This window comes from Shewanella hafniensis (genome assembly GCF_019655335.1).
Lineage (GTDB): Bacteria > Pseudomonadota > Gammaproteobacteria > Enterobacterales > Shewanellaceae > Shewanella > Shewanella hafniensis.
This window is the reverse complement of sequence record NZ_BPFD01000039.1, coordinates 1-44,565: the sequence shown is the minus strand read 5'-3', so window position 1 is coordinate 44,565 and position 44,565 is coordinate 1. Positions and strand designations below refer to the sequence as shown.

Sequence of the window (44,565 nt, the reverse complement as noted above, 5' to 3'; positions counted from 1 at the left end):
TTACTCACTCGAAAGTAAAGTAATTTCGATTAACTCAACACCTGTGAGTGTCCACACAGATTTCTTGTTTTATCTTGTTAAAGAGCAACTCAATATTCGTAAGAGAACTTGAGTACCACACTGAGCGCCGAACGCTTCCAGTTGGCTAGGGCTGCGTATTCTACGCATTTCCCGTTTCGCGTCAAGGAGTTTTTGCAAACTTTCTCAACACTCATCAATCAGTAAACTCATCGATGAACTGTCACATCAGGCTACTTAACGCTGTCTGCCGTGTCAGTGGATGCGCATTATAGGGAGATTAAGAAAGTCCGCAACCCCTATTTTAAGGAAATTTGCAGTTAATTCTAATTATCTAATCTAGCCACACCATACCCACCACTTACCCCCAAAGTTATCCACAAAATAGCGCTTTATCTGTAATTTGGCCCAATTGATTGCCAGCGTACAGTATCAAGACAAAGGGATCATGAGCATGAATGCTATCAGATTTAAATGAGAATAACGGCTGCTCGAACTGGAATATCTCACCTCCACTTTTATATAGAGTCGTTAATGGGAGAATTACGGGGAACAACAGAAGAAGATGACACTCTGAGTGTATTTGGCGATGAAGATACTTTACTTATATATAGTAATTGCCTCCCATCAACCCACCATAGAAAGTCGAAACGATGTACTCAGCAATAGAAAGAGGGTCTCCTTGATACTTATTCGTTAGCAACTGGCTACATTAGATATCAGCATATAATAGTAGTAGCAGTAATAAGTAGTGCAGAGATCATTCGACTCTATTCACCTTCATCTATTTCCGAGTGAGCGGATTAGCTCGCACTCCAAAGTAATTGTCCGCAGTCGGTAAGATCATAGCCACCCAGTAGCGCCGCCATTTGCCTCGAGTGGCCGCTCGCCAACATAGTAAAGAGTTGTTGAAGCTGACGACGGAAGTAAATGCTTTGCGGCATAACGAAATCGAAGGACTCTTTAATCAGTGGCACGAAACTCAAACCACTCTCCAATGCCACCGATTGACAACCAAACCCGATATCGGCATCACCACGGGCGATATAACCTGCCAGCTCGCGTTCACTATAGGCCGTCAGCACGACATTAAGCTGATCTAAGCGAGCGCCTTGCTTTAACAACCAATGTTCTAAATGTTGCTGGCTACCCGCGCCGCCCTGACGACTCACCCAACGCCAAGGTAAGTTCACGACTTTATCTTCCTCTTGGCATCTGTGGTGCATATCGGCACGCATGATCAATCCTTGCTGGCGGGAGTAACCGTGCACCATGATCCATTGTTGGTGATTGTTATACCCTTTAAGTAAGGCGGGATGGCGGATATTGCGATCCTCCATACTGCCCCAGTGCAAGGTACACACATCGGCATAACCTTTAGCGAGTAACTCTAATCCTAAGCGCGAACCTGTCGCGCTGTAGCTTATCAACTCACGACTACCGACTTGTGCCATCAAGCGCGCCACCAGCATAGATAAGAGTGGATCGTCACTGCCGGTGATCAATAAACGGTCGGTGAGCATGCCGCTGTGGCACGAATCCATCACCCAACGGTCGATTAGCACTTTCGGGAATAGCCATTTACCGGTGATTTTAGTAGCGGGGAGAATTCTATCATTGGCCATGGCGTAGACTTTTTTCTCGTTCAGATCTAGATACTCGGCCACTTGCTTCGCACTCATGTAAACCAATTCACTGGCAGACGTCATCTTGTTTCCTTGTCTTATTCTTTATTACTGCATGTAAGTCTTAGCATTACTGTCTTAGCTAATTAGGGACTAAGGAGTGGTATTGGCATCAAATTGCAGATTTTCACTGCCGTGATACACCAAAAAGTGACGACCTTTAGCGCGGGCGATAATAGTAATGCCTAACCGCTGCGCCAGTGCTAAGCCCATCTGAGTGACGCCGCTACGTGATAGCAAAATGGGGATCCCCATTTTGGCGACTTTAATCACCATTTCAGAGGTTAAGCGGCCTGTGGTATAAAAAATCTTGTTATCACCACGATCCTGCGTCAGCCACATATCCCCTGCCAAGGTATCAACGGCGTTGTGACGGCCGACATCTTCAACGAAGGCCATAATCCTATCGTCTTCGCACAAACCACAGCCATGCACAGCGCCAGCATTCTTATAGGTTTCGTTATAGTCGTTGATATTTTTCAATAAGCTATACAGCGTGCTTTGCTTCAAACTCGGTGTAGGTAAATTGATGTTATCGAGATCCTGCATAAAGCTGCCATAAACCGTGCCTTGACCACAGCCTGACGTCACGGTTTTTTCGGAGAGTTTCTCGTCGAGATCGGCGATTTGTTCGCGGGTAATCACAGCCGCAGAACTCACATCCCAATCGACGATAACAGAGTCCAGCAGGCTCACATCCGAAATAAAACCTTGGTTCTTCAGATAACCTAACGCCAGAGACTCAGGTTTTGCCCCTAGGGTCATTAGCGTCACTATGGGACGCCAGTTTAAATAAACGGTAAGTGGCCGTTCACAGGCAACAAATTTATCCAGCACTTCCCCCGCCTCATTCACTGCTTTTACGGCAATGGTTAAGGGCACTTCTGCTTGGGTTCTCACAAAAGAACACTGATGAGACTTTCGAGTGGAGTTCACTGCAACTTCTTTATCTGTGCCCATGCTGTTTTCCGAAATCATAATACTACCGCTTAACGAGTCATGGCCTGAGCATAGCAATATTTGTACCTAGGCATAAAACTCGGGGTTAAATGCGTGATCTGCCGCAATACTGATTTTTCATTAGCCCTTTTATGTCCCAAACAAAAACCAGCATTGGACAAAATGTCCAATTTTTAGAGGTTTTTTGATGATCTACTTCAAACTAATACCCCATGTTTACTGGCACCAATATTGCAGTGACCTTTTATTGCAATTTGTTGGTAAAACCGATCCGTTCAATCGACGGTTCGTCCATCAACACGGCTGAGACGGAGAGACAATGCAACATACAACGAATGTTTGGCCCATGTACGTTTCACTCAAAAAAGTAGAGAAACAAGTTGGCCGCTGGACCTCAGTACAATGGGAAATTGAACATCTACTTCCCGCCACCCATCAAGCCCCAGACAACGCCACATTAGTTCTACTCGAACTGCACAAAGACGAACGAGCCAGCTATCGCCTCAATCTCGATGTCGATAACGCTATGCTGTATTTAGTGTGCGATGAAACGGCCGATGGCACTTGGATACCCGCAGCGCTGTCGGCGGATCAAAACGTCGCCGCAGGTTGTCTTGAGGGTAATACCCCTGTTATCAACCTACTGATGCCAGAAGCAATAGCTTGCTGGATTGAAGCCTTTATTACCCAGCATGGCGAAGTCGAAATCGCCGCCCATCGCCGTAAGCATGTCGATGGCCGTAAGAATCAAGGCCCGAGTCACGATCCACTTCGGAGGGACTAATGGCTGAATCCACGCAAAAAACGCCTGGGCTACTGAGTCGCTGGAACCAAAGGCGCGAACAAGTTGCCGCTGAGCAAGCACGAGAAACTCAAGCGCCGATCGCGACCGAAGCCACTGTGGCAGTTGAGCCGCTTCAATCGACAGAGCCCGCAGTAGAGTCCAATACTGCCGAGCATGACGATCCGAATCGCATGCTCACTGCGGCGGATTTACCTAATCCTGACGAAATTGAAATTGGCGGTAGCTTTGCGAGTTTTATGGGCGCGAATGTTGATCCGGCGGCGAAATCTGCGGCACTGAGAGCGCTGTGGAAACAACCGCATTTCAACGAGATAGATGGACTTTTGGAATATGCGCTCGATTACAGTAATCAGCCCAAACTCAGCGCCGAAGTTTCAGCAGAATTAGCGCAAAAAGTCTTCCGCTACATCACCAAAGACAGCGAAACGCCGGATGAAGAATTAACCTTAGCTAAACAAGCTGCAGAAACTAATCCATCCGCTAGTCTTGATGTAAGCGAAACTACGACTCAAGCAGTCGACACCGAAATGGCAGCAGAGCCGATAGCGGACAATTTGGATGGGGAGATTGATGACCTACCCCAAAATGCACCAGAGCCCTCGGCTCAGGTCCAAACCCGAGTTGTTTAACGTCAGTTTAGCTAATTTTAATGTCCGTAACTTTGGTATGTGAATTGCTGTACTAAGGCATAAAAAAGCTTAGATAAAAGCAGAAAAGGCAATGACTTACTTATTACCAGCCGCCTAAATCTGCCCAGATACAGTAAAACAAGAAACAGCCAAAGTACTGTTCAGGAACGCAATGTGAGCACTCATTTGATGACCAATCAAACCCAAGAAGCGTTAAAACAAGCGCGGCAACAGGTGTTAGCGCAAACTCAGATGTTGCAGAATCTGATCCCGCCAACCGTCAGCTACACTACTGAAGGCAATGTCCTTATTATCGGCCCAGAAGATCTGGCTCGCCTCGCCGCGGACAAATTGTCCACTATGGCTCATCGCGTGATTTTGGCCAACGAAGCCATTACCAGCCAAGATGAAGCGCATCTTGAGCGCGTGATGGCGGCGGCAACCGATGTCGAAAGTTACTACAACAAACTCATTGGCGTAAAAGGCTTTTTAGGCCAATTCCAAGTCAGTGTTGAACATCAAGATGGCGCGGCCGAACTCAGTTTAGTGGCGATTCGTAAACCCCATTTCGATATCGTGCTCGATTTAAGCAATACAGCTTGTTTGAACTTAGAAATGCTACCTCCCGGTTATTTCTATGTCGGCCAAGACGCCGAGAAACTCGAAGATGCCCTCGCGCAAATTCCCGATCTTGTCGGCCAATTCGACAAGCCTCGCTACGTCAAAATCAACCCAGATATTTGTGCCCACGACCGCAATGGCATCAATGGTTGCAATCGTTGCCTTAACTTTTGCCCAGCCGATGCAATTAGCAGCGTGGCGAAGAAAATTGAAATCGACCCATACCTTTGCCACGGCGCAGGCAGTTGTACCAGCGCTTGCCCAACGGGTGCTATCAGTTACGATCTACCGACGCCGCAGGCCTTACATTCATATCTAAACAAAGTCGTTAGCCGTTTCCGCGAGCACGCCCAAACCGCACCGGTGATTTTGTTTCACGATAATGCCGTCGGCGCTGACTTTATTAGCGACGATCTAGCGGGTGATGTTATCCCCGTCGCCCTAGAAGAAATTACCGTTGCCAGTTTAGATCATTGGCTGTCGGTACTCGCTTGGGGCGCACGCCAAGTACTGATCCTCAACACAGACGCCACGGCGCCAACTCTCACGCAAATGCTTAAAGGCGAGCTTTCGTTAGCCAACAGCATTTTAGATGAAATGGGTCAGCCACAACGTATCAGCCTCATCGACCCAAGCAAGCTTGCCGATTTAGATTCGATGCTCGATATCAGCTTAGATTGGCCCGTGATCGTGCCCGCTGCATTTGTCTCGACTACCAAACGCAACACGCTATTTGAAGCGATAGATCACCTCAATAGCCAAGCGGGTGAAATCGATACTTGCCTTAGCCTCAGCAACATTCCCTTTGGCAAAGTCAGCGTGAATGTCGAAAAGTGCACTATGTGTATGTCCTGCGTGGCAATTTGCCCAACTGTGGCATTGCAAGATGGCGGCGACAAACCTGCACTACACTTTATTGAGCAAAACTGCGTGCAATGCGGCTTATGTGATGCAGCCTGTCCTGAGAAGGTTATCAGCCTAACGCCACAAATTAATTTTGATAAAGCTGCTCGTCAGCAACAACACACCCTGAAAGAGGAAGCCCCCTTCGAATGTATTCGCTGCGGCTCTCCTTTTGCGACCCAATCTATGGTGCATCGGATGCTGGATATGGTCGGCGCGCACAGCGCATTTTCTGCCAATATTGAGCGCTTGAAAATGTGTGGCGACTGCCGGGTAAAAGACATGTTTGAAGACATTCTTCAAGATCCTGAAAAGCAACTGCGATAAGAGATCCGCTATGACCGAATCAGTAAGACAAGTTTCAGAAAACGATCAGTTGAGAGCCGATATCTATCAACTGTTAGCCGCCCTATTGCGCCGTCAGCCGAGCCCTGAACTGCTGCAATTTTTGGCCAATCTTGAAATCGATGCCAATGAAGACAACGAGATGACCAAGGCTTGGTTATCCGTGCAGCTCGCCGCCCAGCAGTTCAACAATGAACAGCTCGAAGACGAGTATTTTGCGCTATTCCTCGGTGTAGGTTCTGGCGAGATCTTGCCCTACGGCAGCTGGTTTATGACCGGCTCTTTAATGGATAAACCGCTGGCATTACTGCGCCAAGACCTAATGCAACTCGGATTTGAGCGCGAAGACAACGTTAAAGAACCCGAAGATCACGTAGCCGCCCTGTGTGAAGTGATGGGAACCCTGATTTTAGAAGCGCCGAGCTATCGCCAACTGGCTTTTTACCAACGCCATATCGGCAGCTGGATTGGCCGCTTCTGTGACAGCTTAGCCAAGGCACCCAGCGCTGCGTTTTACGCAACCGTCGCCCAGCTGGCAAAAGCCTTCTTTGAAATGGAAGCCAGTGCCTTTGAACAACTGAGCTTAGATATTCCCGTCAATTGCCCAGGCAGCGCTGACCTACAACCGGCCACCAGCGATTTAGCAAAACCAGTAGAGTTAATGAACTGAGACTAAACTGAATGAAAGCGCGACATGTGCGTGCTAGATGTCAATGCTAGATGTCAATGCTAGATGAGTTCAAACCGCGAAGGTGAAGTCACACGCACCTTCGCAACAATAACGAAAGCTTAGGCTTTCACAATAACCGAGGTGGTCGCCGTTTGTGCCACCTTAATCCCGCAACACAAGGAGACACTATGAAGAAGCCAGCTTCCGACATGGGCCGTCGTCAATTGCTCAAAGCATTGGCACTCGGCAGTGCGGCAGGCGCAGTGGTAACCGTGAGCAGTCAGGCGTTAGCTTCGACAAAAACGGCAGCAACCACAGAGCCTAAGAGTGAGAACTACCGCGAAACCGACCATATCCGTAACTATTATGCGTCGTTGAACAACTAACCAGAGGAGAGTGTGTGATGCGATTAACCCGCAAAACAGACCAGGTTGTCGAATCTAAAGCGCCAGCACTGGGTCTCAATCGTCGTCAGTTCTTGAAATCGGCAGGTCTTGCCACAGGTGGCATAGCTGCGGCGTCCATGCTAGGTACAGGCATGATGCGTAAAGCTCAAGCCCAAGAAGACATAGGCCACAATGTTCCCACCGAAGTTAAACGTACCATCTGTTCTCACTGCGCCGTCGGTTGTGGTGTATATGCAGAAGTACAAAATGGCGTGTGGACAGGCCAAGAACCGGCATTTGACCATCCCTTTAACCAAGGCGGACACTGCGCGAAAGGTGCGGCACTGCGTGAGCACGGCCACGGTGAAAAACGCCTGAAATACCCAATGAAGTTAGAAGGCGGCAAGTGGAAAAAGATCTCTTGGGATCAAGCGATTAATGAAGTCGGCGACAAGATGGCAGCGATTCGTCAAGAGTCGGGTCCAGATTCCGTTTACTTTATGGGTAGCGCCAAGTTTTCTAACGAACAAGCTTATTTATATCGCAAATTAGCGGCACTGTGGGGCACGAACAACGTCGACCACTCAGCCCGTATTTGTCACTCTACCACAGTAGCCGGTGTTGCTAACACTTGGGGCTACGGTGCGCAAACCAACTCGTTAAACGATATCCGCAACTCTAAGTGCGTCATGTTTGTGGGTTCAAACCCAAGTGAAGCCCACCCAGTCGCAATGCAACACATTTTGGTGGCTAAAGAACGCGGCGCCAAAATTATCGTCGTAGATCCTCGTTTCACCCGTACTGCAGCGAAATCTGACGAGTACGTGCATATCCGCCCAGGTACAGATATCCCCTTCATTTATGGCCTGTTATGGCACATTTTTGAAAACGGCTGGGAAGATAAAGACTTTTTAAAACAACGTGTATACGGTATGGAACGTATCCGCGAAGAAGCCAAAAAATACACTCCAGAAGAAGTTGAGTTGGTTGCAGGCGTGCCTAAGGCGCAAATGTACCGCGTTGCCAAGATGATGGCCGAAACCAAACCCGGCACTATCGTTTGGTGTATGGGCGGTACTCAGCATCACGTTGGTAATGCCAATACCCGTTCATACTGTATTTTACAGTTAGCCCTTGGCAACATGGGTGTTTCTGGTGGTGGGACTAACATCTTCCGTGGTCACGATAACGTACAAGGTGCAACGGACTTCGGTCTGTTATTCGACAACTTACCCGGTTACTACGGTTTAACCTCTGGCGCTTGGGCTCACTGGTCGAATGTATGGGACTTAGATCCAAAATGGGTAGCCAGTCGTTTCGACCAAGGTGAATACTTAGGTCAAACACCACAAACCTCAACCGGTATTCCTTGCTCTCGCTGGCACGATGGGGTGTTAGAAGATAAAACCAAAATTGCGCAGAAAGACAATATCCGTCTGGCGTTCTTCTGGGGACAATCGGTGAACACTGAAACCCGTGGTCGCGAAGTGCGTGAAGCATTGAACAAGATGGATACTGTGGTGGTGGTCGATCCGTTCCCAACCATGGCAGGGGTGATGCACCAACGTAAAGACGGTGTATATCTGTTGCCTGCGGCGACCCAGTTCGAAACCTATGGTTCAGTTTCAGCGACCAACCGCTCAATCCAATGGCGCACTAAGGTCATCGAGCCGCTGTTCGAATCTCTGCCAGATCATGTGATCATGTATAAGTTCGCCAAAAAATGGGGCGTTGAAAAAGAATTCTGTAAGCACATTCAAGTGAATGGCGACGAGCCTTTAATTGAAGATGTGACCCGCGAATTCAATACCGGTATGTGGACTGTTGGTTACACGGGGCAAAGTCCTGAGCGTTTAAAGATGCACCAAGAAAACTGGGGTACTTTCGACGTCAACAGTTTACAAGCTCCCGGCGGCCCAGCTAAGGGTGAAACCTATGGCTTACCTTGGCCATGTTGGGGCACTCCAGAGATGAAACATCCTGGTACCCAGATCCTGTATGACCAATCAAAACACGTAAAAGACGGTGGCGGTAACTTCCGTGCCCGTTACGGTGTAGAGCACGATGGCGTCAACATTCTCGCCGAAGGTTCATTCTCTAAAGGCAGTGAGATTCAAGATGGTTATCCTGAATTTACCGCCGACATGCTCAAGCAATTGGGTTGGTGGGATGAACTTACTGATGCGGAGAAAAAACGCGCCGAAGGCAAAAACTGGAAGACAGATATCTCTGGTGGCATCCAACGTGTTGCGATCAAGCATGGTTGTATTCCATTTGGTAATGCGAAAGCCCGTTGTATCGTTTGGACTTTCCCAGATGATATCCCGAAACATCGTGAACCACTTTACACTCCTCGTCGTGACTTAGTCGCTAAGTACCCAACCTACGAAGACCGTATGGTTGCGCGTCTGCCGACCTTGTATAAGTCAATTCAAGATAAGGACTTTACCCAAGGCTTCCCACTGACACTGACCTCTGGTCGTCTAGTGGAATACGAAGGCGGTGGTGAAGAATCCCGTTCTAACCCTTGGCTTGCTGAGCTGCAACAAGAAATGTTCATCGAGATGAACCCTGCGGATGCTGCGGATCGCGGCGTGCGTGACGGTGACAATGTCTTTGTACATGGGCCAGAAGGCGCCAAGATCACGGTTAAGGCTATGGTGACACCACGGGTTATTGCCGGTGAATGTTTTATGCCATACCACTTTGCAGGTGTGTTTGAGGGCGAAAGCCTAGCGAAAAACTATCCTGAAGGCACAGTGCCTTACGTGATAGGCGAATCGGCAAACACCATTTTAACTTATGGCTACGACGTTGTGACTCAGATGCAAGAAACTAAGTCCAGCCTATGCCAAATCAGCAAAGCCTAACCTACTTGATGAGGAGATAAGCCATTATGGCAGTCATGAAATTTCTGTGTGACACCAAGCGCTGCATCGAGTGTAACGGTTGTGTCACTGCATGTAAGAACGAAAACGACTCCGCTCTCGAGTGGGGAATCCAACGTCGCCGCGTGGTGACAATTAACGATGGTCAACCGGGTGAAGCATCGATTTCAGTGGCATGTATGCACTGTACTGACGCTCCCTGCATGGCCGTATGTCCGGCAGATTGTTTCTACCGTACCGACGATGGCATAGTGCTGCACAACAAAGATACCTGTATCGGTTGTGGTTATTGCTTCTATGCTTGTCCATTTGGTGCACCGCAATTCCCGAAAAAGACTGCGTTTGGTAGTCGTGGCAAGATGGACAAGTGTACTTTCTGCGCCGGTGGCCCAGAAGAAACCTTCTCCGAAGCCGAGCGTAAAAAATACGGCGCCAACCGTATTGCTGAGGGCAAGTTGCCTATGTGTGCTGAGCTTTGTTCGACAAAAGCCCTGCTCGCGGGTGATGCGGAAGTGGTATCCAATATCTACCGTCAACGTATGGCCTCTCGTGGCAATCCTAACGTGATTTGGGGTTACAACCCCAAGACAGGTGAGATTAACTAAGCAGAGCGAGGGTTAGGGAGTCATCCCTAACCTCTGGCAAGGAGTGAAAATGTTAAACAAACAGTTAAACAAATCACTGCGCAGTCTGTTTGCTCTGTTGGTGCTCGTCATGGGATTGGGATTAGGTTCAGTAATGAGCGCAAGCCCAGTACACGCAAGTGATCAGCAATCGAGTCAACAACAGGCGAAAGCGCAAACCAGCGAGGCCGATCTTTGGCGCGCGGTAAAAGCAGGCGATGCCGGCTATACCACGGCTAAAGGGGTCGAAACTGGGGTGTTGATTAACGTTGCCGGTAACCAAGGTAAAGAACTGAGAAACCAATATCTAACCCCGATTATGGCTTTAGCCGTTGTTGGTGTGTTTGGGGCTTTCTTATTGTTCTATCTGGTGAATGGTCCATCAAAACTCAGCAAGGGCTTTTCAGGCAAGTTAGTGGCGCGTTGGTCAAAGGCGGATCTGTGGATCCACTGGATCATGGCGAGTAGCTGCCTGACACTGATGTTTACCGGTTTAACCATAATGTTAGGTAAGCATGTTGTTCAGCCAATGTTAGGGCCTGATCTGTGGGCACCATTGATCTACGGCAGCAAAACCATCCACGATTGGGCAGGTCCCATCTTTATCGCGGCTTGGGCAGTCTGTGTGGTGAAATGGATGCCACTACAAACCTTCAAGATGTATGATTTGAAATGGTTTTTAGTGGTCGGTGGTTATATCAACTTTGGTCCATTCAAAGGTAAACACCCTGACAGTGGTTTTGCTAACGCTGGTGAAAAAATGTGGTTCTGGACCCTGATGTTATTTGGTTTATTCATCAGTGTTTCAGGCATCATGTTGGTATTACCTGGCTTAGACTTGCCGCGCGAAGCCTCCATGGGTGCGCTACTGATCCACTCTATCAGCGCCATTATCCTGATTGCCTTTACCATAGTGCATATTTGGATGGCGACCGTATTGAGCGAAGGCGGTATGGAGTGTATGAAGTCAGGCTATTGTGATGAAAACTGGGCAATCCAGCACCATAATCTCTGGTATGACGAAATCAAAGCCAACGGCAACTTAAAGTATAAAGACTAAGTTAAACCGCAGCTTTTAGGTCCTTAGAACACCCCGCCATGCGGGGTGTTCTTTTATCAGCACTTCATTAGATAATACAAAAACTTAACACCTGAAACTCCGTGATACAAAAAGCCACCAGCGCCCTGCTCCCAAGGGAGTTTCGAAACTATGAGCGAGTTAACGCTTTAAGAGAACGGCTGCCGATTTCAACACTGCAAACTGTCCTAGATCAATTCCTACTCAACCCTTTCCTACTATATTGCCGTCACGCGCGATGATTGATGGCAAACAAGATGATTTCATTATCTTTCCCACCGCTAATCTTCACTTTTTGATAACAAGATAAACCCCACAAAAAGCCGTGCGATCTCAAAACTAAACCCTAATTTCAGGAGTCAGCATGAAGCAGCAACCCAGCGATTTATCTCGCCGATCTTTGCTCAAAGCGCTCACCGTCGGCAGCGTAGCGGGTGCCACGATTGCCGCAACCGGCATGAGCGTGGCACAAGCCAGCGAGAGCAGCAAGGTAACCACCAAAGCGTCAAAGGGTTACCACGAAACTGCGCACATCAGCAGCTATTACAATAGCTTGCGCAGCTAATCTAGGAGAAGTCAGCGATGAAGTTAACTCGCAAGTCTAGTGTCGCCCCAGTGGCAGACAAACCGGCGTTAGGCATTAGCCGTCGTCAATTTATGAAGCACGCAGGTATTGCCACAGGTGGTATTGCCGCAGCATCTCTGATGGGCACAGGCATGATGCGTCGCGTCGAAGCCAAAGAAGTGCCGCATGATGCCCCTATCGAAGTCAAACGTACTATTTGTAGTGCCTGCGCCGTCGGTTGTGGTCTGTATGCTGAAGTACAAAATGGCGTGTGGACGGGTCAAGAACCCGCATTCGATCACCCCTTCAACGCTGGCGGTCACTGTGCTAAAGGTGCGGCACTGCGTGAACATGGTCACGGTGAAAAACGCCTGAAATACCCAATGAAATTGGTTGATGGCAAGTGGAAAAAAATCTCTTGGGAAGATGCGATTAACGAAGTGGGCGACCAAATGCTCAACATTCGGAAAGAATCCGGCCCAGACTCAGTGTACTTCATGGGTAGCGCTAAATTCTCAAACGAAGGTTGTTACATGTACCGCAAACTAGCGGCCATGTGGGGCACAAACAACGTCGACCATTCAGCTCGTATTTGTCACTCTACCACGGTAGCCGGTGTTGCTAACACTTGGGGCTACGGTGCGCAAACTAACTCCTTTAACGATATCCAAAACGCGAATGCGATTTTCTTTATCGGTGCCAACCCTGCAGAAGCCCACCCAGTGGCGATGCAACATATTCTGATCGCGAAAGAAAGAAACAACGCAAAAATCATCGTCGTTGATCCACGTTTCTCTCGTACTGCGGCGCATTCAGATCTGCACTGCGCATTGCGTCCAGGTACAGATATTCCTTTTATTTACGGTATGTTATGGCACATTTTTGAAAACGGTTGGGAAGATAAAACTTTTATCCAACAACGTGTTTTCGAGATGGACACCATTCGCGCCGAGGCGAAAAAATTTCCACCTAAAGAAGTAGAAAACATCACAGGCGTGAGCGAAGCCGAGGTTTATCAAGCCGCGAAACTCATGGCTGATAACCGCCCTGGTACTGTGATCTGGTGTATGGGCGGTACTCAACACCACGTCGGTAATGCCAACACCCGCGCTTACTGTATTCTGCAATTAGCGCTAGGTAACATGGGCGTGTCAGGCGGCGGTACTAACATTTTCCGTGGTCACGATAACGTGCAAGGCGCGACTGACTTAGGTTTGTTATTCGATAACTTACCGGGTTACTACGGCTTAACAACGGGTGCTTGGACCCACTGGACCCACGTGTGGGATCTGGACATGGAATGGATGAAGAGCCGTTTCGATCAAGGCACTTATCTTGGCCGTGAACCTATGACTACGCCCGGTATCCCTTGCTCTCGCTGGCACGATGGTGTGTTAGAAGAAAAAGGCAAACTTGCGCAGCAAGATAACATCCGTATGGCCTTCTTCTGGGGACAATCGGTCAACACCGAAACCCGTCAACGTGATGTACGTGATGCTTTAGACAAGATGGACACTGTGGTCGTTGTCGATCCATTCCCAACTATGGCAGGTGTGATGCATCGCCGTAAGAATGGTGTTTACTTGCTACCAGCAGCGACGCAATTTGAAACTGAAGGCTCAGTGTCTAACTCTGGCCGCAGCCAACAATGGCGCGAAAAAGTCATAGAGCCACTGTTTGAATCTAAAACCGATATCGAAATTATGTATCGCTTAGCGCAAAAACTAGGGTTTGCTGAGCAGTACACTAAGCGCATAGCCAAAGAAAATGATTTGCCTGTGATTGAAGACATCACCCGCGAAATCAACCGCGGTATGTGGACTATCGGTATGACGGGCCAAAGCCCTGAACGCCTGAAACTGCACACCCAAAACTGGGGCACCTTCAGCAATAAGACGCTCGAAGCCGCAGGCGGCCCAGCGAAAGGCGAAACCTACGGTTTACCTTGGCCATGTTGGGGCACACCAGAAGCGAAACACCCTGGCACCCAAATTCTGTATAACCAATCGAAACACGTTAAAGACGGTGGTGGTAACTTCCGCGCCCGTTATGGTGTTGAATACAATGGTAAAAACCTATTGGCCGAAGGCTCTTTCTCTAAAGGTGCTGAAATCCAAGACGGTTACCCAGAGTTCTCCGATAAGCTGCTCAAACAACTCGGTTGGTGGGATGATCTGACTGCTGCAGAAAAAGCCGAAGCCGAAGGCCGCAACTGGAAGACAGACTTGTCAGGCGGCATAGTACGCGTGGCGATCAAGCACGGTTGCATTCCCTTTGGTAACGCCAAAGCCCGTTGTATTGTTTGGACTTTCCCAGACCAAGCGCCTGTGCACCGTGAGCCGTTATACACGCCTCGCCGTGACTTAGTGGCAAAATACCCTACCTATGCCGACATGCAAGTGCACCGTCTGCCTACGCTGTATAAGTCAATCCAAGACAAAGACATGAGCGTCAAGTATCCACTGGCATTGACCTCAGGTCGACTAGTGGAATACGAAGGTGGCGGTGAAGAATCTCGTTGTAACCCTTGGCTAGCAGAACTTCAACAGGAAATGTTTGTTGAGATAAGCCCTGCCGATGCTGCTGATCGCGGTATTCGTAACGGTGATTTCGTGTGGTTAGAAGGCGCCGAAGGTGGCCGCATTAAGGTACAAGCCATGGTAACCCCACGGGTTAAACCTGGCGTGACCTTTATGCCATACCACTTTGCGGGTGTGATGCACGGTGAAAGTTTAGCGCCTAATTACCCAGAGGGCACAGTACCTTACGTTATCGGTGAATCCGCTAACACTGCGCTGACCTATGGTTATGACCCTGTGACGCAAATGCAGGAAACCAAGGCATCACTGTGTCAGATCGTTAAAGCGTAAGTGCAGCTTAAGCTAGGAGAATTGCCATTATGGCTACAATGAAATTTTTGTGTGATACCAAGCGCTGCATCGAATGTAACGGTTGTGTCACTGCCTGTAAAAACGAAAACGACTCCGCTCTCGAGTGGGGTATCCAACGCCGCCGCGTCGTGACCATTAACGATGGTCAACGCGGAGAAGCCTCTATCTCTGTCGCCTGTATGCATTGCTCAGACGCGCCATGTATGGCGGTTTGCCCTGCAAACTGCTTCTACAGAACTGACGACGGCATAGTGCTACACGACAAAGATGCCTGTATTGGTTGCGGTTACTGCTTGTACGCCTGTCCGTTTGGCGCACCTCAGTTCCCGAAAAAAGGTGCCTTTGGTAGCCGCGGTAAGATGGATAAATGTACCTTCTGTGCCGGCGGTCCAGAAGAAAACCACTCAGATGCAGAGCGCCAAAAATACGGTTCAAACCGTATTGCCGAAGGCAAACTGCCTATGTGTGCAGAACTGTGTGCGACTAAAGCCCTTTTAGCGGGTGATGCAGAGGTGGTTTCTAGCATCTTCCGTGAGCGTGTGGCTTACCGTGGCGCTAAAAACGCGGCTTGGAATTAATTCAGGTCAACAGGATCTGTCCACAGACTTAGCTTGGCGCCTGCAGGCAGGCGCCACTAAGCGAGAGAGGATGTATGATGAACAAATGGTTCAAACACATAGGCTTAGCCATAGCACTGTTATTTAGTGCCGTGTGTCTAGCCAATGGTGGTGATGACCAAGCGCTCCAACCTCAAGCCTCTGATGCCCAAATTTGGGCACAGCTAAAGGATGGCGCCACGGGATACACTACCTCCCAAAGCGAGTTCCACGCTCAACCGATCAATACCTATGATCTGCGGGTGCTCGAACTACGTAGCGACTGGTTAGCACCGGCCTTAATGGCAGCGCTATTCGGCATGATCATTATCTTTGTCTTATTTATCAAGGTGAACGGCATCTCCAAGCTACACCATGGTTTTTCAGGCAAGTTAGTGCATCGCTGGTCTAAGTTTGACGTTTCAATCCACTGGTTAGGCGCAATCCCGTGCTTGCTGTTGATTTTAACAGGCTTAACCTTGCTAGCGGGTCGCTTCTTCTTCCAACCTTGGCTCAGCGAAGGCATATGGGAAGCTATCGTCTATGGCGCTAAGCAAATCCATGACGTGATGGCGATTCCCTTCATGATAGGTTGGGCATTAATGACCACCCTATGGGCGAAAAACCAGCTACCAAAAATGTACGACGTGAAGTGGTTCTTAGTGGTCGGTGGTTACATTAACTTTGGCCCGTTTAAAGGTAAGCACCCAGACGCAGGTTTTGCCAACGCCGGTGAGAAAATGTGGTTCTGGGCCTTTGCCCTGTTCGGATTAGTGATTTCAGCCTCGGGCATGTTGTTACTGTTCCCAAATCTTTTCGAACCAAGCCGTACATTAAGCTTGATCGCACTCGTCCTGCACTCAGTGAGCGCCATAGTGATCTGTGCTTTCTCTATCGTGCACATCTTCATGGCAACGGTAATGTCTGAAGGCGGTATGGAGTGTATGGTGTCCGGTTATTGTGATGAAAACTGGGCAACTCAACACCACAACCTGTGGTACGACGAAATCAAAGCCAACGGCACTTTGACATATAAAGAGTAAAAGTCGCTGAAAATACAAAACCTCCACAGCATGCTGTGGAGGTTTTTTTATGGGTAAAATAAGTGCGTTAAATCGAGCGCTTAAAAGCGGTACATCACAGAGACGCCGAGATTTCTGGGGTCGATAATCGCCGCATAACCATCGGGGTAACTGCGGCTGGCGGGTTCATTTACCGTCAATGCTTGCTCATCAAACAGGTTGTTTATAAAACCGCTGACTTTCCAGCTATCGGTTTGATAATCGAGGCTTAAGCGAGCCACCACATAGTCACCAGCCACCCGTGATTCGGTATTATTGATATCCGCAAAATACTCACCCACATAGTTGCCTGAAAAACCGAAAGAAAACGCATCGCCCAACCAATATTTTAAGCCCGCATTGGCGGTCATGTGCGGCGCCGAGTTCAGCTGATTGCCGATAATGTCACCATAGCTAGGATCCGCTTGTTTGATCTCACTATCGAGTAACCCTACGCCCGAAATAAATTGTAGGTTTTCGGTTAACATGGCGCTAAATTCAGCCTCAATACCGTAGCTGACCGCTTTATCGATATTGGTAATTTTGCGGGCGCTATTAGACGCCTGATAACCATCAAAATCGTTGTAGAAGAGGTTGGCACTCAAGTTAACATCGCCATTGGCAAATGAGCTGCGACTGCTGAGTTCATAGGTATTGACGTACTCTTCGTCGTAATAGTAATACTCACTTTCGGCTAGCGACAGCGCACCGCCGCCCGAGTTATAACCCCGACGCACGCTGGCCGCCAAGGTCGTGCTGTCATTCAGCGCATATTGCAACACCAGCTTCGGCAGGGTGACGGTATTGGCATCGTCGAGTTTTTCCTGCAATTGGCTGCCCTGATAGAGCATATTGAAGTTACGTAATTGCTCGTCACGCATCACGCGGCCGCCGACAGTAACCCAGAGTGACTCGGCAAGCCCATAGGTTATTTCACCGTAAATGGAGGTGGACTTAGTGCTGTCATCACCACTGTAAACGGAACTGCCAGTACTGCCAAAATCTTGGCTGCGTTTAAAATAGGCTAAACCCACAAAGCCGTTGAAGTCTTTATCTTTAAGGCCAAAGCTGTATTTACCATCGACAGTGTAACTCTGGTCGCTCATATCGACATATTGCTGCGCCGTGACAAGGGGTTCATAGGATTCAAAGCCCCAGTCATAATCCATATAAGCCACGATGAGATCTAAGGCGCGCCCTTCACCGAGGTCATAATCAACTTTCACTGAGTGAGTCGTCGATTTAGTCTCGATATATCGCTGGAAAATGGGTTTAAACGCCCAAGGATCATCACCGGTAAAATAGTTACGTCCAGAGTCACCTTTCTCATCATTGTATGAAAAGCTGTAGAGCACTTTGAGATCTTCAATCGCACTCGGTTGCCACAGGAATTTACCGCGCCAGCGATTGGTGATCAGTTCATTTTGATCAAAGGTGGCGGGATTAGTCTCGTATTCCAAGCCTTTATTGAAGGTATTCCCTGTCACATTTTGTCCGCTCACCCTAAATGCCAACTCATCATCGAGGATCGGGCCTGAGAGCATCACCGCACTGTCGATAAAGTTATCTTGATTACGATAACCGACACGAGCCGCGCCTTGCCAATCGAAGGTCGGGTCTTCGGTTTTAATAAACACTGTGCCGCCAATGCTGTTACGACCGTTAATCGTCGATTGCGGACCGCGGTACACCTCAATTTGTTGGATATCCCACAGACCAGTATCACCAGTAAGATCGGCAACAAAAGGCTCAGCAACCCCATCGACTAAGGTGGATACCCGCGCCCGAGCGCCACCGGTAAAAGAGTTAAATCCAGAGGCTGAGCCATTACCTGAAACCCCACGGATATCCGGCACAGAACCCGATAGCACCACCACGTTAGGTACTTCAGATAAAGCACTCGAGGTGGATTGATATTGACCGCTGTCGAGCGCTTCCTTGTCGATCACCGAAATAGAAGAGGTTGTATCCTTAAGGCTACGTTCAATCTTTTCACCATAAACAGTAATCTTCTCAATAGGTTCAGAAGATTCAGCATCTACGCCTGCATAAGCTGAAGATATCAACAAACTCGAAACTATTGCGGCAATTGCACTTTTTTTAAACGCCCTGCATTCCATAAGAACCTCGACAGCGATCATTGATTAAACGGTGTTAGCTTGAAATGCCGACAATCTACATTAAAACAACCTTAAAACCAAATGATAACCAATATCATTTACATTAAGTTTATGGCTTTGTGACTGACCGCAAATTTGCGTGTGATGATAAGTAAAAGAGTGAACTGGGAATAAGTGCGACTTACGTTGACAGGGACTAGAGCTTGTTGACGTTTTGCGATTAAATTTTATTCGCCATGGCAAGCTCGTGATCGCGAAACAAAGAGTGAAGTGCCGTTATTCCTCCCACCTGAGGAGCAGCTCGTATAATTGATAGTACGAGCAGAAGCTTGCCAGACGAACCCTTTGGGCAGCGTTTGCGTGTTTTGCGATCTGCGTCACAATCGCCTTTTGCACTGTTAATAAGCTGTAGAATGGCGGCTAACCCTGCTTTATTTTTACTTTAAAAATCAATTAACTGAGATATTATTGAATTTTAATTACACAACATATAGCAACCAGGAGGTTATTTCAAACCAACAAAACCATAACAACTCCTTTAAAAACATAAATTTACACAAAAAAGGCTCAGAATATCACCTTGCGACTGTGTAATTCCAAGCGTTAAAATGGCCGCTATATGTAATTTAATTACACCTCTCTTGATTTATACCTCAGTAGGCCACCATGTTTAACAATGCAAAAACCAGCACATTGACGGCGCTGCCTTCAGTATTTTCGAGTATTCTATTGATCATTATCGGTATTTTCTCCTATCGAGGCTTTGCCGAACTCAATGACACCAGCAGCAAACTGGTCAACAATACCCAGCTCGCCGAAACCTTCACTAGTGTGCGTGAATCCTTCTTTGAACTGCGTTTAGCAACATTAGTCCATAACACTGACGCCATCAGCTCACAACAACGAAATGTGCAGCTGCTCATAGAGAAACTCGCAAACTTCAACACCGATTTTATGGGGCCAGATGCCAGAACGATCCGCACGCTGTTGCCGCAAATTGAGCAATATGTGCGTCTGTATCAGCAAGAAATCAACTACGCCAAACAAACTGGCGCAGAGCCTGAACTAACACTCGAGCGCAAGGCACTTGGACCCAAAGTAAGCAATGAGATTAATCAATTAGTTAAGTTGATCACTCAGCGAAACCATGATCTTGGCAAACAAGCCGAAGACAAAGTGAACGCCACCGAGGCATTGCTCCTTGGCCTAATCCTAATTGCCATCGTCGCCTCACTCCTTAGTGCACTCTTTATGAGCAAACGCTTAGTCAGGATAGTCAATGACATTAAGCGGGTAATGGAATGCCTTGCCAATGGCGATCTGACACATAAAACAAATATCAAAGGTGACAACGAACTCTGCTCACTCGCCACAGATCTCGATCGCGTTATCGATAATCTACGCCATATCATCTCGGATATTACCCAAGCCTCAGACCATATCTCAGATCAAATTGGCCAACTGAACGTGCAGTCCAATGCCAATACCCATGCATTGCAGACCCACGCGGTAGAAACCGACCAAGTCGTCACGGCCATGACAGAAATGAGCGCGACTGCCCACAATGTCGCAGGCGATGCTGCATCTGCCGCCCAGTTTACTCAGCAAGCCAATGAACAAGCAGATAAATCGAAGAAATCCGTTGAACAGGCCGCCAACACTGTGATTGCCTTAGTGACTAAAGTGGATGTCGCTGCCGATGCGATTAATGATATGAATGAAAACACCCGCCATATCGCTACTATCTTAGATGTGATTGGGGATATTGCCGATCAAACCAATCTGCTCGCGCTCAATGCAGCTATCGAAGCTGCCCGTGCCGGTGAACAGGGTCGGGGCTTTGCCGTTGTCGCCGACGAAGTACGTACGCTGGCCGCTCGCACTCAAGCCAGTACATCCGAGATCAATCAAATGCTTGAACGCTTACGCCACGGCGCCGACGCGGCCGTCACAGCAATGGAGCAAACCAAACACAGTTGCCAACAAGCCGCCGACACCACGACTCTGGTAACAGAAAATCTCGATACCCTGACGACGTATGTGTTCGATATTAATGGGCTCAGTAATCAAATCGCGACCGCAGCAGAAGAGCAAAGCGCTGTCACCGAAGAGATAAATCGTAATCTGACCACCATTCGTGAAATGGTCGATGAACTGAATCAAAGCGGTAAAGCCACCCTCAATAGCGCAACCTCTTTGGCCGCGACGAAAGAACAACTCGTCGGCGTGGTCTCGCATTTTAAGCTTTAAGTTTATATTTACTCGTCCACTCTCGACACAAATCCCTTGCGTGTCATAACTCGCAAGGGATTTCGCTTAATGTTTATTGAGTCGCTATTTAACTGCAAAGAACGTATCAAGTCACGACTACTGAATTACAGCTGGCCCAATATCACAGCTAGCATCACGGGAGATAATTGCAGCATGAAGATTATGATCACCCTCTAATACGACTTTTCCTTGCTCGACAAAGGTAATGAGTACTTCTCCAGTATTAAGACGATGGGGAGTCGGCTTAGCAATATTGCCGAAACTAGGCTCAACCACTAATTCCTCAACACCTAATTGACCATTAGGGTTCAGACATCGACGCCAAAGGGATAATCCACTATTTTCTTGAATGGGGTAAACATAATAAATATCAATATTGCCATCTGGTCTGATAATAGCCTTAGCATCGTGCACTGTCGCATCAGTCAAGTTAATAGGTATAGCCTCTGTCCAAGTTTTCCCTAAATTATGGGATAATCTAAAATGGGTCTTAATGATATAGACAGATTTACCGCTGGGCTGAGTTTGACTTGTGCGGAAGGATTTTTGAAAAAAATAGACTATATCACCACCGGAGAAAGATGAAAGATAAGGCATAAAACCTGAACTATCTATATCCAAGGGGCTATCAAATTTGACGCCATCATTACTTAGTGCAAAATAAAGACTGCAACATTTTTTGGCGGTATACACAATAGCAACGCTGTTGCGACTAACTCGATGAAATTTAATATTACTTGATGGCGAAATCGCATCCTTTAATAATACCGGTTCTATTTCGACTAAAACTCCATTACGCAATTTGGCTCGAAATACATCAGCCTCAGACTTAAAGCTGCGGGCCTCAAGATAATACAACCAATCTTCGCCATTAAAGTTAACTAAACTCACGGACGAGACTATATTAGAATAACTTTCAGGTAAAATATTGACTAATGAACCTTTATCTAACACGCCATGATCAAAATTTAAAGAAGTATACCTCAACCAAGCTTTTTCCATCTTATATCCACTCCAAGATTCATACACTAAAGTATTGGATGTTCCAGATTGGATTAGGGCACTTGCATATTGAATGGCGCTGGGATGCTCTACGCGCAGTATGCTTTCTCTTTTTAAAGGCAGTTCATTGCCACTCGCAGTAAATGAAAATGCAATAACAACATATATAGTTACCCGCTTTATTATCATCCATTCACCAGGTAAATATTTCATATCTATTCATCCTTAAATATTGAACACAACTAAAAACAAACTGCGGGCTCAGCCAATCAACGACGCCATCATGGGCTTTCATACACAACCAACATACCGTATTACTCATGAACACAGTATTCGTGCTCGATACGTTAAGCGGCACACTTGTCACATTTAGTTCACAGCCTAATTTTATATTACCTGCCAACAACATAGCTAATCACTTTAAGAATCGGGATATATTAAGATGAAAAATGTGCTCGTCACCTCAGGCTTGTGCCTGTCAGTTTTGCTACTGAGTGCTTGTAATTCGGATGATAAAGACATCAATAGCCTGACCACACAAACCACCTTAATTGGCGGTGATAACCACTGCTGGATGGGCGGCACTCGCACAGATTCGGGTCTTGATAACAACGATAACGGCAAGCTCGACAGTAATGAAGTGGTTGATAGCAGCTATGCATGTAATGCCGACCTGTTTACGGATAAAGCGGTGCATTTACCTTTCACAGTGCTGCGCGATGATTTAGACAATGGCGCTATGCCTGGTACTAAATTTGAAATTCGTAACGGCGGCTATGGCTCTGATGCAGCGCCCAATCCCAATAATCCTATTCAATTTTATGCCCTCACCGATCGCGGCCCGAATGCAGATTACAGCGGTAGTTTAGGCAAAGGAAAAATGTTTCCAACGCCTGACTACACGCCACGTATCGGTTTGTTTGAACTGCAAACCAATGGCACTATCACTAAGATCAAAGACATCTTATTTAAACGCCCAGATGGCAGCTTGATCACTGGACTTCCTAATAGCAGTAGCCTTGGCGGCACAGGAGAAATCCCCTATGACGCAGCAGGTGAAGTCATTCGTCAAGACATGAGCCAGCCTTATAATGCCCAGACCAACCCCATCAAACTCGATGATTATGGGTTAGATTCTGAAGGTCTCGCCGCCATGGATGATGGCAGTTTTTGGGTCAGCGATGAGTATGGTCCACACATAGTGCATTACTCGGCTGAAGGGGTAGAAATAGCGCGGATTAATCCTTTCGCAGACGATGCACGCAACTTATATAGCCTACCGGCAGAGTTTGCTCATCGCCGTGCCAACCGCGGGATGGAAGGGCTGACCATCACGCCCGATCAGTCGACACTTGTGGGCATAATGCAATCGACCATCTCCAATCCCGATAAGAGTGTTAACAACAATACCCTGACTCGAATCGTGACCATCAACTTGGCGACCGGCGCTATTGGCCAATATTTGTATCAGCAAGAAATTGCCCAGAACTCTAACTCAGCGATCGTTGCCTTAAGTAACAGCCAATTTTTAGTGTTAGAACGTGATGGCAAGTTTTTTAATATCGACACTGAGGTGATGAAGCATGTATACAAGATAGATATCAGCGGCGCGACAGATCTCGAGACCGTCACTGCACAAGCTGATATCGCCCAAGATGCGGCGTTAGGTTTAACCATTAAAGGTAAAACCTTAGAGCAGGTAGCGCTAAGCGATGGCTGGGAGACACTTGCAGCCAATGGCATCATACCCGCGACAAAATCACTGGTGCTAGATATGGCTGCCAAAACACAATATCCCCATGACAAAATGGAGGGTTTGTGGCTAATTGATAATAAGCGTTTAGGTGTGCTAAATGACGACGACTTCGCCACTTGGAGCAATAACAACACCTTAGAACAGAAATATCTCGATAGTGCGCAAAGTGACATCGACGGCAACACTTTGTATATCGTTGACGACTTACCCTTATCAGCTGATAAATAACCATTAAGTATTCAGCCGCATGAGTCATCACAGTCTTTAGTGGTGGCTCATGACACACTCAAATTGCAATAGAAGTTGTTATAACGAAAGCATAAACCACATAGCATCAGCACATCACTTAAGGATTAACCAATGAAAACAGCTTCACAGACGATGATGTCATTCACGTTAGCCTCAAGTGTCCTGCTCGCTTCATGTGTGGTACAAGCAAATCCTGTTGAAACATCAAGGGAATATAAGCTGCTGCTAGACCCAAGCCACTTTAATTACGCCACTCAAAGTACAACCGCCAATAACTATCTAACTGATGCTAAACAAGCTATTAGCAACGCAATTAGTCGCAATGTCACAGGCTCTTGGGTATTAACCAAAGCGCGTCAAGTGACCTTCTATGACACCCCAACCAGTTGTCAGCTAAAGCAGTTAGGTTATATCTTTCGTGACCGAACGAGCGATGGCCAAAGTGAAGTGACGCTCAAATTTCGCAGCCCTGATCGATTTATTGCTGACTTTGAAGATCTCAGCTCACCCGATAATCAAGCCGACACAAAACTCGAAGTGTCTATTTTCGCCAGCAACATCTTAATCTTGCGATTCCCTCGCCCAATATCCGGCCAACATGGCGCCTGATAGGTTATGCCATATCGAGAATATCGCGCTGGGGATGGCAGAAATAGGGCTAAAAAACTTGATGCACAAAGCGGTAGCGAGACCAGAGTTTTGTAGGCCGACTTCGATGGAAATGGTTTTGCAGACGGTATGGTTAAAGCCTAATAAACGGCAGCAAAAGTAGCCTAAAGCGAGGCCGAAACCATTATGTAAGAACACTGCCAGCAAAATAATGGGGCCAACTTTATCAAACTGATTGGCATTTAATGCCACGATAATGGTAATCGCCATCACGATTGCCAAGATTGAAATCAACGGCAATGCGGGAGCGACTTTGGCCACCAGCGATTTAAAGAAATGATTGATGATCACGCCTGCGCTGACAGGGAACAGCACGATTTTCACTAAGCTCAGTAGCATGTCGGCAAAGGGAATATCAATCATCTCGCCAATCAACAGCTTAATAATCAGTGGTGTTAATACTACGCCCGCTAAGGTCGACAGTGCCGTCATGGTTATCGATAAAGCCACGTCGCCTTTTGCCAAATAACAGACCACGTTTGAGGCGGTGCCGCCTGCCACGCTGCCCACCAACACCATGCCTATGGTGAGTTCCCTATCTAATCCTAATAACTGGCTGATCAATAATGCGCTGAGCGGCATGACCGAAAATTGCAGTATCAGCCCAGTCAGCACGGCACGTTTTTGTTTGAATGCATTAGCAAAATCCTGCAGATCTAAGGTGAGTCCCATAGAGAGCATGATGATCACTAACAGCGGCACTATGGCGGATTTAAGCTCAGTAAACCAACTCGGCATCAAATAAGCGGTCACCGCACCTATGAGTGCCAACAGCGGGAAGAAGCGGTTTACGTTTACCAACATAGCTAGCCCTTTAGATCAGGAGGTTATTTTATCGCTCGGATGATGACAGTCGAGCATTGGATAGACAAGCGCTAATCCACCAGCAATAAAGCCTAGAATGGTGATTTTTTAATCTCCACATTTCGACTGACACCTTAAGTTAACTCCCCAAATTCACAGTAGATTCCGCCCCAAAGCGCAGGATAAAAATGCATTCTTGATCGCTAAAACATGATCTGCTTAACAAAAAGCCCGTGATTTCCTTGTTAGGAAACCGTAACTTATAACCAGTTCACGTTTTAACAATTACATACGATGTAGTCTTATTGCGCTAGGTGGTCGTGAATTACCTAAAGCAATTTCGGTGTTTACGGTTAGCACTCACAGATAGGAATCGTTATGTCTTCAGTTATCCAAACGCTCAGCGGCGCTATCGCAACGCCTTATCAAGCGAATATTACCGTCCCTAACTGGATGCTCGGCTCGATGGAACGAGTCATGCAGTACTACGTCGATAAGAATCTTCGCCTCGATACCCTTTCCGCAGAAATGATGCCAGCGCCCGTAGAAGGCAAAAAGTATATGCTGTACGCGCATATCCCCTTCTGCCATACCCTGTGTTCTTACTGCACCTTCCACCGTTTTATGTTCAAGGAAGACAAGGCACGCGCCTATTTCATCTCATTGCGTAAAGAGATGGAAATGGTTAAAGCCCTCGGCTATGACTTTGAATCTATGTACATTGGTGGCGGTACCACCACAGTATTAGAAGATGAATTAGCCCGTACTATCGAACACGCGAAAACCCTATTCCCGAGCATTAAAGAAGTCTCCTGCGAGTCCGATCCGCAGCATTTAGACAGCCCTGGCTTTAAGCAACTCAAAGGCCTAGTGGATCGCATGTCCATCGGCGTACAAAGTTTTAATGACGATATTTTAAAAATGACCGACCGACTCGATAAGTTCGGTACGGGTCAACAAACCTTCGACAAGATCATGGGCGCCAAAGAGCTGTTCCCAATTATCAATGTCGATCTGATTTTTGGTTTCCGCGGCCAAACCGATGAAGTGATCCAACACGATCTCGACATGGCATCGCGCTTAGATCCAAGACAAATTACTACCTATCCGCTGATGATCACCCATCAGACTCGCAAGAGTGTGAAAGGCAAGTTAGCGGCGCCGCAGGCAGATATGGCCAACCAATATCGCCAGATCTTAAACAGCCTAAATGGCCAATATAATCAATTATCTGCATGGGCATTTGGTAAAACCGATGACGAAGGATTTGACGAATACGTTATCGATTACGACGAATATTTAGGCGTAGGTTCAGGCTCATTCAGCTTCTTGAATGACACCTTATATGTAAACACTTTCTCGCTGCGCAAGTACCAAGAACGCATTGCCGCCGGCCACATGGGCGTCGAGCAGCAAAAGAACTACAGCAAAAAAGACGTGATGCAATACCGCTTCTTGCTGGGCATGTTCTCAGGCCGTTTATCACGTAAATATTTCCGCGACACCTTTGGCGTCAACTTAGATACCGCCTTGTTTAAAGAAATGACGTCGATGAAGTTAATTGGCGCGATCAAGAATGACCCAAGGGATCCCGACAATCTGATCGTCACCGACAACGGCAAAATGATGGGTCTCTTGATGATGAAAGAGTTTTATTCAGGCATGGACAACGTGCGCGCCCAGTTACGTAAACCGCTCAAACCCTGTGATATGTAACACTTACGGATGATTGTTGATCCATAAAGACTAAACAGGCCCTTCGAGGGCCTTTTTGTTAACTTGGTTTAAAGGTAGTCTTGCCTTAATACTAGCTTGAGCGCGATCCCCGTCATAAAGGAGTATGGGTTATGGGTTTTAATGAACAAGAAAAACACGCCTTATTGGCACTCAAAGGCGTTGGCCCCACTGTGATTAAACGCTTCGAAGAAATTGGTATCAGTTCACTGCAACAACTGGCACAACACGAAGTGGATGATATCGCAAACTTAGTCGCCAGCATGCTGCGCACCACGTGCTGGAAAAACAGCCCCCAAGCGCGAAACGCCATAGGTGCGGCCATCGAACTTGCCCGCGCCCACCCGCTAGCAAAAAATAGTCATTCCTATTGATGAATACAACTAACAAAAAGCCAGAGTCAATGCTCTGGCTTTCGTTTAAATGTTAGCAATAAGGTATCGGCTTAAAAACTGTAGGTCATACCTAACCAGTAACGGCGACCATCTTCAAGATAACCGTATTCCTCTTGGGTAATGTCCTTATCGAAGGCGTTGTAAATGCCCGCGCTAAATTTCAGGCTATCGTTCAACTGATAGTTAGCCCCTAAATCCAGCAGAGTGTAAGAAGGTGCGATAAAACTGCTCGACGACGGTCCCGTTGTCGGTTGGCTCTCTTCGCCACGGTAGTTCACTCTCAACCAAGTGCTTAAGTTATCAATAGGCTCGTAGTTGAACGACGCTTGGATCAAATGCTTAGGCAATTGATTCAATGGGCTGCCTTTGTAAGCCCCCGTCTTTTGCTCTGAATCCGTGTAAGTGTAGTTACCCGTAAAGCTCAGGTTTGAGCGAATCCGATAGTCGATACTCAGCTCAATCCCTTGAGTCACAGCATCGTCGATATTCACGTAAGTGGTTGGGTCGGAACCAAATTGATTGGGGCCATCGGTACATTGAGTCGCAGGACAGGCCACGCGGGTGATCTTATCTTTAAACTCGTTATAGAACACACCCGCACTGGCGGTAATGCTCTCGGTCAGATCCGAATACACGCCTAACTCATAGTTCACTGAGGTTTCGGGTTGTAAATCTGGATTACCGTACATGTTGCCGCCACGGCTCACTTGTCCCCAATCTGGCACTGTCTGGCGCAAACTCGGCGCCCTAAAGCCCGTCGACACACCGCCCTTTAAGGTGGTGCTGTCGGTTAATCCCCACACGCCGTAAACACGCGGGCTGACATGGTGGCCAAAGTTTTCATCGTCATCCAAACGCAGCCCCATGGTCAGGGCAAAGTTATCGACTATGCGCCATTCATCCTCAGAAAATACCGACCATTGTCTGCGGCTGATATCGGTTAAGTCGCTAACCTGATTGCCGGTTTCGTCGGTTAAGTCTTGATGGTTAAATGCCGCACCAAAAGTCGCCGTATGGCTTTGGCCTAAGGTGGTGATCAGGCTAGATTGCACATCCGTGTTAGTGATCTTCATCTTGCGGGTTTTGTTATCAAAAACCTCATGCTTGATATAAGAATCCGAGGTACCAAAGTCCCAACGCCCTGTGTGTGACAGCGAAATGGTGCTGTTTTCGTATTCTGTCGTTGAAGATTGAGGACAACCGCGACGACCACAGGCTTCGCCCGGCGCTAGCGGTGTAACGGTTTTGCCTAAGCTGCTGTCGAGTTCTTGGTTTGACATCCCAACTTCGAGCATGATGTCGTGGTTTTCATTGGGGGTGAGCGCAAAACGCGCGGTCAGATTCGTCGCATCACGGCCACGGTAACCGCCGTAGATATTATCTTCTTCACGCTGAGTATATTGACCGTAAAGTTGCATCCCCAGCAGATTTTTAATCAAGCCACCGTTGACGAAAAAGTTGCCTTGATACACATTTCCCGAGGTCGACTTTTCCTGCAATGTCGTGTCGAGTCGCACTTCACCTTGCCACTCATTCGGCACTTTACGGGTGATAATGTTGATCACGCCGCCAATAGCATCCGAACCATAAAGTGATGACATAGGCCCGCGAACAATTTCAATTCTGTCGATGGCCGCCAAGGGTGGCGTCCAAGCGCCTTCAACACCTGGACCGTCGCTGTTAGTGCGTGTCTCGCGCGAAGATTGGCGTTTACCATCCACTAAAATTAACGTGTATTGGCTGCCCATGCCCCGCAGGCTGATGTCCTGACGGTCAGCGCCGCCAGTAATCACTACACCGGGGACTTCTAACATGGCATCGGTTAAGTCGCGATAGAAGCGGTTATCCAGATCCTCACGGGTGATCACACTGATAGATGCGGGCGCGTCGCGAATTTGTTGTTCAAATCCCGATGCAGTCACCACGATTCTTTCCATCATCTTTTCTTTATCAGGCGCGGTATCCGCAAGGACATTTGTCGCAGATACTGCGGGCAACAAACATAAAGCGGTGATCACTTGAGCGAGGTACTTCTTACGACTTAACAACATAACCGACAAGTCTCCATTGGGCACAGATTGTAAATGAGAACAATTTTCAATACGGCAATGTATCCCTATGTTACAATCAGCTCAAGTTAGACTTTAGGTATTCACTTGTAAGAGTTACTTAAAAATGAATAAAAACATGATCAAAGGCATGATCGTTTTTGCGGCAATCGCAGAAAAGGGCTCAATGAGTGCCGCGGCGCAGCAATTAAATCTCAGCTCGTCGGCGGTGAGTCAACAAGTAACTAAGCTCGAAATGGATATGGGGATCAGTCTATTCCATCGCAATACTCGCAATCTTACCCTTACAGAGGCGGGCAGCTTGTTCTATGAAAATTGCCGAAAAGTCATCGCGATAGTCGAAAGCACTGAGCAGAAACTCAATAACTTGAAAGGGATTCCTTCGGGGGAATTAAAGATTGCCGCGCCCATAGGTTTTGGCGGCGGCTTGTTGAGCGAGCCCTTTAACTACCTGTTGGCGGCGCATCCGCAGATAAGTTTGAATTTACTGCTGCAGGATGGCCCGATAGATATAGTCAACGATGGCATAGATCTGGCGATTTGCATCGGTCCTTTATCAGACTCCAACTTAATTGCCCGCCACTTAGCCGATTGGCGCATGTTGCTGTGCGCCTCACCCGATTATTTGCCAATGCACAAAATTTTTAAGCATCCCGCTGAATTGGCTGCCTTTAATCGCATTAATCACCCCTGCGCTAACAGTGAAACCTTGACCCACACCCGCAGCCAAGAGTGCTTCGAACTGACAAGCCAGCGTATTACGGTCAACAATATGCAGGCATTAATCCAACTCACTCTCGATGGTCTCGGGTTTGCCGCCCTGCCCGAACCTGAAGTGCATAAATACCTCGAAAGCGGCCAGCTTGTGACCCTCTTACCCGAGTGGTCACTCAATACTTACAGCGTTTACAGCGTCACTTCGGCGCGGGATAAGCAGCCCGCAAAAGTGAAAGAAGCGCTCAATACACTTAGCCAATACTTCAGTCAGGCGGATTTTACCCCTGCCGTTCAATCTAAACAGCCTGCTCAAAATGGTGGCACAAAGGATTGCATGACCAATATTTTACCCATAAAGCCCAAGCAAGCGTCCCATCACACCAACGTCGATCACGCATCTTAAGTGTGCCTTTTGCGCATTCATTTCTGCGTTAAGCTGAGGTATTCTGCTGGGATAAACCAATAAAAAAGATGTAACTCGATGAAAGATGTGGCCTTAGTGTTGGAAGGTGGCGGCCTTCGAGCCATTTATACCGCAGGTGTGTTAGACGCGTTTTTGCAGCAGTCGCTCAACTTCAGCTATGTGATTGGAGTGTCTGCGGGTGCCATTTATCCCGCGTCCTATGTGTCCCGCCAATTTGGGCGTAATCTTCAAATTCAGCAGCAATATCTCAACGATAAACGCTATATGGGCCTGCGCCATTGGTTGGCGACAGGCAACTATGTCAACACAGACTTTACCTATCGCCGCATGGCCTATGAGTTACTGCCATTTGATTTTGATACATTTTTAAATAGTCATACCGAATTTAAGGTCGGCGCCTTTAACTGTAATACAGGGAAAACCGATTACTTCGGTATGGCCGATTTTAATGACCACGATAAATTACTCGACGTGCTCATCGCCTCCTCTAGCCTGCCTTTTATGTCTAAACCCAGCGTGATTAACCAACACCATTACCTCGATGGCGGCATCGGCGAACCGATACCGTTAGCGCAATCACGCAAAGATGGTTTTGCACGCCAAGTGGTGATCTTGACTCAAGATCAGCATTACCAAAAATCCGCGATGAAAATGAATTGGTTAGCCCGTAAAGCCTATAAAGGCTACCCCGCAGTTGCCCATGCGTTAAGTGAGCGCCACCGAGTTTATAATCAAGCATTAACCGAGTTAGACCAAGCCGTTGCAGCCAATAACGCCTTTGTGATCCGCCCAGCACTGCCGCTTAATTTATCCAGGCTCGATCGCAATATCGATAAAGTGACCGCCGTCTATCAACAAGGGCTAGCGGATGGGAAAGCTGTCTTACCCACATTAACCGCTTGGTTAACGGCGCCAAAAGAGCCTAAACCCGAGGCGTAATCGACGGCAGCACTTGGCTGATAATCAACTCACGTAGCCATTTATGGCTCAAGTCATGCTCGAAGTGTTTATGCCACATCAATAAATACGCGCCGGGGATCAGCTTGATAGGGGATGGTAAAGACTGAAGCTCGAAGGATTTCATCACAGCAAACGCATAACGGGACGGCGCGCAAAGAATTAAATCGCTTTGTTCACACAGGGCCAGAGCGCTCTGAAAGTCGGTCATATTCACGGCGATATCGCGCTGACGCCCCTCAAGTTGCAGCACATCATCCAGCAACCAATGCTCTATGCCACCAAAAGCCACTTGCAGATGGCGATAGCTCAAGAAGGTGTCTAAATTCCACTCTTGTGCTAACGCCGGATGATCGCGGCGCATCAAGCACACAGTATAATCCTGCACTAGCTCGACATGGCACAAGTCATCGGGAATATGATTCACATGCATAGGCGAACGCTCGTCCCACTCGCGGCAACCTATGGCTAAGTCGATGTCGCAGCGCAGTAATCTGTCCATAGTATCGAGCCGCCAAGTTTGGCAATTGAGACTCACACCGGGCGCTTGGGCGAGCAGCGAGGGCATAAAATGCGGAAAAGTCAGCGAGTATGTGGTCTCAACCAAATGCATTCTAAACTGCCGCTGACTTAAGGCGGGCTCAAAGGTATCGGGCCGGGTAAATTGCGCCAATTGCTGTAAACATTGGCGCAACTCCGGCGCGAGCGACAAGGCTTTAGGTGTCGGTTTTAGGCCGTAGGCGGTGCGCTCAAACAGAGGATCATCAAACACTTCCCTCAGGCGTGTCAATTGTTTACTCACCGCCGACTGGCTCAAATGCAAACGCGCCGCAGCGGCGGTTACACTTTGTTCCTCAAGCAGGATTTCCAGTACGGGTAGTAAATTCAGATCCAAACGTTTTAGCATCTATCCCTCATTTACCCCAAAATACTGACTAGGGCTGCACTTTTTTAAATGGGTTTAACCTTAAATTCTGTGGCAATTTCATCAATAACAGCGACAGTAATATCACACCTATCCCCGCCCACTGACGCATGTCTAAGGTCTCACCCACAATCAATACCCCTAATGATACGGCAACCACGGGATTGACTAAAGCGACCATGCCCATGATTTCTGGTCCTAAATTTCGCATCGACCACAGCCAAGCCCAATAAGCGATGGCGGTGTTGGCAATCACTAACCATAGTAACGACGGCACCACTGTCAGGCTAGGTAACTGCGGCGGGCCCGCCATAAACCATGCCAGCGGAATTAACATCAAGCCGCCCAAAAACAGTTGCCATGCTGTGAGCACTAAAAAGTCACCCACATCCCACTTTTGCATCCAGCGAGAAGAGAAAGCAATTAAGGTCGTCGCACTTAGCATACACAAGACCCCAATAGGGTCGAGATCCGCCGACGGGTTTAGCAGTAAAATCACTCCTCCTAATCCCATCAAACCTAATAGCAACCACTTCATACCAGGGCGTTTTTTATCTATCACCCAAGCTAAGATTAAGAAAATTAACGGCAGCGTCGCCCCTAAGGTACCCGCCACAGCGCCCGGCAAACGATACGCACCGATAAACAGCAGCGCAAAGAAGGCGCCAATATTACAAAACGCCAGCAAGCTTAATTTAGACCAAGCCAGCGTTGGCAAGCGAGGACGCAGCATCAACATCAGTATTCCCGCCGGCAGCGCGCGCCACACGGCCACCCAATAGGGCGACATATCATGTAAGTAGAGACTCACTAACGCATAGGTCGTCCCCCAAAATACAGGGGCGAGTAAGGCGATGACAAAAGGCATAATAACTCTTTAGAAAGTATCTTGATGTGGAGATATATTATTATCAGTCTTCACTCCTAGCAAGTGAAGTTTCAGAATATCTCGTTATCGGCGGGAATTAATAGATTAACTATTTGATTTAAAAGCTAAGGTTGCCAGTCATTGTAGGACAGATGGATAGTTTGATAAATCTGGCTTAATTCTCCAGTCTGCCGCAGTAATTCAATCATGCGAGTCAAATATGCATCCACGGCATCCCCTTCGGGACCCTTGGCAATCACAAACACATCTTCAAAATCGCCAAAGTCTTCACGGTGGATATTATGCAACTTCAACTGTTTCAGCATCATATCGGCCTCTTCCTGCGCCCAAACGAAGGCATCGATACGGCCATGGGAAAGCTTTAGCAAAGAACGTTTAATGGTTATCGAAGGTTCCGCAGGGATAGGCATGTAATCTGGAATCGCCTCCACGGTAAATACGCGCCCCGTTTGCTGTTGATCAAATAACATGGCCTTCGTTATCGGCTTATCCACATTGGTATAAAGCACGTGGGTGACTTGCCCAAATGAAACAGTGCTAAAACGGTAAGGTAAGGCATCTAACGCGGCATTGTTACGGATGGCGGGCAAACCAAAATCAGCACGACCGAGCGTCACACCTAGCATAGCCCGTGAAAGCGGGAAAACCTTAATATCAATTTCAACCTCAGGATCTGCCCTATCAATTGCTTTAACCAGTTCCACAAATGGCCCAGTGCCATCGGCATTAATTAATCCAGGGATCTCCCCTAAATAAGCCGTCATTTGCCGCTTGCCGCCCGCATTGCTCACAACATCATCCGCCGCATAGACTGAGGTAAGAATGCTTTGAAGAAAAAGCACAGAAAAAATACATAAGGTAATAAAGTGACTGAACATGGGTGGTCCCTCAGTGGCTTTCTCAAGCTTAGCAGACGACAACGATTATGGCGTTCATTCCTCGCATCCAGATGAGAACGTGATAAAGCATCACTCAGTCACTGCGCTTAAGTCTTGTTTGCCGTATAATCAGCCGTCATTTTTCTATAGGCGGGCCAGCATGTTCCATATCGCACTCTATGAGCCAGAAATCGCACCTAACACAGGTAATATCATTCGCTTATGCGCCAACAACGGCAGCCAACTTCATCTAATTGAGCCACTAGGGTTTGATTTTGAAGAGAAAAAATTGCGCCGTGCGGGCTTAGACTATGCTGATTTAACCAATGTGACTCGCCACAAAGACTTCGATGCCTTCCTCGAAGCTATGGCAGGTAAGCGCATTATGGCCTGCACCACTAAAGGCAGTCGCCCGCATACTGAGCTGACTTTTGCGAAAGATGATGTGCTGTTATTTGGCCCTGAAACCCGCGGCCTGCCGATGGCGATTATCGAGTCAATTCCAACCGAGCAGCGATTACGCATTCCCATGGCGGCCACCAGCCGTAGTTTAAACCTCTCCAATGCGGTGGCGATTATCAGCTACGAAGCCTGGCGTCAGCTCGGGTTTGAAGGCGCTATTTAAGCACTGTCGAAGCTAAATCGCGGATTTGTGGCTAAGGGGCGGCTAATGAGATGGCGCGACAGGCGTCATCTCTATCCCACGAAAGAGCTGATAGCGGTCGATATCATCATCGAGATATTGGATATTCTGCGTCCATTCCCAACCACCCGCTTGAGTCTGAGTCTGAGTCTGAGTCTGAGTCTGAGCATCAAAGAGTAACTGGATCAACGCGGGTCTCGCATTAACAACGCCTTCCCCTAGCAGGGAATAATCCCCATTTTGTCGATATAAACTAAAGACTTGTTGTTTATCTTCCGCCACACCGTCGTAATAGGTCAGTAATACTTGATCGCCCTGCTCCCTAAACCACCAGGTTTCACTAAAAGGCGCCCGCGTGCCGATACTCACAGATAAGATCAACTGGCGCTGATCGTGGGAGCAAAAGCCCGTTACAGCCACTTTTTTCGGAATCTCCCCCGCCTTGGCAGCATCACCCGCCCATTGCCCCACCAATTGTGGACAAAATTCCTTGAAACTGACCTTAGCGGCCATGACTGAAAAGGACGAAAACACGCTCAGTACAATGGCAAGACCCAGCATAAAGTTCAAACGGTCGATTTTAAGCGGCATATCTCTAGCACCTACCCGAAACAGATCAATACATTAGCGTTAAAAGCATCAATCGACAAATCCCCTAACGCAAACGATTCCTTTAACGACGGAATGAGCGCTTTGGTATTGTCGTTAGCCTGATTTTTTAGCGCCTAGATCAACCACTTTTGAGCTGAGATGCCCAACAAAGATTCACAGTTGCTTACATAACAGCTTATTCAGGCATGGCGGGTTTTCATGCTAACTTGCCACTTAGCAAAAATACGCAACATCATAATTCTAGTAACTGTTTGTATCACAAGGAGACACATAGTGAAGAAGACAAGCATTTTATTACTCTGTTTACTGCTGCCCTTTAGCTTGGCATTTGCAGAACAGGGCAAACCACTCTCAGCAGAATTGCTTTGGCAACTCAAACGTATCGGTAGCCCGATTGTCTCCCCCACGGGCGAGCACATTATCGCGCCAGTCACAGAGTACGATCTCAAAGCTGATAAAGGCTCAACCCAGCTGTGGCGTTTCGATGGCAAGCAAAACCGAGCCATCACAGCCAAAGGTTTAAGGGTGAGCGAGCCCGTGTTTTCCCCCGACGGCAAAACCTTAGCCTTTGTGAGTGAGCGAAATGAAGACGACGCAGGCCAAATCTACCTATTGCCTATGGACGGTCCGGGTGAAGCGCAGCGCTTAACCGATATTCCCACAGGCGTTAACAGTATTAAGTGGGTTGGCAAGCATCTGTATTTCATCAGCAATATCTTTCCTAATCAAAGCTGGGAGGAAATGAAAACCCAGCTCGCCACAGATACAGACAATAAGGTTTCTGCCCATCAATGGAACACCTTGCCCTATTCCCAATTTGATCACTGGTTAGATGAACGTCGCCAAGCCCATGTATTTAGAATTCCGGCCAAAGGCGGTAAGGTCGAAAATATCACCCAGCCTGCGGGCCATGAATTACCACGCTCAGACCAAAGCAGTGCAAGCTATGATGTTTCCCCCAATGAGCGCTGGATTGCCTTCAACGCCTATGGCTCAGAGAATAACGTCGATCCTAAAATTGATATATTTCTCGCCACGATTGGAGACAACAAGGCCGAAAATCTCACCGCAGATAATCAAGCGCCAGATCTGAATCCTAGCTTTAGCCCTAACGGTAAAACGCTCGCCTTTACCCGCCAGAAAATCCCCGGTTTCTACGCCGATACCTCAAGGCTGATGCTGCTGGATATCGATAGTCGTAAACTCACAACACTCACAGCTGACTGGGACCGTTCTGTCTCTCAATTCAGTTGGACACCCGACAATAAGGGCTTTTATGCCACTGTGGAAGACGCCGCCACAAACCGCATTTACTCTATCGATGCAAAAAACGGCAAAGTAAAAGCCATCACAGAGGCAACCGATTTTAGCCAACCCGCCATAGGCAAAGACGGTGCACTGATTGCCACCAATCAGAGCTTCTTGTATCCCGCTCGCTTAGTCAGCATCAATCCCCGCACTGGCAAGATTGAACGCCTAGAAAACTTTAACGACGATATTCTCAAAGATGTCGACCTAGGCACTTATGAATCCGTCACCTACAAAGGCTATCAAGGTAAAGATATTCAAATGTGGGTTCACTATCCCGCAGGGTTTGATCGCAGCAAAAAATACCCATTGTTTATGCTCGTCCACGGCGGACCACACAATGCCATTACCGACGGTTTCCATTACCGTTGGAACGCGCAAACCTTTGCTTCTTGGGGTTATGTCACTGCGTGGCCAAACTTCCACGGTTCGAGCGGCTTTGGTCAGGAATTTGCCGATGCCATCAATCCCGATTGGAAGACAAAACCCCTTGAGGATGTGCTCAAGGCGGCAGACTGGTTTAAACAACAAAGCTGGATAGACAGTGATCGCATGGTGGCGGGCGGCGCTAGTTATGGTGGTTACCTGACCTCGATTATTTTGGGTCAGCCGCATCCCTTTAAAGCGCTATTGATCCATGCTGCGGTTTACGACATGTATGCACAAATGGCGTCGGACTTTGCCGTGCACAGCACCCGATTTGGCAACTATTGGGATAACCCAGAACTGTATAAAGCCATTTCGCCCCATTACTTTGCGGGCAATTTCAACACTCCAACCTTAGTCAGTCATGGCCAACTCGATTACTTAGTGCCGGCGACCCAAGGGTTCGAGCTGTTCCACACCCTACAAAGTCGACATGTTGAATCGCGGATGATTTATTTCCCCGATGAAAATCACTGGATTATGAAGCCCAATAACTCAGTCTACTGGTATAACGAAGTGAAGAAGTGGATGACCCACTTTGCCGAACCTGGCGCGCGTTAAACGTCAGCCATAAGAGACAAAAAAGGTCTGCAATGCAGACCTTTTTAATGGGTTAACTTAAACCAGAACCTAAACTAACATCTTATTCATCTTATTTTTTAAGACTTAACTTAAAATAACTTGATTTAAAATGGCTTGGCTTATTGGCCAAATCCCGTGGCTTTAATATCCACGGTTTGCACTTTGCCATACTTAGCGGCGATAGGAGCAATCTTAGCCGCGTTGCCAATCAGCACAAATTGCAGATCTTTTTGCGGGAAATACGTTTTCACGAGTCTTTGGGTTTCAGCTAAGGTCAAACCATCCACCTTTGCTTGGAACTCATTGATAAACTTATCATCGAAGCCATACAGATACATGCCAGACAATAATCCCGCCAGTTGGCCTGAGGTTTCAAACTTAGGTGGAAACTGGCCCTTCACATAGGCTTTAGCCGAATCTAAAGTGGTTTGATCTACGCCTTTCTCCCATAAACGAGCATAGGTTTTCAGTGCGAGATCAATCGCTTCTTGAGTGGTTTCCGTCTTAGTAAAAGTGCTGATAGTAAACACACCCGAGTCGGTATAAGGGCTAAAACCTGAGCGTGCGCCATAGGTTAAGCCAGCGTTTACCCGCAGCTCGTCGTTAAGCCAAGAGGTAAAACGACCACCTAAAATAGTGTTCACTACTGTTAAACCGACATAGTCTGGATTGTCACGACTAATGCCTAAACCGCCGATAACAAAGGTGGTCTCGATGGCATCGGGTTTATCCACCAGCAAAACTTTAGCCGCAGTTAACTGAGGTAAACCTTGGTTTAAGTCAGGCTGCACCAGCTTTTCGCTGCCTTTCCACTGACCAAAGGTTTGCGTCAACTTAGCCTTCATGGCAGCAACATCAAAGTCACCCACGACGGTAATCGCGGTATTGGCCGGTTGGTAGTAACTCTTATGGAAAGCGCGCAGTTGCGACACTGTCACTTGTTCAAGCGAATCACTGTTACCCGAAGCCGCATTACCATAAGGATGGGCACCGAATACCAGCTTATCGAAGTAACGACCAATAACAGCTCGTGGGCTTTCTTTATCTTGCTGCAGCCCCGCAATCGCGCGTTGCTTGAGTTTATCGAACTCGGCGGCATCAAAGTCTGGCGTTAACATCGCCGCGCTAAATAAGCCCAGCATGACGTCAGTGTCTTTCACCATAAAATTGGCGCTGAGATAGCTGCCTTCTTTATCCGCTTCAGCACCTAAACTTGCACCGAGAAAATCCACTTGCTGCTCGATATCCGCCTTAGATTTACCCGCCGCCCCTAACAACAAACCTTCTGCCGTCATTTGCGCCACGCCTGCGGTGGTGTCATTGACAGCACCCGCACGTACCACGGCATTTAAGGTCACTAAAGGCACTTCGCGCTGCGGCATTAAATACACAGTTAAGCCGTTATCCAGCACGAACTTGTCGTAATTTGGCATCACAAAGCTGCCAGTTTCGACACGTTTTGGCGCCGATGTCGTAGCACAACCCGCTAAGGCTAAACTTGTGCCTAGGGCTAATGCGGCCATTAACTTAGAAGGTTTGCCAAGTGATGCCATCTTAAGTGATTTCACTGCTGTCGATTTCATTGCCATCGATTTCGCTGCCGTTGATTTCATTGCCATCGCTTTCATTGGGAGCTCTCCTCGTTTGCCGCCAGCACAGCTACAGTGCGATTCGATTTACGTAAATAGGTTTGGGCAACACGTTGAATATCCGCTGGCGTCACCTTGTTATAGGCTTCTGGCGCATTAAATAGCTTGTCATAACTGCCAAAATACATCTCATAGGTGCCTATGGTATTGGCCTTGCCATTGATGGTTTCCATCGAACGATAAAAATCCATCAACTTGATATTTTTAACTTTATCCAGCTCTTGCTGGGTAACACCCGTTGTCGCAATCGCATCGATTTGTTCAATCAGTGCCTGCTCCAGCGTCGAGGCTTTCACCTCAGGTGTGGCAACACCCATCACATAGAAGAGGTTAGGGTCGACCGACATCGGCATATAGGTTTGCGCTTCTAAGGCCACTTGTTTATCAACCAGTGATTGATATAAACGCGAGCTATTACCTTGGCTTAGAATCGAGCTTAATAAATCCAACGCATAAAAATCTGCGTGAGTCGCCGCCGGAATATGATAAGCCAGCATCACATTAGGTGTGCTCACCGATGCCTTTTGCACAAAGGTACGACGCTCACCCTTTTGCTCAGGTTCTACGGTGCGAATCGCTTTAGGCGGAGTTTGTGCCGGAATAGGCGCAAAGTACTTGTCGGCCAAGGCTTTAACTTGGGCAAGTTTCACATCACCGGCAATCACGACCACAGCATTGTTCGGCGCATAATAGGTTTTGTGGTACTGTACAAGATCGTCCAGTGTCCAAGCGGCGATATCCGACTCGTGACCGATCACCGACCAAGAATACGGATGGGCTAAAAACGCCACGCCTTTGATTTCACCTTCGAGGGCATTCCAGTTAGAGTTTTCTAAGCCAGTGGAGCGTTCCGACTGCACTACGCCACGTTCGCTATCGACCATGGCTTGGTTGATATCTAAGTTTGCGATACGGTCGGCTTCGAGATCGAACATAGTTTCGAGCGCATTAGCGGGGAACCAATCGGTATAAACCGTCATGTCTTCAGTGGTATACGCATTGTTCGCGCCACCTGCGGCTTCCATAGTGCGGTCGAACATTTTTGGACCGTACTTTTTCGAACCGTTAAACATCATGTGTTCGAAAAAGTGCGAAATACCGGTGATGCCGGGCACTTCGTTACGTGAACCGACTTTCCAAAACAAATACATGTTGGCATTGGGAATAGAGACATCTTCTAGCACCATGATTTTCATGCCGTTATCTAACGTGAAACTCTTAATGTCTTCTGCCGTGGTGGCCTGTGCTTGGCTTAGGGGATTAAAAAGTCCCATGGCCAACACCAGAGCCGATAGCGTGCGCTTCATTTGGTTTGCTCCTTGCTGTAAGTATTTACATATGAAGGTAAATTGTTTAACAAATCAAGCGCAGAAAGCGTATCCCGCGCCGATTTTTTGTAAGCTCAAGTTATACCGAAGAGCTTACGGAATAAGACTTGCGCGGCTTATTGCGCGTTAAGCGCCGTTAATGCCACTTTAGTCATGGCCTCAACACCCACTTTTAGCGCACTTTCATCCACATAGAATGCCGGAGAATGATTGCTGGCCGCGGTTTCTGGATCCGTTCCCTTTGGCGTTACCCCGAGGAAGAAAAACATCCCCGGCGCTTCTAAGGCGTAATAAGAAAAATCTTCGGCACCTGTGATTAACCCAGGCTCAATCAGCATCTTATCGCCCACCACACTGGCAAGCACAGGCCTCATGCTAGCGACTAACTCGGGATTATTGACCACAACAGGATAACCTGGGTGGATCTCTGTGGTCGCGGTCGCACCAAGGGTTTTCGCCGACAACTCAGCCATTTGCGCTAAACGCACTTTGATATCGGCACGCATAGGCTGGTCGAAGGTGCGAATCGTGCCAATCAGCTCGACTTCATCGGGAATAATGTTAGAGCGAATGCCACCATTAACCGCACCAAAGCTCACTACGGCAGGGGCTTTAGTGATATCCACCTGACGGCTGACGATCGTTTGCACGTTAGTGATAATTTGCGCCGCAGCGACAATAGGGTCGACCCCATTCCAAGGGCGCGAACCGTGGGTTTGGCGGCCTGTCACTTTGATGGTAAAAGAATCCTCACTCGCCATCGCCGGACCACTGCGCACACCAATCATGCCACTCGGCATGCTCGAGGTCACATGCATACCAAACACTTGGTCAGGTTTACGCTTAGCAAACAGCCCTTCTTTCAGCATTAATTCTGCGCCGCCCTCTTCACCCTCTGGCGCGCCTTCTTCGGCAGGTTGGAAGATAAACATCACATCCCCCGCGAGGCTATCTTTCACTTTGACTAAGTTCTCGGCCACACCCATCAACATAGCCACATGGGTATCGTGGCCACAGGCATGCATCACACCCACCTTTTGATCGCGGTAAGTGTCGGTCGCCTTAGAGGCAAAGGGTAAGTCAACCACCTCAGTCACAGGTAAAGCATCCATATCCGCCCGAATTGCAATCAACGGACCAGACTTGCCACCTTTCAGCTTTCCGCCTTTCAAAATGGCCACCACGCCTGTATGTGCCACACCCGTTTGTACTTCCAATCCTAATGATTTCAGATGCTTTTCAATAATCTTGCTGGTGCGAAACTCACGGTTAGACAACTCAGGGTGTTGATGCAAATCGCGGCGCCAGTCGATCACCTTTTGCTCCACACCCGCCGCCAACTTAGCCGCATCCGGCATAGCACTGGCCGCCGCTTGCACCGAACTCAAACCCGCGCCCATAAAGCTCAAGGCTAAAGCCGAAGCGAGTAATGTCTTGGAAAAATGGGACTTATTTGCAAAGGATTTAAATTCAAATGCCTTTGGGATTGCTGATTCTGAAATAACTGATACAGAGGGTAAAGTCATAGCGATAGCCTATTGTTGTTTTTATAAGCTATATAAACTACACGGACATGGATGAATTGTTAATAGATTTAATGATGAAGGTAAAAGAGACAGTGCTTCATTACAGGCTGTCTTTAACCGTCATTCCCGCAATACTTGTGGGTGGGAATCCAGCTTTGAGGTAAATCAGTCTGTTCGATCTTGAGAGTATAAAAAATTTTTTCAAGTGAAACCAATACTTAACCAATTGATTTATTTTTAAATTAAGTTAAGCGCAGCCAGTCCAGTCATGGGTGCACGAACGTGGCATCTGCTGTATAGGACCGATCGCATGGATGTGAATAAGCGACCATGGGGCGGACGGTCACTTCCATAGCAGCACTCAGAATGTCTGAACGTCCGCATTTTCTGGCCATGCGTGCACACTTAATTACGGTAGTTGAATCAGTTCTTAAGAGATTTGATTAATTTTAGAGGGGAAACCGCCCCCACAATAGCCGCTAACTGGGCATAAAAAGGCGGATTTTAGGTGGCGTGGTGAATTAACCTAGGTAAGAATAATCACGGACACGCTTGGAGGCTAAGAAGCATTAAGACAGTGCTCAACTGCGATAAAGTTTGCCGTTTTCTCATTTAGTAAAACTGTGACAGCCATTATGAGCCCGATTTTAATGGCCTTGTATAAGGGACAAATCCAATAGTACTTAGCTTATTGGCTCTAACTGTTCGAAGCTAATAGCTTGATCCTCAATTTGATAAATATATTCTGGGATATAGTCGCTGTAGAAGCCTAAGGTATAACCAAACTTACGGTAGGCTAACTTTGCTAACGCGGTTAGCGGCAAGGAGATATCGCCAACGGAATGTCCCGCCATACGTGGCAGGCTATAAAATTTATCGTGGGATTGTAGCGCTAGGTACATGGCCTGCCGATATTGGGATTCTTCGGCACCGCCGAAGATTTTCAACATGACGTCAATCGTTGGCAGCGTGACATTCGCGACGTGTTCGTAAGATGCCGTCGATATCTTGTCAAACTCAGTGGCGCTAACGAAATCTTGGATCAACGCTGCCACATCGCCCGCCTTCACACGGAAGAAACCGGCCAAAATATCACTCATCATATGGGAAGGCGGATCCAACTCCCAATTAAAGTTATCGGCCTCCTTAATGCTGACCAAATAGGTTATATCTTGGTACTGATCATGCAGTACCGCACTCCAAAAATAGATAGTCCAGTCTGCATAGGATAAAAATCGGTTATCTGCAGGCAGTGATTTCAGCACTAAGGTGTCTGCGGGGATCTTGACACTGAGGGTATCGCCATCGACCATCAGCTTACGTTTATAACCCTTAATACCCAGATAATGCATTTGCTGCAGGTGCTCGAAGGCGCGTGCCGGAGCTGCGGCGCCATGCAGCGCCTCTGATGCAAGAGCGAGATGACGATTACTGATACTCAGCAAGTCAATATCTCTGGAATCGATACGGATCATATTCATCACCCTATCCAGACTTTCCAAACGTTCCTGATAAACCCAAGCATGGCCCTTGAGCCTTTCTAAGTGAAAGGGCAGCGGACGGGATAAATCGACTGATTGCATCTTGTTAATACCTTCCTCTATACCGAAATGGCAAAGCTATATCGTCATGAGTGACAATGCCACTCAGTAAACATGTCTCTATAGGCTCTATGACTACATTTATGTTAATTACGAAATAGGTGCAAAAATTAAGTGTCATATTCACTTAACTATGAGTAGCCTCATTTTGTCAGGGCGGGATTAAGCTTTGTTAAATCTCTTAACCAAAGAATATCTCGCTTCTAAAATCGCCATTCCATGCTGCTTTTCTTATCTTGGTTGGTTTGCTGGCTTTTAGCGGATGTTGCTCTAAAAGGTTCAGCACAATACGCCGAAATAGTGCCAT

35 protein-coding genes and 1 pseudogene are annotated in these 44,565 nt (G+C 47.7%); 21 read left to right on the top strand and 15 right to left on the bottom strand.

The window, feature by feature from the left end:
• Positions 1-821: 821 nt before the first annotated feature.
• Both K5Q99_RS12485 and K5Q99_RS12480 read right to left on the bottom strand, forming a co-directional pair.
• Entirely contained in the window at positions 822-1,727 is a 906-nt protein-coding gene (locus tag K5Q99_RS12485) for a substrate-binding domain-containing protein (protein WP_006083558.1), read from the bottom strand.
• Positions 1,728-1,796: 69 nt separating this feature from the next.
• A complete protein-coding gene (locus K5Q99_RS12480) occupies positions 1,797-2,663 on the bottom strand; it encodes a formate dehydrogenase accessory sulfurtransferase FdhD (RefSeq protein ID WP_246604480.1) in 867 nt (288 codons plus the stop codon).
• Positions 2,664-2,982: 319 nt separating this feature from the next.
• Here K5Q99_RS12480 and K5Q99_RS12475 point away from each other — a divergent pair, with 319 nt between their 5' ends.
• The 12 genes from K5Q99_RS12475 to K5Q99_RS12420 all read left to right on the top strand — a co-directional run bounded on the left by K5Q99_RS12475 (position 2,983) and on the right by K5Q99_RS12420 (position 16,706).
• Positions 2,983-3,447, top strand: a complete 465-nt coding sequence (locus tag K5Q99_RS12475; protein WP_106649092.1) for a DUF3305 domain-containing protein — start codon at positions 2,983-2,985, stop codon at positions 3,445-3,447.
• Positions 3,447-4,097, top strand: coding sequence for a DUF3306 domain-containing protein (locus K5Q99_RS12470; RefSeq protein ID WP_220777040.1), 651 nt, complete (start codon positions 3,447-3,449; stop codon positions 4,095-4,097). Before K5Q99_RS12475 ends, K5Q99_RS12470 begins: the two co-directional genes overlap by 1 nt.
• 189 nt (positions 4,098-4,286) lie before the next feature.
• Complete coding sequence (locus K5Q99_RS12465) at positions 4,287-5,948, top strand: 4Fe-4S dicluster domain-containing protein (RefSeq protein ID WP_220777043.1); 1,662 nt, start codon at positions 4,287-4,289, stop codon at positions 5,946-5,948.
• Between the two features lie 10 nt (positions 5,949-5,958).
• Positions 5,959-6,636, top strand: coding sequence for a TorD/DmsD family molecular chaperone (locus K5Q99_RS12460; protein ID WP_106649089.1), 678 nt, complete (start codon positions 5,959-5,961; stop codon positions 6,634-6,636).
• Between the two features lie 188 nt (positions 6,637-6,824).
• On the top strand, positions 6,825-7,022 hold the full coding sequence (locus K5Q99_RS12455) for a twin-arginine translocation signal domain-containing protein (protein WP_006083564.1): 198 nt from the start codon (positions 6,825-6,827) through the stop codon (positions 7,020-7,022).
• Positions 7,023-7,039: 17 nt separating this feature from the next.
• On the top strand, positions 7,040-9,892 hold the full coding sequence (locus tag K5Q99_RS12450) for a molybdopterin-dependent oxidoreductase (protein ID WP_106649088.1): 2,853 nt from the start codon (positions 7,040-7,042) through the stop codon (positions 9,890-9,892).
• A gap of 26 nt (positions 9,893-9,918) precedes the next feature.
• On the top strand, positions 9,919-10,515 hold the full coding sequence (gene fdh3B / locus K5Q99_RS12445) for a formate dehydrogenase FDH3 subunit beta (RefSeq protein WP_106649087.1): 597 nt from the start codon (positions 9,919-9,921) through the stop codon (positions 10,513-10,515).
• Positions 10,516-10,564: 49 nt separating this feature from the next.
• Entirely contained in the window at positions 10,565-11,593 is a 1,029-nt protein-coding gene (locus K5Q99_RS12440; protein WP_012090498.1) for a formate dehydrogenase subunit gamma, read from the top strand.
• 382 nt (positions 11,594-11,975) lie between these two features.
• Positions 11,976-12,176, top strand: a complete 201-nt coding sequence (locus tag K5Q99_RS12435; protein WP_012090499.1) for a twin-arginine translocation signal domain-containing protein — start codon at positions 11,976-11,978, stop codon at positions 12,174-12,176.
• Positions 12,177-12,193: 17 nt separating this feature from the next.
• On the top strand, positions 12,194-15,046 hold the full coding sequence (locus tag K5Q99_RS12430) for a molybdopterin-dependent oxidoreductase (RefSeq protein WP_220777039.1): 2,853 nt from the start codon (positions 12,194-12,196) through the stop codon (positions 15,044-15,046).
• Between the two features lie 29 nt (positions 15,047-15,075).
• Positions 15,076-15,645 (top strand): formate dehydrogenase FDH3 subunit beta, encoded by a 570-nt coding sequence (fdh3B, locus tag K5Q99_RS12425; protein WP_105250558.1) that lies wholly within the window; start codon positions 15,076-15,078, stop codon positions 15,643-15,645.
• A 77-nt stretch (positions 15,646-15,722) separates the two neighbouring features.
• Positions 15,723-16,706, top strand: a complete 984-nt coding sequence (locus K5Q99_RS12420) for a formate dehydrogenase subunit gamma (RefSeq protein ID WP_106649085.1) — start codon at positions 15,723-15,725, stop codon at positions 16,704-16,706.
• 80 nt (positions 16,707-16,786) lie between these two features.
• On the opposite strand, the gene K5Q99_RS12415 is transcribed toward K5Q99_RS12420, so the two are convergent.
• The gene (locus tag K5Q99_RS12415; RefSeq protein ID WP_220777038.1) at positions 16,787-18,844 is read right to left on the bottom strand and encodes a TonB-dependent receptor; all 2,058 of its coding nucleotides are present in this window, start codon (positions 18,842-18,844) and stop codon (positions 16,787-16,789) included.
• A gap of 666 nt (positions 18,845-19,510) precedes the next feature.
• Between K5Q99_RS12415 and K5Q99_RS12410 the strand changes: the two genes are divergently transcribed.
• A complete protein-coding gene (locus tag K5Q99_RS12410) occupies positions 19,511-21,094 on the top strand; it encodes a methyl-accepting chemotaxis protein (protein ID WP_220777037.1) in 1,584 nt (527 codons plus the stop codon).
• A gap of 117 nt (positions 21,095-21,211) precedes the next feature.
• On the opposite strand, the gene K5Q99_RS12405 is transcribed toward K5Q99_RS12410, so the two are convergent.
• Positions 21,212-22,330 (bottom strand): hypothetical protein, encoded by a 1,119-nt coding sequence (locus K5Q99_RS12405; RefSeq protein WP_220777036.1) that lies wholly within the window; start codon positions 22,328-22,330, stop codon positions 21,212-21,214.
• Positions 22,331-22,559: 229 nt separating this feature from the next.
• Between K5Q99_RS12405 and K5Q99_RS12400 the strand changes: the two genes are divergently transcribed.
• A complete protein-coding gene (locus K5Q99_RS12400) occupies positions 22,560-24,101 on the top strand; it encodes an esterase-like activity of phytase family protein (protein WP_220777035.1) in 1,542 nt (513 codons plus the stop codon).
• A gap of 132 nt (positions 24,102-24,233) precedes the next feature.
• Positions 24,234-24,731 (top strand): hypothetical protein, encoded by a 498-nt coding sequence (locus K5Q99_RS12395; protein ID WP_246604478.1) that lies wholly within the window; start codon positions 24,234-24,236, stop codon positions 24,729-24,731.
• Here K5Q99_RS12395 and K5Q99_RS12390 read toward each other — a convergent pair.
• A complete protein-coding gene (locus K5Q99_RS12390; protein ID WP_220777034.1) occupies positions 24,684-25,595 on the bottom strand; it encodes a bile acid:sodium symporter family protein in 912 nt (303 codons plus the stop codon). The genes K5Q99_RS12395 and K5Q99_RS12390 overlap by 48 nt on opposite strands.
• A 378-nt stretch (positions 25,596-25,973) precedes the next feature.
• On the opposite strand from K5Q99_RS12390, the gene K5Q99_RS12385 reads away from it, so the two are divergent.
• Together K5Q99_RS12385 and K5Q99_RS12380 are read left to right on the top strand one after the other, a co-directional pair.
• Positions 25,974-27,311 (top strand): coproporphyrinogen III oxidase family protein, encoded by a 1,338-nt coding sequence (locus K5Q99_RS12385; RefSeq protein WP_006084542.1) that lies wholly within the window; start codon positions 25,974-25,976, stop codon positions 27,309-27,311.
• Between the two features lie 131 nt (positions 27,312-27,442).
• Entirely contained in the window at positions 27,443-27,703 is a 261-nt protein-coding gene (locus K5Q99_RS12380) for a helix-hairpin-helix domain-containing protein (RefSeq protein ID WP_220777033.1), read from the top strand.
• A gap of 71 nt (positions 27,704-27,774) precedes the next feature.
• Here K5Q99_RS12380 and K5Q99_RS12375 read toward each other — a convergent pair whose 3' ends face one another.
• Positions 27,775-29,775 (bottom strand): ligand-gated channel protein, encoded by a 2,001-nt coding sequence (locus K5Q99_RS12375; RefSeq protein ID WP_220777032.1) that lies wholly within the window; start codon positions 29,773-29,775, stop codon positions 27,775-27,777.
• A gap of 124 nt (positions 29,776-29,899) precedes the next feature.
• Here K5Q99_RS12375 and K5Q99_RS12370 point away from each other — a divergent pair, with 124 nt between their 5' ends.
• Together K5Q99_RS12370 and K5Q99_RS12365 are read left to right on the top strand one after the other, a co-directional pair.
• The gene (locus K5Q99_RS12370) at positions 29,900-30,913 is read left to right on the top strand and encodes a LysR family transcriptional regulator (RefSeq protein ID WP_220777031.1); all 1,014 of its coding nucleotides are present in this window, start codon (positions 29,900-29,902) and stop codon (positions 30,911-30,913) included.
• A 78-nt stretch (positions 30,914-30,991) separates the two neighbouring features.
• Positions 30,992-31,873: a patatin-like phospholipase family protein gene (locus K5Q99_RS12365; RefSeq protein WP_220777030.1), complete on the top strand. Its 882-nt coding sequence runs from the start codon at positions 30,992-30,994 to the stop codon at positions 31,871-31,873.
• On the opposite strand, the gene K5Q99_RS12360 is transcribed toward K5Q99_RS12365, so the two are convergent.
• The 3 genes from K5Q99_RS12360 to K5Q99_RS12350 all read right to left on the bottom strand — a co-directional run bounded on the left by K5Q99_RS12360 (position 31,857) and on the right by K5Q99_RS12350 (position 34,583).
• Positions 31,857-32,798, bottom strand: a complete 942-nt coding sequence (locus tag K5Q99_RS12360; RefSeq protein ID WP_006084548.1) for a LysR family transcriptional regulator — start codon at positions 32,796-32,798, stop codon at positions 31,857-31,859. The two genes, K5Q99_RS12365 and K5Q99_RS12360, sit on opposite strands and share 17 nt — an antisense overlap.
• 28 nt (positions 32,799-32,826) lie before the next feature.
• Positions 32,827-33,684, bottom strand: a complete 858-nt coding sequence (locus tag K5Q99_RS12355; protein ID WP_012090513.1) for a DMT family transporter — start codon at positions 33,682-33,684, stop codon at positions 32,827-32,829.
• A 125-nt stretch (positions 33,685-33,809) separates the two neighbouring features.
• Positions 33,810-34,583: a type 2 periplasmic-binding domain-containing protein gene (locus tag K5Q99_RS12350; protein WP_220777029.1), complete on the bottom strand. Its 774-nt coding sequence runs from the start codon at positions 34,581-34,583 to the stop codon at positions 33,810-33,812.
• Positions 34,584-34,743: 160 nt separating this feature from the next.
• On the opposite strand from K5Q99_RS12350, the gene trmL reads away from it, so the two are divergent.
• Complete coding sequence (gene trmL / locus K5Q99_RS12345) at positions 34,744-35,208, top strand: tRNA (uridine(34)/cytosine(34)/5-carboxymethylaminomethyluridine(34)-2'-O)-methyltransferase TrmL (protein WP_006084553.1); 465 nt, start codon at positions 34,744-34,746, stop codon at positions 35,206-35,208.
• A 42-nt stretch (positions 35,209-35,250) separates the two neighbouring features.
• On the opposite strand, the gene K5Q99_RS12340 is transcribed toward trmL, so the two are convergent.
• The gene (locus K5Q99_RS12340; RefSeq protein WP_220777028.1) at positions 35,251-35,817 is read right to left on the bottom strand and encodes a hypothetical protein; all 567 of its coding nucleotides are present in this window, start codon (positions 35,815-35,817) and stop codon (positions 35,251-35,253) included.
• A 294-nt stretch (positions 35,818-36,111) separates the two neighbouring features.
• On the opposite strand from K5Q99_RS12340, the gene K5Q99_RS12335 reads away from it, so the two are divergent.
• On the top strand, positions 36,112-38,133 hold the full coding sequence (locus tag K5Q99_RS12335; protein ID WP_220777027.1) for an alpha/beta hydrolase family protein: 2,022 nt from the start codon (positions 36,112-36,114) through the stop codon (positions 38,131-38,133).
• A gap of 140 nt (positions 38,134-38,273) precedes the next feature.
• On the opposite strand, the gene K5Q99_RS12330 is transcribed toward K5Q99_RS12335, so the two are convergent.
• The 5 genes and pseudogenes from K5Q99_RS12330 to K5Q99_RS12310 all read right to left on the bottom strand — a co-directional run.
• Positions 38,274-39,737 carry a M16 family metallopeptidase gene (locus tag K5Q99_RS12330; protein ID WP_373317067.1) on the bottom strand — a complete coding sequence of 488 codons (1,464 nt, stop codon included), beginning with the start codon at positions 39,735-39,737 and terminating at the stop codon, positions 38,274-38,276.
• 41 nt (positions 39,738-39,778) lie between these two features.
• Positions 39,779-41,110: a M16 family metallopeptidase gene (locus K5Q99_RS12325; protein WP_220777026.1), complete on the bottom strand. Its 1,332-nt coding sequence runs from the start codon at positions 41,108-41,110 to the stop codon at positions 39,779-39,781.
• Positions 41,111-41,247: 137 nt separating this feature from the next.
• Entirely contained in the window at positions 41,248-42,657 is a 1,410-nt protein-coding gene (locus K5Q99_RS12320; RefSeq protein WP_220777025.1) for an amidohydrolase, read from the bottom strand.
• A 683-nt stretch (positions 42,658-43,340) separates the two neighbouring features.
• Positions 43,341-44,240, bottom strand: coding sequence for an Imm49 family immunity protein (locus K5Q99_RS12315; RefSeq protein WP_220777024.1), 900 nt, complete (start codon positions 44,238-44,240; stop codon positions 43,341-43,343).
• A 199-nt stretch (positions 44,241-44,439) separates the two neighbouring features.
• Positions 44,440-44,565 (bottom strand): annotated as a pseudogene (locus tag K5Q99_RS12310) (ISAs1-like element ISSba1 family transposase); the annotation flags it as partial.

Coding starts and splice junctions, on each gene's coding strand:
- K5Q99_RS12485 (WP_006083558.1), bottom strand. CDS start 1,727: ATGACGTCTGCCAGTGAATTGGTTTACATGAGTGCGAAGCAAGTGGCC.
- K5Q99_RS12480 (WP_246604480.1), bottom strand. CDS start 2,663: ATGGGCACAGATAAAGAAGTTGCAGTGAACTCCACTCGAAAGTCTCAT.
- K5Q99_RS12475 (WP_106649092.1), top strand. CDS start 2,983: ATGCAACATACAACGAATGTTTGGCCCATGTACGTTTCACTCAAAAAA.
- K5Q99_RS12470 (WP_220777040.1), top strand. CDS start 3,447: ATGGCTGAATCCACGCAAAAAACGCCTGGGCTACTGAGTCGCTGGAAC.
- K5Q99_RS12465 (WP_220777043.1), top strand. CDS start 4,287: ATGACCAATCAAACCCAAGAAGCGTTAAAACAAGCGCGGCAACAGGTG.
- K5Q99_RS12460 (WP_106649089.1), top strand. CDS start 5,959: ATGACCGAATCAGTAAGACAAGTTTCAGAAAACGATCAGTTGAGAGCC.
- K5Q99_RS12455 (WP_006083564.1), top strand. CDS start 6,825: ATGAAGAAGCCAGCTTCCGACATGGGCCGTCGTCAATTGCTCAAAGCA.
- K5Q99_RS12450 (WP_106649088.1), top strand. CDS start 7,040: ATGCGATTAACCCGCAAAACAGACCAGGTTGTCGAATCTAAAGCGCCA.
- fdh3B (WP_106649087.1), top strand. CDS start 9,919: ATGGCAGTCATGAAATTTCTGTGTGACACCAAGCGCTGCATCGAGTGT.
- K5Q99_RS12440 (WP_012090498.1), top strand. CDS start 10,565: ATGTTAAACAAACAGTTAAACAAATCACTGCGCAGTCTGTTTGCTCTG.
- K5Q99_RS12435 (WP_012090499.1), top strand. CDS start 11,976: ATGAAGCAGCAACCCAGCGATTTATCTCGCCGATCTTTGCTCAAAGCG.
- K5Q99_RS12430 (WP_220777039.1), top strand. CDS start 12,194: ATGAAGTTAACTCGCAAGTCTAGTGTCGCCCCAGTGGCAGACAAACCG.
- fdh3B (WP_105250558.1), top strand. CDS start 15,076: ATGGCTACAATGAAATTTTTGTGTGATACCAAGCGCTGCATCGAATGT.
- K5Q99_RS12420 (WP_106649085.1), top strand. CDS start 15,723: ATGAACAAATGGTTCAAACACATAGGCTTAGCCATAGCACTGTTATTT.
- K5Q99_RS12415 (WP_220777038.1), bottom strand. CDS start 18,844: ATGGAATGCAGGGCGTTTAAAAAAAGTGCAATTGCCGCAATAGTTTCG.
- K5Q99_RS12410 (WP_220777037.1), top strand. CDS start 19,511: ATGTTTAACAATGCAAAAACCAGCACATTGACGGCGCTGCCTTCAGTA.
- K5Q99_RS12405 (WP_220777036.1), bottom strand. CDS start 22,330: ATGAAATATTTACCTGGTGAATGGATGATAATAAAGCGGGTAACTATA.
- K5Q99_RS12400 (WP_220777035.1), top strand. CDS start 22,560: ATGAAAAATGTGCTCGTCACCTCAGGCTTGTGCCTGTCAGTTTTGCTA.
- K5Q99_RS12395 (WP_246604478.1), top strand. CDS start 24,234: ATGAAAACAGCTTCACAGACGATGATGTCATTCACGTTAGCCTCAAGT.
- K5Q99_RS12390 (WP_220777034.1), bottom strand. CDS start 25,595: ATGTTGGTAAACGTAAACCGCTTCTTCCCGCTGTTGGCACTCATAGGT.
- K5Q99_RS12385 (WP_006084542.1), top strand. CDS start 25,974: ATGTCTTCAGTTATCCAAACGCTCAGCGGCGCTATCGCAACGCCTTAT.
- K5Q99_RS12380 (WP_220777033.1), top strand. CDS start 27,443: ATGGGTTTTAATGAACAAGAAAAACACGCCTTATTGGCACTCAAAGGC.
- K5Q99_RS12375 (WP_220777032.1), bottom strand. CDS start 29,775: ATGTTGTTAAGTCGTAAGAAGTACCTCGCTCAAGTGATCACCGCTTTA.
- K5Q99_RS12370 (WP_220777031.1), top strand. CDS start 29,900: ATGAATAAAAACATGATCAAAGGCATGATCGTTTTTGCGGCAATCGCA.
- K5Q99_RS12365 (WP_220777030.1), top strand. CDS start 30,992: ATGAAAGATGTGGCCTTAGTGTTGGAAGGTGGCGGCCTTCGAGCCATT.
- K5Q99_RS12360 (WP_006084548.1), bottom strand. CDS start 32,798: ATGCTAAAACGTTTGGATCTGAATTTACTACCCGTACTGGAAATCCTG.
- K5Q99_RS12355 (WP_012090513.1), bottom strand. CDS start 33,684: ATGCCTTTTGTCATCGCCTTACTCGCCCCTGTATTTTGGGGGACGACC.
- K5Q99_RS12350 (WP_220777029.1), bottom strand. CDS start 34,583: ATGTTCAGTCACTTTATTACCTTATGTATTTTTTCTGTGCTTTTTCTT.
- trmL (WP_006084553.1), top strand. CDS start 34,744: ATGTTCCATATCGCACTCTATGAGCCAGAAATCGCACCTAACACAGGT.
- K5Q99_RS12340 (WP_220777028.1), bottom strand. CDS start 35,817: ATGCCGCTTAAAATCGACCGTTTGAACTTTATGCTGGGTCTTGCCATT.
- K5Q99_RS12330 (WP_373317067.1), bottom strand. CDS start 39,737: ATGAAATCGACAGCAGTGAAATCACTTAAGATGGCATCACTTGGCAAA.
- K5Q99_RS12325 (WP_220777026.1), bottom strand. CDS start 41,110: ATGAAGCGCACGCTATCGGCTCTGGTGTTGGCCATGGGACTTTTTAAT.
- K5Q99_RS12320 (WP_220777025.1), bottom strand. CDS start 42,657: ATGACTTTACCCTCTGTATCAGTTATTTCAGAATCAGCAATCCCAAAG.
- K5Q99_RS12315 (WP_220777024.1), bottom strand. CDS start 44,240: ATGCAATCAGTCGATTTATCCCGTCCGCTGCCCTTTCACTTAGAAAGG.